Consider the following 57440-nt stretch of genomic DNA (forward strand, 5'->3'; position numbering starts at 1 on the left):
GCCCGCTGCTCCGTGGACTACGCGGGCCGGCTCACCGCCCACCTCCCGTCGGCCCCCCGCCTCATCCTCGTGAAGGCGGACGGCAGCGTCTCCATCCACGCGGACGACCGCGCCTACAAGCCGCTCAACTGGATGTCGCCGCCGTGCACCCTCAAGGAGGACGGCGACGTCTGGACGGTCGTCAACAAAGCAGGCGAGAAACTGATCATCACGATGGAGGAGATCCTGCACGACTCCTCCCACGAACTCGGGGTCGACCCGGGCCTGATCAAGGACGGCGTCGAGGCGCATCTGCAGGAACTGCTCGCCGACCGGATCGAGACGCTCGGCGAGGGCTACACCCTGATCCGGCGCGAGTACCCGACCGCGATCGGCCCCGTCGACATCCTCTGCCGGGACGCCGAGGGCCGGACGGTCGCCGTCGAGATCAAACGACGCGGGGAGATCGACGGCGTAGAACAGCTCACGCGCTACCTCGAACTCCTCAACCGCGACCCGCACCTTGCTCCGGTCCGCGGCATCTTCGCGGCCCAGGAGATCAAGCCGCAGGCTCGTGTCCTGGCCACGGACCGCAGCATCGGGTGCACCGTTCTCGATTACGACGCGTTGCGCGGCATCGAGGACGACAAGCTGCGCTTGTTCTGACGCCCCCGCAGGGGGCGACAGAACCGGGGGTGCGGCCCCCGGAGGCGGGCCCCTGTTGTGCGGTTGCGGTGCACCCACGGGGTGGGTGGGCCCAGTTGTGCGAAGCACCCACGGGGTGGGTGGGCCACCCGGGGCTTCGCCCCTGGCCCTCATTTCGCGCTGAACGCGCTCGTCCTCAAACGCCGGCCGGGCGGGTGGGCCCCCTTCGGCCTTAGGGTGTCCGGCGGATCAGAAGGTCGGACACCCTCTAGATCACGCCGAACGCGCTCTCCGACGCGCTCGTACTGTCGGCCGGTCCGCTCTCTGACGAACCCACCGGGCTGCCTACCGGCCTGCTCGCCGACTCGCTCTCGGTCTGACTGCCTGAGGCCGAAGCGCTGGCCGTCGTCGAGTTGTCGGGGGAAGCCGATGGTGACTCGGACACTGTCCCACCCGGATCCGGCGACTCGGACACTGTCCCACCCGGATCCGGCGACTCGGACGCCGTTCCACCCGGGTCCGGCGACTCGGACGTCGTCTCACCCGCGTCCGGCGACTCGGACGTCTGTGTGGGCTTGCCCGTCGTCGGGTCCTCCCCCGGCTCGTCCGAAGGCGACGCACTCGCCCCAGGCCGAGTCGGCTCGTCGGAAGCCCCCGCCGAGCCGTCCTCTCCCGGCTCCGACGGCCGCCGCGTCGACTCCGCCGATTCTTCCCCCGCGGTCGGCTCGTCGGCGTCCAGTCCGTCGCCGACGCTCTGCTCGCTCGTGGTCCGATCCGGCCGCACCCGGTTCGACGGATCCTCGTCCGACGTGGCCCCGAGCGTCACCACCGTCCCGAGCACCGCCGCGAGCAACGCCCCGGCCCCGGCCGCGACAAGGTTCCGCCGCGTACCGCTGAGCACGGCGCGCCCGGCACTGCCGCCCTTCAGCCATGCTCCACCGGGGCCGCGCCCCTCACCACCGCCGTCACCGGTCCCGCCGCTGCCTCCACCCGGGCCGCCGAGACGACCGCCGGAAGCGCCCCCCGACGCCCCCGGCCGGGATATCAGCGTCGGCGGCTCCTCATCACGGGCCGGCAGGGCGAGCGCCGCCGGTATGCCGCCGGGCGGCGAGGCCGGTTCCTCGTAGCGTGCGTCCGGGGCCTCTTCGCCGGCCGGCGTACGGGCACCGGGGAGTACTTCCCCGGACCGGTCCGCCACCAGCGCGAGCGCCCGGCGCCCGGCCACCGTGCCCCGCTTGTCGGCCAGCGCACCCCGCAGCCCGATCGAGGCCTCGAGTTCCGCACGGGCCCGGTCCAGGTGGCCGCCGAGCAGCGCCAGGATCCCCAACTCGTGGTGGAAGTAGGCCTCCTCGGCCACCTCACCCGCCACCCGCGCCGCTTCCTGCCCGGCCCTCAGCGTCCGCTCCCAGACGCTCCAGTCGAGCCCTGCGGCATAGGCGGGGGCTGCGGTGCGGGCGAGCAGGACGGCGGAGCTGGTGTGTCCGGATTCGGGGGCGGCGAGCAGCACCGTGAGTGCCGCGAGCGCGGCCTCCGCCTCGCCGGCGGCCCGCTCGGGCGTGACGGAGGGGTGCCCGGCCCACCAGGCGTAGTGCTGTGCGGCCGTGTGCGCGAGCTCCGCCCGCTCCTCGGCGCTCGCGGCGTATCCGGCGGCGGCAAGCTGCGTGTGGACGCCCGCGGCGAGCCGCCAGCGCGCTCCGACGGGGGTGACGAGGGCGACGGCGGCCAGTTCGCCGAGCGCGGCGTCCGCGTGGGTGTCGCCGACGAGTGCGGGCAGATGGGCCTGGTGGGGCACCTCGCCGCCGAGGGCGACGGCGAACCTCAGGGTCGTACGGGCCGATTCGCTCAGCCGTGAGGCGAGCATCTCGGCAGGTGCGGCGCCTTCGGCGAGGCTCGGCAGCGGTATGTGGCCGTCCTCGGCCTCGGCGGGCGCGTCCTCGGAGTCCCCGGCGTCCTCGGTTCCGTCGACAGGGGCGTCGGAGGGCATGTCGAGGGGAGCATGGACGGGTGCGGCGCCGGGTCCTTCGTAGTGGCCGGACTCGTCGAAGGCGGCGGGGTCAGCGCGCAGCAGATCGCGCTGGCGCAGGAGCGCACCGGCCTGGATGAAGCGCAGCGGCAGACCTTCGGATTCGAACCAGAGGTCACCGGCCCAGGCGGTCTCGTCCTCGGTGAGGGGCCGGCCGACGGCCCGCTCCAGGAGGTCGAGTCCCGCGCTGCGGGCGAGTCCGCCGAGGGAGACCTCCTCGATGTGTGCCTCGGGGCCGGGCTCCGGTATGTCGGGGGTGGCGGCCAGCAGGTAGGCGCATTCCGGGGTGGCATCGAGGAGTTCGTCGAGCGCGCTGCCGCCGAACTCCAGATCATCCACGACGACCACGGCGCCGATGTCGTGGACAAGGCCGAGTATCTCGGCGCGGTCGGGCCGGTGCAGCGGTGACTTGTACACGGAGGCGTACAGGTCGTGGAGCAGTTCGCCGACGCCGCGCTTGTGGCCGTTGAGCCGGATCACGCCGTCGGGCGCGAGGTCGAGGCAGTCCTCGGCGACGGTGGCGAGCAGTGCGGTGCGGCCGGATCCGCGCGCGCCGGTGAGCCGCACGGAGCGGCCGCGGGCGAGCAGCCGGACGAGGTCCTCGCGCTCGTCCTGGCGTTCGAGCAGGACGCTGCGCGGCTGTTCGGGCCCGGGCGGTACCGGGGGCACGGCGGCGCGGGCGAGTTCGGTGCGCTCGGCGGGCGTCAGTTTCCGCGGGCACGGCGGCAGTTCCCCGGGCGGGCAGGCCTCGATCTCGCTGCCGTCGACGGGGTTCACGGTGAGCAGGAGGTCGCCGGAGACCAGCTGTACCGTGCGCGCGGGCACGGGGCTGCCGAAGTCGGGCGTGATGGCGTCGCGGGGCGGCCGCTGCGGTGTGTCCGCCTGCCGCGCGCTCCCGGCGTGTTCCTTGTGCTCCGCGTCGAACGCGCCGTCCGCGCCGTCCGCGCCGGTCCGGCCCTCGTCGTGACCGAAGTCCTGCGGTCCCCGGTTCATCGGGTCCATGGTCAAAGCCCCCCAAAAGCGGATGCGACTCGGCTTCCCCGGCCTTCGCACATCACACTGTCGCTTCTGGTCCGGTCCTGCGTTCTGTTGAGCTCTGCCGTAGCTCTGCCGTAGCTCTGCCGTAGCTCCGTTGTAGCTCTGTCGTATGAGCGGTTGAGTGACCGAACCCTAGACGTTCGGCCAGTATCTGCGAACAGTCGGGGTGCCGCACCGTCCGGGACATCACGGTCTCGTGAGGATTGTGCGGGTGCGGAGCCTTGTCCCGACCGGGGGTCTTCCGGCCCCGCCGGACACCCCTAGGGCGTGTTTCGAAAGTCGCTTCGTCCGCCCGGAGGGCGGGCCCTGCGGCGTCCGGTGCGTGCTCTCGGCGTGCGGGCCGGAAGTCCTCGTACTGGACGTACTCGGGCTTTCGGCCCGTGCGGCGAGAGTGCGTGCCGGGCGTCGCGGGGCAGAAGCGACTTTCGAAACACGCCCTAGAGGGGATGCGCCCCGATGCCGCCTTCGATCGCGAGGATCCGGTGCAGCCGGGTGGCCACGAGGAGGCGCTGCATCTGCGCCGGCACATTGCGCAGCACGAGCCGGCGGCCGCAGCGGCCTGCCTGGCGGTGTGCGCCCATGATCACGCCGAGCCCGGTGGCGTCGAGCGCGTCGAGGCACGCGAGGTCGAGGACCAGATCGCCCGCCCCTTCATCAAGAGCGGAGTGCAGGACGGTCCGGGCGTCCGCCGCGCTGCGGACGTCGAGGCTGCCCCCGACGGCCAGCTCGGCGTGGTCGCCCCTGATGTACATATGCGCTCCCCACAGTGGTCGTCATGGCGTGCGCAGCGACCCCCTGCGTACGCGCGGCCTGCCTGAGTCTTCAACCCAACTGACTGGCTTACGGTCACGGGAGTTGCCGTCCGTAAGCGAACCGATACCCAATTCACTCGTGCGAGCGATGCGGGTGCCGCTGCCGCCGTCGAGCGCCCGAAGGCGCCCCCACGGCGGAAGCGGCCCCGTGCCGGTGCGGGTTCAGTGCTTGTAGAAGCCCTGGCCGCTCTTGCGTCCGATGTCCCCGGCGTCGACCATCCGGCGCATGAGCTCCGGCGGCGCGAACTTCTCGTCCTGGGACTCGGTGTAGATGTTGCTGGTGGCGTGCAGCAGGATGTCGACGCCGGTGAGGTCCGCGGTGGCCAGCGGGCCCATGGCGTGCCCGAAGCCGAGCTTGCAGGCGATGTCGATGTCCTCGGCGGTGGCGACGCCCGATTCGTACAGCTTGGCGGCCTCGACGACGAGCGCCGAGATCAGCCGGGTGGTGACGAAGCCGGCGACGTCACGGTTGACGACGATGCAGGTCTTGCCGACGGACTCGGCGAACTCCCGCGTCCGCGCCAGGGTTTCGTCGCTGGTCTTGTAGCCGCGCACCAGCTCGCACAGCTGCATCATCGGCACGGGCGAGAAGAAGTGCGCGCCCACGACGCGCTCGGGGCGCTCGGTGGCCGCGGCGATCTTCGTGATCGGGATCGCGGAGGTGTTGGAGGCGAGCACAGCGTCCTCGCGCGCGATCTTGTCGAGCGTGCGGAAGATCTCGTGCTTGACCTCGAGCTTCTCGAAGACGGCCTCGACGACGATGTCGGCCTCGCCGGCCGCGTCCAGATCGGTGCTCGTGGTGATCCTGGCGAGCGCGGCCTCGGCGTCCTCGGCGGAGAGCTTGCCCTTGGCGACGAACTTCTCGTACGAGGCCTTGATGCCGTCGGTGCCGCGGGTCAGGGCTTCGTCGGTGATGTCACGCAGGACCACGTCCCAGCCCGCCTGGGCGGAGACCTGAGCGATACCGGAACCCATGAGTCCGGCCCCGATGACGGCAAGCTTCCTGGCCACTGTGGTCTTCTCCTGTCCCGCCGCGCGCACCACCCTGTGCGCACAACGCTGTACTGGCGAACTTACGAGCTGTTTACGGTCCTACCCGGCGGACCCTAGCGGCCGTGAGCCCGGGATGGGGTGCTACGAGATGCGCGTCACGCCCGATACGACGCACATCACACCGGACCGGCTCACCGGGCGGTCCGCACCGCGTAGTTGAGGACCATTTCGCCCAGGATCTTCTCGAGTGCGTCGAACGGGCCGAGCGCGTCCTTCGCCCTGTCCGCTCTGTCCGTGAGACTCGGCACAAGGCTGTTCACTAAGGCGGGAGCCCGATCCGCGGGGCGTAGTCTCGGTGCATGGTCAATCTGACGCGCATCTACACCCGCACCGGCGACCAGGGCAGCACCGCCCTCGGTGACATGAGCCGGACGCAGAAGACCGATCTGCGGATCTCGGCCTATGCCGATGCCAACGAGGCCAATGCCGTGCTCGGCACCGCTCTCGCCCTCGGCGCTCTCGACGACGAGGTCAAGCAGGTTCTCGTACGGGTGCAGAACGATCTGTTCGACGTGGGCGCCGACCTGTCGACCCCGGTCGTCGAGGAGCCCGAGTATCCGCCGCTGCGGGTCGAGCAGTTCTACATCGACCGGCTGGAAGCGGACTGCGACACGTTCAACGAGCGGCTCGAGAAGCTGCGTTCGTTCATCCTCCCCGGCGGCACACCCGGCGCGGCGCTGCTGCACCAGGCGTGCACGGTGGTGCGGCGGGCCGAGCGCTCCACGTGGGCGGCGATGGAGGTGCACGGCGAAACGATGAACCCGCTCACCGCCACCTATCTGAACCGCCTCTCCGACCTCCTGTTCATCCTGGCGCGCATCGCCAACAAGGAGGTCGGGGATGTGCTGTGGGTGCCCGGCGGCGAACGCGACTGAGCCTCAGAGCTTCGTCAGGTCGCGTGCCCGGCCCTTCCTCTCCCCCGCAGGCTCCTTCCGCGGCCAGATCGCATAGCTCAGCGCGATCACCCCGTGAATACCCGTGATCTCCCAGGCCGTGACCTGCCAGCTCTCCAGCGTGTCCGTGCGCGAGGCGTCCCCCACGTACAGCATCGCGAGCATCAGGAGCCCGGAGGCGACCGCGGCCGCGAGCACCGTGCCCAGCCATACCTTGCCCTCGTGGTGGGCGCGCGCCATCCCGTAGCGCGGCGGCCGCCTCAGCGGGGCGCCGTCGAAGCGGTGTGCGGCATGCCCGTCCAGCCACTTCACGGTGCGGTGGCCGTGCCCGACGGTGTACCCGATGTACAGCGCGGCTATCCCGTGCTTGGCGCTGGGCTCCGCGCCGTTCTTCAGGTCGATCGCGGTGACGGCGAGCAGCAGGACTTCGAGCAGCGGCTCGCACAGCAGCAGCGCGAGTCCCACGCGCGGCATCCGCAGCACATAGCGGAAGGCGAGCCCTGCCACCAGGAGCACCCAGAAGGCGATTTCGCAGACGATGATGAGGGTGACGATCACCGGTACTCCTCGGCTCGGCCCGTTCGTTCGGTCCTTTCCAGGTTCCCGCGCGCGAGGGCCGCGTTCATCGCCGGCGATGATGAACCGCGACTGCATCCTTCGATGTACCCGTGGTTCGGCCGCGATGCGGAGGGCCGGAAGGCGTATGCACGGTTGGATGGAGGCATGAACCGAGCGCACCCCCGCCACCCGCACGATGTCCTCATCGCCGCGGGCAGCCTGGCCTTCGGCCTGCTGTTCTGGGGGCTCGGCCTCGACATGAACCAGGACGGACGGCTGCTGCCGGGCGCCTGGGTCCTTGTGCCGCTGTGCGCGATGGCCGTCCTCGTACTGGGCCGGCGCACCCACCCCCGTGCGGCGCTGCTGCTGGGCACCGCCTTGCTGGTCGCCGACCAGTTCACCGACGGCAATCTCGCCACCCCGGTGATGTACGCCGATCTCGTCTACGCGGCCGTCCTGTACGGAACGGACTCCGCGGCCCGCCGTATCCCGGTCGTCACCGGTGCCGTCACGCTCCTGACGACGATCGCACTGCTCGTCTGGTCCCGGCAGGCGGAGGCGCTGTTCGTCGGTGCCGTGATCGCGCTCATCACCGTGACGCCCGCCCTCACGGGCTCCGCCGTGCGCTACCACCGCGAGGCCGCACGCGCCGCAGAGCTGCGGGCCGAACAGACCGCGCTGCTCGCCGAGATGGACCGCACGCAGGCGGTGACCGCCGAACGCGCCCGGATGGCCCGTGAACTGCACGACGTGGTGGCCAACCACCTCTCCGCGATCGCCATCCACTCCACGGCCGCGCTCTCCCTCGACGACCGGTCCACCACCCGCGAGGCGCTCTCCGTCATCCGGGTGAACAGTGTGGAGGGCCTGGCGGAGATGCGCCGCCTGATCGGGATCCTGCGCGATGACAGCGGCGATCTGGAACCGGCCGCCGCCCCCACCCTCGACGGCGTCTGCGCCCTCGTCGAGCAGGCCCGCACCAATGGTCTGGACGTCAGCTTCGAGGACGCCCGCCCGCCGGGCGCCGCCCTGCCCGCTCCGGTCGAGCTGGCCGCGTACCGCATCGTGCAGGAATCCCTGACCAATGCGCTCAAGCACGCCGCGCCCGGCGGCGTGCGCCTGCGCCTCGACCGGTCCGACGGGCTGCTGACCATCGAGGTCACCAGCCCCGTCCACCGCTCCGGGAGCGGCCCGCGCGCGCCCGGTTCGGGTGCCGGTCTCGTGGGGATGCGAGAGCGGGCGGCGCTGCTCGAGGGAGCGTTCAGGGCCGGGCCGGAGGATGGCGCGTGCGGCAGGATCTGGCGGGTACGGGCCGAACTCCCCGTGGCAGAAGGAGACTCCGCATGACCGAGCAGACCCGGGACGCGGCCGCACCGATCCGTGTCCTCGTCGCCGAGGACCAGTCCGCCGTACGCGCAGGCCTCGTCCTGATCCTGCGCAGCGCCCCCGACATCGAGGTCGCGGGCGAGGCGGCCGACGGGGAGCAGGCCGTGGCGCTGGCCCGTGAACTGCGGCCGGACCTGGTCCTGATGGACATCCAGATGCCGCGTCTGGACGGCGTCTCGGCCACCCGTCAGGTGGTCGCCGAGCGGCTCGCGGACGTCCTGGTGCTCACCACCTTCGACCTGGACGCGTACGTCTTCGGCGCCCTGCGCGCGGGCGCTGCGGGCTTCCTGTTGAAGAACACCGAGGCCAAGGACCTGCTGACGGCCGTACGCACGGTGGCGCGCGGCGAGGGTCTGATCGCGCCCGCCGTGACGCGGCGGCTGATCGCGGAGTTCGCCGGACGGCCGGTACGGGGCGGGGGCAGCGAACGGGATCCGGCGATCCTCGACGCGCTCACCCGGCGCGAGCGCGAGGTGCTGTCCTGCCTGGGCCAGGGGTTGGCGAATGCCGAGATCGCGGTGCGTCTGGAGATGGCCGAGGCCACGGTGAAGACGCATGTCAGCCGCCTCCTGGGCAAGCTGGAGCTGCGCAGCCGGGTGCAGGCGGCGGTCCTCGCACAGGAGTTGGGCATCTGAGCCGGGCTCACCTGGCCGCCCGGTAGATCTTCCGTCCCGAAAAAGGCCGGTTCTCAACTACCCAGTGGTCCAGACCTATTGACGTAAGGTCCAGACCTTTCTACGCTCACCACACTTCGCGTGAGCACCGACCCACCGTGCTCAGGGCAGCGCAGGTCCCACCCCCCAATATCCGGACCTCATGGCAGGAGCCGCTCGATGCGCTTCAGACCGACCGCTCGTGTACGCCACAGAATGATCGCGGGACTGACCACCCTGATCCTCCCCCTCGCCGCACTCGTCGGCCTCTCCACGCCCGCGGCGGCGGCCGAGGCCACCGCCACCTACGCCAAGACCCAGGACTGGGGCACCGGCTTCGAGGGCAAGTGGACCGTCAAGAACACCGGCACCACCACCCTGTCCTCGTGGACCGTCGAATGGGACTTCCCGTCCGGCACCCAGGTCACCTCCGCCTGGGACGCCGACGTCACCAGCTCCGGCAACCACTGGACCGCCAGGAACAAGTCGTGGAACGGCACCCTGGCCCCCGGCGCCTCGGTCTCCTTCGGCTTCAACGGCACCGGCTCCGGCTCCCCCGCCAACTGCAAGCTGAACGGAGCCAGCTGCGACGGCGGCTCGGTCCCCGGTGACGAAGCCCCCGGCGCGCCCGGCACCCCCACGGCCTCCGGCATCACCGACACCTCGGTGACGCTCAGCTGGAGCGCCGCCAGTGACGACAACGGCATCAAGAACTACGACGTGCTGCGCGACGGCTCCGTCGTCGCCACCGTCACCGGCACCTCGTACGAGGACACCGGCCTCAGCGCCGGCACCGACTACTCGTACACCGTCCAGGCCCGCGACACCGCGGGCCAGACCGGGCCGGTCAGCGGCGCGGTCTCGGTGACCACGACCGGCGGCACGGACCCCGGCCCGGGCCCCGGCGAGAAGATCCGGATGGGGTACTTCACCAACTGGGGCGTCTACGGGCGCAACTACCACGTGAAGAACATCGTGACCTCCGGCTCCGCCGAGAAGATCACCCACATCAACTACGCCTTCGGCAACGTCCAGGGCGGCAAGTGCACCATCGGTGACGCCTATGCCGACTACGACAAGGCGTACACCGCGGCACAGTCCGTCGACGGCGTCGCCGACACCTGGGACCAGCCGCTGCGCGGCAACTTCAACCAGCTGCGCAAGCTGAAGGAGATGCACCCGCACATCAAGGTGCTCTGGTCCTTCGGCGGCTGGACCTGGTCCGGCGGCTTCCCCGACGCGGTGAAGAACCCGGCCGCCTTCGCCAAGTCCTGCCACGACCTGGTCGAGGACCCGCGCTGGGCCGATGTCTTCGACGGCATCGACCTGGACTGGGAGTACCCCAACGCCTGCGGTCTCAGCTGTGACGAGACGAGTGCCCCGAACGCCTTCAGCACGATGATGAAGGCCATGCGGGCCGAGTTCGGGAACGACCTGGTCACCGCGGCCGTCACCGCCGACGCCTCGGAGGGCGGCAAGATATCGGCGGCCGACTACGGGGAGGCCGCGCAGTACATCGACTGGTACAACGTGATGACGTACGACTTCTTCGGCGCCTGGGCCAAGAACGGGCCGACGGCCCCGCACTCGCCGCTCACCTCCTACCCCGGCATCCCGCAGCAGGGCTTCAACTCCGCCGAGGCGATCGCCGCGTACAAGGCGGAGGGCATCCCCTCGGACAAGCTGCTCCTTGGGATCGGGTTCTACGGGCGCGGCTGGACCGGTGTCACCCAGTCGGAGCCCGGTGGCTCGGCGACCGGGCCCGCCTCCGGGACGTACGAGTCCGGGATCGAGGACTACAAGGTCCTCAAGGCGAAGTGCCCGTCCAACGGCACGGTCGCGGGTACGGCGTACGCCCACTGCGGCAGTGACTGGTGGTCGTACGACACTCCGGCGACGGTGGGCTCGAAGATGAGCTGGGCCGAGAACCAGGGGCTCGGCGGGGCGTTCTTCTGGGAGTTCAGCGGTGACACGGCGAACGGTGAGCTTGTCTCGGCGATCGATGGTGGGCTGAGCTAGCCGCCCCCTATGCGGAAGCCGGAGCCGGCGGGTCTGCCCCCTGCCGCTCCGGCTTCTTTGTTTCCCCCACCCCGCCCCTTCCCGAAACCGGGGCTCCGCCCCCCGGACCCCCGTATCGCACTGAACGCGCTCGTCCTCAAACGCCGGACGGGCTGGAGGCTACCCCGGTCGGCAACTTTCGCCCCGCCGGCGTTTGAGGCGATCCGGACGAAGTCCGGATGCCTACGCCACGTTGACGCGCTGCCCCGGCGGCGCCGCCTCCAGCCAGGCGAGGAAGCCGGTCAGGGCGTCCTCGGACATGGCGAGTTCCAGGCGGGTGCCCGAGTGGGTGCAGGTCAGGATGATCGCGTCGGAGAGGAGGGCGACCTCCTCGTCGCCGTCGGGGGTGCGGCGGTCCACCACCTCGATCGCGCCGCGTTCCAGGACGCGGCGGGGCCGGGGCGCGTAGGAGAAGACGCGGAACCATTCGACGCGGTCCCCGTTGTAGCGGGCCACCCCGTATCCCCAGCCCTTGCCGGAGGGCGACTGCTCGGCGGGCGCGTTCCAGCGCAGCGAGCAGTCGAAGGTGCCGCCCGACCGCTGGATCAGCCGCCTGCGCAGCCCGAATACGAAGAGCCCCACAAGCACCAGGGCGACGACCAGTCCGCAGACAAGCAGAGCGAGGACCATCAGCACCGACCTCCTCGACTCGTCACGTAACGCAACCGACCTTGTCCAGCAATCGTCCCGCATTCACCTCAGCCGCGGCTGGTACCGGCGCAAACCAGTACCAGCCGCGGCTGAGTCACACATTCAAACAAATACGGCTCTCCGGCGATGCCGTCAGCGCGTGGCGACGGCCCGCAGACGTACGTCGGCGCGACGCTCCGCGCCGGCGTCCGCCTCGGCCTTCGCCCGCTCCAGGGCACGCTCGGCTCGCTGGACATCGATCTCGTCCGCGAGCTCGACGATCTCGGCCAGCAGGGAGAGCTTGTTGTCCGCGAACGAGATGAACCCGCCGTGCACGGCGGCCACCACGGTTTCACCCGCGCTCGTACGAATGGTCACCGGGCCCGATTCCAGCACACCGAGCAGCGGCTGGTGACCGGGCATGACGCCGATGTCGCCGGACGTGGTGCGCGCCACGACCAGGGTGGCCTCGCCGGACCAGACCTGGCGGTCGGCGGCGACCAGCTCGACGTGCAGCTCAGCAGCCAAGGTTGGCTCCTCGGATCACCACCCGGCGGTGATGCCGGGTGTCGGTTCGAATTCTAGTGGGCGTTTCGCAGGGGGCGGGTCAGGCCCGCCCCCTGCGGAAGTCACTGCAGCTCACGGCGTGAGCCGCGTGATTCAGGAGACGCCCAGCTCCTTGGCGGCCTTCTTCAGGTCGTCGATGCCACCGCACATGAAGAACGCCTGCTCCGGGAAGTGGTCGTACTCGCCGTCGCAGATCGCGTTGAAGGCCGCGATCGACTCGTCGAGGGACACGTCCGAACCGTCGACGCCGGTGAACTGCTTGGCGACGTGGGTGTTCTGGGACAGGAAGCGCTCCACGCGACGGGCACGGTGGACGACGAGCTTGTCCTCCTCGCCGAGCTCGTCGATACCGAGGATCGCGATGATGTCCTGCAGGTCCTTGTACTTCTGCAGGATCGTCTTCACGCGCATCGCGGCCTGGTAGTGGTCCTGCGCGATGTACCGCGGGTCGAGGATGCGGGACGTCGAGTCCAGCGGGTCCACGGCCGGGTAGATGCCCTTCTCGGAGATCGGACGGGAGAGCACCGTCGTCGCGTCGAGGTGGGCGAAGGTGGTGGCCGGCGCCGGGTCGGTCAGGTCGTCCGCGGGGACGTAGATCGCCTGCATCGAGGTGATCGAGTGACCACGGGTCGAGGTGATGCGCTCCTGGAGGAGACCCATCTCGTCGGCCAGGTTCGGCTGGTAGCCCACCGCGGAGGGCATCCGGCCGAGCAGGGTCGAGACCTCGGAGCCGGCCTGGGTGAAGCGGAAGATGTTGTCGATGAAGAACAGCACGTCCTGCTTCTGGACGTCACGGAAGTACTCGGCCATGGTCAGGCCGGCCAGCGCGACGCGCAGACGGGTGCCCGGCGGCTCGTCCATCTGACCGAAGACCAGCGCGGTCTTGTCGATGACGCCCGACTCGGACATCTCGTCGATCAGGTCGTTGCCCTCACGGGTGCGCTCGCCGACACCGGCGAACACGGAGACACCGTCGTGGTTGTTGGCGACACGGTAGATCATCTCCTGGATGAGCACCGTCTTGCCGACGCCGGCGCCGCCGAACAGGCCGATCTTTCCACCCTTTACGTACGGGGTGAGAAGGTCGATGACCTTGACGCCGGTCTCGAACATCTCGGTCTTCGACTCGAGCTCGTCGAAGTTCGGGGCCTTGCGGTGGATGGACCAGCGCTCGCCCTCGTACTGCTCGTCGACGTTCAGGACCTCACCGAGGGTGTTGAACACCTTGCCCTTGGTGAAGTCGCCGACCGGGACGGTGATGCCGTCGCCGGTGTCGACGACCGGGGCCTGGCGGACCAGGCCGTCGGTCGGCTGCATCGAGATCGCGCGGACCAGGCCGTCGCCCAGGTGCTGGGCGACCTCGAGGGTCAGCGTCTTCTTCTCGCCCGCGTTGGCCGGGTCGGCGACCTCGACGTGCAGGGCGTTGTAGATGTCGGGCATCGCGTCGACGGGGAACTCCACGTCGACGACCGGGCCGATGACACGGGCGACACGGCCCGTAGCCGTCGCCGTCTCAACAGTGGTGGTCATTACTTGTCACTCCCCGCGTTCGCGTCGGCCAGAGCGGCAGAGCCACCGACGATCTCGCTGATTTCCTGGGTGATTTCGGCCTGGCGGGCCGCGTTGGCAAGCCGGGAAAGGTTGTTGATCAGATCCCCGGCGTTGTCGGTCGCCGACTTCATCGCGCGGCGCGTGGCGGCGTGCTTGGAGGCAGCCGACTGCAGCAGCGCGTTGTAGATGCGGCTCTCGACGTAGCGCGGCAGCAGGGCGTCGAGGACGTCCTCCGCCGACGGCTCGAAGTCGTACAGCGGGCGGACCTCGTCCTTCGTGCCCGCCTCGGCGGCAACCTCGTCGAGGCTGAGCGGCAGCAGCCGTGCCTCCACCGCGTTCTGCGTCATCATCGAGACGAACTCGGTGTAGACGATGTGGAGCTCGTCCACGCCGCCCTCGGCCGTTTCCTTCTCGATCGCCTGGATCAGCGGCGCCGCGATCTCCTTGGCGTCGCCGTAGGAGGGCTCGTCCGTGAAGCCCGTCCATTCGCCGGCGATCTTGCGCTCACGGAAGTTGTAGTGCGCGATGCCACGGCGGCCGACGATGTACGTGTCGACCTCCTTGCCCTCGCCCACCAGCTTCGCCGTGAGCTGCTCCGCGGCCTTGATGGCGTTGGAGTTGAAGGCGCCGGCGAGTCCGCGGTCGCTGGAAAGAAGCAGCACCGCGGCCCGGGTCGGCGACTCGGCCTCGGTGGTCAGCGGGTGCTTGTCGTTGGCACCCGTGGCCACCGCGGTGACCGCGCGGGTCAGCTCGGTCGCGTACGGCGTGGAGGCCGCCACCTTGCGCTGCGCCTTGACGACACGCGAGGCGGCGATCATCTCCATCGCCTTGGTGATCTTCTTCGTCGCGGTGACGGACCGGATGCGACGCTTGTAGACCCGGAGCTGGGCTCCCATGAGTCAGGTCCCTTCCGTCGTCACTTGGAGACGTTGACGGCAGCCGGAGCGTCCTCGCCGAGCAGCTTGCCGTCCGAGGTCTCGAACTGCTTCTTGAACTCGGCAATGGCGTCCGCGATGGCGGTGAGCGTGTCGTCGGACATCTTGCCGCCCTCCTTGATGGAGGTCATGAGGCCCTGCTCCTGGCGGTGCAGGAACTCCAGGAGCTCCTTCTCGAAGCGGCGGATGTCCTCGACGGGCACGTCGTCCATCTTGCCGGTGGTGCCGGCCCAGACGGAGACGACCTGGTCCTCGGTGGCCATCGGCTGGTACTGGTCCTGCTTGAGCAGCTCGACCATGCGCTGGCCACGCTCCAGCTGGGACTTCGAGGCGGCGTCCAGATCGGAACCGAAGGCGGCGAAGGCCTCCAGCTCACGGAACTGGGCGAGGTCCACACGGAGGCGGCCGGAGACCTGCTTCATCGCCTTGTGCTGGGCGCTGCCACCGACTCGGGAGACGGAGATACCGACGTTCAGCGCGGGGCGCTGACCGGCGTTGAACAGGTCCGACTCCAGGAAGCACTGGCCGTCGGTGATGGAGATGACGTTGGTCGGGATGAACGCCGAGACGTCGTTGGCCTTCGTCTCGACGATCGGCAGACCGGTCATCGAGCCCTTGCCCATCTCGTCCGAGAGCTTCGCGCAGCGCTCGAGCAGACGGGAGTGCAGGTAGAAGACGTCACCCGGGTAGGCCTCGCGCCCCGGCGGGCGACGAAGCAGCAGGGACACGGCGCGGTAGGCGTCGGCCTGCTTCGAGAGGTCGTCGAAGATGATGAGGACGTGCTTGCCCTCGTACATCCAGTGCTGGCCGATGGCCGAGCCGGTGTAGGGCGCCAGGTACTTGAAGCCCGCCGGGTCGGACGCCGGGGCGGCGACGATGGTGGTGTACTCGAGCGCGCCGGCCTCTTCGAGGGCACCACGCACGGAGGCGATGGTCGAGCCCTTCTGACCGATGGCGACGTAGATGCAGCGCACCTGCTTGTTCACGTCGCCCGAGCGCCAGTTGTCGCGCTGGTTGATGATCGTGTCGACGGCCAGGGCGGTCTTGCCGGTCTGGCGGTCACCGATGACCAGCTGACGCTGGCCACGGCCGATCGGGGTCATCGCGTCGACGGCCTTGTAGCCGGTCTCCATCGGCTCGTGCACCGACTTGCGCTGCATGACCGTGGGGGCCTGCAGCTCGAGGGCGCGGCGGCCGGTGGACTCGATCTCGCCGAGGCCGTCGATCGGGTTGCCGAGCGGGTCGACGACGCGACCCAGGTAACCGTCACCGACTGCGACGGAGAGCACCTCACCGGTGCGCTGCACCGGCTGGCCCTCCTCGATGCCGCTGAACTCGCCGAGGACGATGGCACCGATCTCGCGCTCTTCGAGGTTGAGCGCGAGGCCGAGGGTGCCGTCCTCGAACTTCAGCAGTTCGTTGGCCATGGCCGAGGGAAGACCCTCGACCTTCGCGATGCCGTCGCCGGCAAGGGTGACCGTACCGACCTCCTCGCGCGAGGCCGCGTCCGGCTCGTACGCCTGGACAAAGTTCTCCAGCGCGTCCCGGATCTCCTCCGGCCGGATCGTGAGCTCCGCCATCTGGGTTCCCTGCTCTCCTTGTTGGGCCCGAAGTTTCACTTGGGGGGTGTTCCTGATCGGACTCCCCCCGCAAAGAGGTGAATCCTCTGCACGGCCCAACCGGGCCGTCGGTCTTACGTGTTGAGTTGCGTCAGCCGGTCACGCGGCGTGCGGCGTCGTCGATACGGTCCTGGATCGAACCGTTGATCAGCTCGTCGCCGACCTGCACCCGGATCCCGCCGAGGACCGTGGGGTCCACGTCGAGGTTCAGGTGCATCTCCCGGCCGTACAGCTTCGCCAGTGCTCCGCCCAGACGCTGCTTCTGCGCGTCGGACAGCGGCACCGCCGAGGTGACGACCGCGACCATGCGGTTACGGCGCTCCGCGGCGAGCTTGGAGAGGGACTCGAGTCCCGCTTCCAGGCTACGTCCACGCGGCGCGGTGACCAGTCGCGTGACGAGACGCTCCGTGGTGGCCTCCGCGCGGCCGCCGAGCAGGCTGCGAAGGAGCTCGCTCTTGGCCGACTTCGGCGCGGTGCGGTCGGTGAGGGCCGCACGCAGTCCGGTGTCCGAGGCGACGATCCGGCCGAACCGGAACAGCTCGTCCTCGACGCCGTCGAGCTTGCCCGCCTGCTGCGCGGCGGTCAGGTCCGCGGTGTCCGCGAGCTCTTCGAGCGCGTCGACCAGGTCGCGGGAGGACGACCAGCGCGAGCGCACGAGGCCCGCCACCAGGTCCGCGGTCTCGCCGCCGACCTGGCTGCCGAGCAGCCGCCCGACGAGCTGGGCCTTGGCCTCACCGGCCTGCGCCGGGTCGGTCAGGACCCGTCGCAGCGAGACCTCGCGGTCGAGCAGCGCGGTGACCGAGGCCAGCTCGTCCGCGAGCTGCGCCGCGTCCACCGACGTGTTGTCGGTCAGCGCGTCGAGACGCTCGCGTCCGGCGACCAGTGCCTCGCGGCTGGCTCCGTGCGCAGTCATCGAGTCGCCTCTGCCTTCTCCTCGAGCTCGTCGAGGAAGCGGTCGATCACGCGGCTCTGACGCGCGTGGTCGTCGAGGGACTCGCCGACCAGCTTGCCGGCCAGGGTGGTGGCAAGCGTGCCGACGTCCTGACGCAGTGCGGAGGACGCGGCCTTGCGGTCCGCCTCGATCTGGGCGTGACCCGCGGCGACGATCTCCTCGCGCTGCCGCTGGCCTTCCGCCCGCATCTCGGCGATGAGCTGGGCACCCTGCTCCTGCGCCTCCTGGCGCAGACGCGCGGCCTCGTGGCGGGCCTCGGCGAGCTGGGCCTTGTACTGCTCGAGAACGGACTGGGCCTCGGCCTGCATGGCCTCGGCGTTCTCGATGCCGCCTTCGATCTTCTCGTGGCGCTCTTCCAGGACCTTGTTGATGGCCGGAAGGAGCTTCTTCCAGAAGAAGAAGAACACGATGGCGAAGGCGAGTGTGCCGACCAGCAGCTCGGGGCCGGGCGGGAGGAGCGGGTTCTGCTCCTCCGCGTGCCCGCCCTCCTGAGCCAGCTGCACAAGGGTGGCGATCACTTCAGTGCCTTTCGTCGGATGGGGCTGTTCGTCTCAGGCGATCAGGAGCCGTAGACGAACGGCATGACGATGCCGATGAGGGCGAGCGCCTCACAGAAGGCGAAACCGAGGATCTGGTTGGCACGGATCAGGCCGGCAGCTTCGGGCTGACGGGCCAGGGCCTCGGTGCCCTTACCGAACACGATGCCGACGCCGATGCCGGGGCCGATGGCCGCGAGGCCGTAGCCGATGGAGCCGAGGGCCTTGATGTCACCGGTGAGGGCGGCGAGCTCGAGAGTCGCGGACATGCCGTTACTTCCTTCTCTTTCATGGACCGGTGGGGGTTGGCCACCGGGCGCTCAGGGGGTTGGTACGGGGCTGGCTCAGTGGTGTTCGCTGACAGCGCCCTGGATGTAGGTGCAGGCGAGGAGCACGAAGACGTACGCCTGGACGGCCTGCACGAAGAGCTCGAAGACGATCATCCCCATCGTCATGATGAAGGAGACGCCGGCGGCGGGGATCAGCCAGCTGTTCAGCAGGTACCAGGAGGCGACGGTGAACATCACCAGCATCAGGTGACCGGCGAACATGTTGGCGAAGAGTCGGACCGCGTGCGTGAACGGGCGCACGAGCAGGTTCGAGAAGAACTCGATGAACGACACGAGCCACTTGATCGGGCCGAGCGAGTTGTCGTAGCCCGTGATGTTCTTCCAGCCGCCCACGAAACCGTGGCGCTTGAAGGTCAGCGGGACCCAGACCAGGTAGACGATGGCGGCGAGCACGGCCGGGAAGGCGATGGACGCGGCGACCGGGAACTGGGCCAGCGGGATCACGGACCAGATGTTCATGATCCAGATGAAGAAGAACAGCGAGACCATCAGGGGGACGAACTTCTCGCCCTCCTTCTTTCCGAGGGTCTCGTAGACGATGCCGCGGCGTACGAAGTCGTAGGCAAGCTCACCGAGCAGCTGGATCTTGCCGGGCACGACCTTCGCCTTGCCGAAGGCAAGGGTGAAGAAGGTGACGACCACCAGCGTGCTGAGCAGGGCCAGCAGCATGATCTTGTTGAACTCGAACCCGCCGACGGTGAAGATCGGCTTGAACAGGAACGAGTGAAGGCCCGGCGCCGGGAAGCCGCACCCGTTGTCGGACAGGATCCGACAGCTCCAGTCGAAGGCGAGCTGGGTCTGTTCAGCACTCACCGCGGGCTCCTTCGGCGTGACGCATAGGTACGGCAACCTCGTTGTGTCGGCGCGGCGCGCAGCCGCGAGTCGGCACCGGACTGGTGTTTCGGATGTGGGGGCGGCGGACTGGCTCAGAGCCTCGCGATGGAACAGGCGTCAGCTCGAGTGCCCGCGCCCGCAGTGCCGCAGTTGGCACCGGACGATAGCAGGGTCTGCGTGTGGTCCTTATCCCGGCCCTACCTCTCATGAGGAAGAGCCCGACTTCTCGTCCTTCTGACCCGTCGAGCCGTCGGACTGGCCGGGCTCGACGTAGAAGATCTTGGCCTTCTTGTGCGCGAAGGCCATCGCCACGACCCAGGTCAGGGTGCAGGCGACGATCGCAGCCGCGAAGACCTTGGGATTGAACGCCGTGGTGTCCTTGAAGACCGCCACGAAGACGAACAGCACGAGCAGCAGGAACGTGTAGAGCGCGAGCCCCATGGCCTGGAACAGACTCGGCCAGTGTTTGGCCGTGTACTGCAGACCGAGGATCCCGGCGCCCATGAACACGATCACCACGAGCGCGCCGATGATCCCGCCGAGCGCTCCGGTGCCGCCATCGACGATCGCGCCGACGGCCGCGGTGACTGCACCGGCGGCGGCGGTCGGAAGGGCAATGGGCAGCAGGATCCGTGCGTCGAGAGACGGCATGGCGGCAACTCCGCTTACTTGCTGGGGACGAGTGTCGTCATGGTCGAGCGTAGCCCCGGGCGAAGATCGAACTTTTCGCCAACCGACCGTCGCACTACGGTCCTTCGGCTCTGTCCCGGGAACTCGTGAACCGTATCACAAACTATTTGATGAGGTCTTTACCTGGCGGGTGTGCTGGCTGTCACACATGAGAGTTAATGCGCGCGTCTGGGCGGGGATTCGAGATCAATGTGTGCTAATGCCCGAATTACTGAGACCGTTTTGAGGTGACTTCCGGAGCGCGAGTGTGGGATTCCCTACGCAGCCGGTCCCCGAACCGGTCCGTGAGGCGCGACCGGCCCCCGACCGCGGTCGCCCCGTTGACCCGGCTGACCCGGCTGACCCGGCTCACGTCGGCGCCCACCGGCGTACGCGGCTCCTCGGCGGCATCCGGCTGCACGGCCGCCGTCGGCTGCTCCGGGGCGGCCGGAGCGTCCGCACCGGCCGCAGCGGGTGCCCCGCCCTCGTGACCCGCCTCCGTGGCCCCGCGACGGCGGTAGCGCGGCGGTACGAGCGCCTCGGCCCAGCCGGGGGCACGCGGCGTGAACCGGGGCAGCAGGAGCAGCGCCAGGCCGACCGCGCTCAGCACCACGATCACCAGGACGATCCACATGGACGCCGAGTGGACGGAGTAGGCGACGGTGCCGAAAGCGATCAGGGCCGACCAGAAGTACATGATCAGGACCGCGCGGCTGTGCGAGTGGCCGATCTCCAGGAGCCGGTGGTGCAGATGCCCGCGGTCGGCGGCGAAGGGCGACTTGCCGTTCCAGGTGCGGCGGACGATCGCCAGGACGAGGTCCGCCACCGGGACCGCGATGATCGTGAGCGGCAGGAGCAGCGGGATGTAGACGGGCACCGTGGCGTGCACCGCGGCGCGCTCGGAGCCGATGAACAGCTTGAGGAAGTCGGGGTCGAGCTGACCGGTGATGGAGATCGCGCCGGCCGCGAGGACGAGCCCGATGAGCATCGACCCCGAGTCGCCCATGAAGATCCGGGCTGGATGCATGTTGTGCGGCAGGAAGCCCACGCACATGCCGATCAGGATGGCCGCGAAGAGCGTGGCCGGTGCGGCCGCCTCGGCGCCGTAGCCGTACCACATGCGGTACGCGTACATGAAGAACGCGGTGGCCGCGATGCAGACCATGCCGGCGGCGAGGCCGTCGAGGCCGTCGACGAAGTTCACGGCGTTGATGGTGATGACGACCAGGGCGACGGTGAGCAGCGTGCCCTGCCACGGGGTCAGCGAGACGGATCCCACACCTGGGATCGGCAGCCACAGGATGGTGAGGCCCTGCGCGACCATCACACCGGCCGCGATCATCTGCGCGCCCAGCTTGATCAGGGCGTCGATCTCGAACTTGTCGTCGAGGACACCGATCAGCCAGATCAGGGCCGCGCCGGAGAGCAGCGCCCTCGGTTCGTTGGAGGTCTCGAAGACCTCGGCGAGCCCGGCCAGGTGGTTGGCGACGAGCAGGCCCGCGCACAGGCCGAAGAACATGGCGATACCGCCGAGCCGCGGAGTCGGTTCGCGATGCACATCCCGCGCTCGGACCGCGGGCATCGCCCCGGCCACGATCGCGAACTTCCGCACCGGTCCGGTCAGCAGGTAGGTCACCGCCGCCGTGACGCAGAGCGTCAGCAAGTATTCACGCACGGGCTTCCCCACTGGTATCGCCGGACCATCTCAGCCCCACACCCTAGCTCCGCGGGGTTGTCTGGTTGGACTTTCGGGTAGCGAGGATGGTTGCACGGTCGGCTGTGCGCGAGTGGTGGATGCTCCGTGTCCGGCCCGTGACGGTGGCCCGTTCAGCCCGTGCAGTGCCGCGTCAGGGGGTGTCGGGATACGGCGGAAACCTCCGTACGAGGTCCTGTACTTCCTCCCGTACGGAATGACCGGCCGGTCCCGGGGCCTGGCGCAGGGCCGCGCCGAAGAAGCCGGCGATCCGGGCCATCTCCACCTCGCCCATGCCCTGCGTGGTGACCGCGGCCGTGCCCAGGCGCAGGCCGCGGGCCTCGCCGTACGGCAGCGCGCAGGTGTCGAGGACCATGCCCGCGCCGGCGAGCAGCCCGCGGGCCGTCCGCGCGTCAAGGCCCAACGGTGCCGGGTCGGCGACCACCAGATGGGTGTCGGTGCCGCCGGTGGTGACGTCGAGTCCCTCGGCGGCCAGGCAGTCGGCGAGCACCCGCGCGTTGGCGACGACCTGATGGGCGTAGGTGGTGAAGGCCGGGCTCGCCGCCTCGCCGAAGGCGACGGCCTTCGCGGCGATGGTGTGCATCTGTGCGCCGCCCTGCGTGAACGGGAACACGGCCCGGTCGACCCGCTCGGCCAGCTCCGCGCCGCACAGCAGCATGCCGCCGCGCGGGCCGCGCAGCACCTTGTGCGTGGTGGCGCAGACGATGTCGGCATACGGCACGGGGCTGGGCGCCGCTCCCCCGGCGACCAGGCCCATGGGGTGCGCGGCATCGGCGATCAGGTAGGCGCCCGCCTCGTCGGCGATCTCACGGAAGGCCGCGTAGTCGATGTGGCGCGGGTAGGAGATGGATCCGCAGACGATCGCCTTGGGGCGGTGGGTGACGGCGAGGTCGTGGATCCGGCGGTGATCGAGGAGACCGGTCTCCTCGTCGACGCCGTAGCCGATGAAGTCGAACCAGCGGCCGGAGAAGTTGGCGGGCGAGCCGTGGGTGAGGTGGCCGCCGTGGGTGAGGCCCATCGCGAGGACCTTGTCGCCGGGGCGCAGGAGGGCGGCGTAGGCGGCGAGGACGGCGGAGGAGCCGGAGTGGGGCTGCACGTTGGCGTGCTCGGCGCCGAAGAGCGCCTTGGCACGGTCGACGGCGGTCCGCTCGGCGAGGTCCACGAGCTCGCAGCCGCCGTGGTGGCGGGCGCCGGGGTAGCCCTCGGCGTACTTGTTGGCGAGGGGGGAGCCGAGGGCGCTGAGGACGGCCGGGGAGGTGAAGTTCTCGGCGGCGATCAGCTGGAGCGTGCTGCTCTGTCTTTCGAGCTCGCCGAGGATGATCTCGGCGAGCTCGGGGTCCTGCTGGCGCAGGGCGTCCATCCCTGTGCTCACGGCTGCTGCTGCGCTGACCGTCATGTACCCAATGTAGAGCTGGGTGCGGGTACGCGCCGGGTTTCTTCCCCCACCCCGCCCACGTCCAGCCCCACCGGCGTTTGAGGCGATCCGAGCGAAGCTCGGATGCGGGGCCACCGCCCCGCAGCCGGCTGCGGGCCCTACGCCCGAGCGGGCAGCCCCGTCAGGGCCGTGACCACCGGGTCGAGGGCCTGGTCGATTTCCGTGCCGACGGAGCGGAAGTACGTCAGGGGGGCGCCGTAGGGGTCGTGGACCTCGTCCGCCTCGATGGACGGGGCCAGGAGCCACCCGCGTAGAGCCGCGGCCGCACGGACCAGCGCACGCGCGCGCTCGACCACCCCGTCCGCCACCGGATCCGGCAGCGTCGCCGGGTCTATGGCCCGTACGAGACGGGTGAACTCCTTGAGGGTGAAGGTCCGCAGCCCGGCCGAGTGCCCCATGGAGATGACCTGCGCCCGGTGATCGCGCGTGGCCGTGAGCACGAGGTCCGCCCGGATCACGTGGTCGTCGAGCAGCTCACGCCCGGTGAACCCGGTGGCGTCCGCCCCGAACTCGTCCAGGACCGTCGCCGCGTTCGCCTCCATCGGGGCCCCTTCGTGCCCCCAGGTCCCCGCGCTCTCCACGATGAGCCCGCCCGCGGCGTCCAGGCCGAGGCGGTGCGTGAGGGCATGCTGCGTCAGCCGCTCGGTCATCGGCGAGCGGCAGACGTTGCCGGTGCTGACGTGGAGGATGCGGAAGGTTTCTGCAGGGTCCGTTCCCGCGGAGTCGGAAACGGCCGTGTGGACCGGGTGTACCGCTATGCCACGCCCCTCGGGGGCCGTCAATTCGCCACCTCGAGGTCGGGCACGACTTTGCGCAGTTCCTCGGCGTCGAGCGCTCCCGCACGCAGCAGGACCGGCACCTTGCCGGTGACGTCGACGATCGAGGAGGGCACGATGCCGGGCGTGGGACCGCCGTCCAGGTAGACGGAGACCGAGTCGCCGAGCATCTCCTGCGCGGCATCGCAGTCCTCCGGCGCGGGGTGGCCGCTGAGGTTGGCCGAGGAGACGGCCATCGGGCCGAATTCGGTGAGCAGTTCGATGGCGACCGGGTGCAGCGGCATCCGGATCGCGACGGTGCCGCGGGTGTCGCCGAGATCCCACTGGAGGGAGGGCTGGTGGCGGGCCACCAGCGTCAGGGCACCCGGCCAGAACGCGTCGACCAGTTCCCAGGCCTTCTCCGAGAAGTCGGTGACCAGGCCGTGCAGCGTGTTCGGGGAGCCGATCAGGACGGGCGTGGGCATATTGCGGCCACGGCCCTTGGCGTCGAGCAGATCGGCGACGGCCTCCGAGCTGAAGGCGTCCGCGCCGATCCCGTACACGGTGTCGGTGGGCAGCACGACCAGCTCGCCGCGGCGCACCGCGGAGGCGGCCTCGCGCAGGCCGGTGGCGCGGTCGGTGGCGTCGTTGGTGTCGTATCGCCGTGCCATTACTCCCCAGCCCCTTCTTCGTACATGTGCAGAGACGTGTGCGGATGCGTATGCGGATACGTATACAGGTCGGTCGGTTGCAGGTCGGTCGGACGGACGGCGGCGGGGCGGCTCGCGGCCGTCCGGGCCGCCGGACGGGTCATCGCCGCCGTCACGGTGTGGCCCTGCGGGCCGTGGCGAAGCGTGGCCGTCCGTTGAGGTCCGGGTGGTCGGCCGCGTCGGCCCAGCCCCGTTCCTCGGTGAAGATCCAGGGCACCTGCCCGCCCTGGGTGTCGGCATGCTCGACGACGACGAGCCCGCCGGGGCGCAGCAGCCGGTGGGCGGTGCGCTCGATCCCGCGGATCAGGTCGAGGCCGTCCTCGCCGGAGAACAGTGCGAGGCCGGGATCATAGTCCCGTGCCTCGGGCACCACGTACTCCCATTCGGTGAGCGGGATGTACGGCGGATTGGAGATGACGAGGTCGACCTGGCCGTCGAGGTCACCGAAGGCGTCGCGGGCATCGCCCTGGCGCAGGTCCACGCGGGAGCCCTCGACGTTCTTGCGGGTCCACACCAACGCCTCGTCGGAGAGCTCGACCGCGTGCACGCGCGAGCGCGGCACCTCCTGGGCGAGGGCGAGCGCGATGGCGCCGGAACCGGTGCACAGGTCGACGATCACCGGCTCGACGACGTCCATGGCGCGTACGGCGTCTATGGCCCAGCCGACCACGGACTCGGTCTCCGGGCGCGGCACGAACACGCCGGGCCCCACCTGCAGTTCGAGGTAGCGGAAGAAGGCGCGTCCGGTGATGTGCTGCAGTGGTTCGCGGGCCTCGCGGCGGGCGACGGCCTCCCAGTAGCGCGCGTCGAAGTCGCCGTCCTTGACGAGGTGCAGCTCTCCGCGCTTCACGCCGTGCACGAACGCGGCGAGCTCCTCCGCGTCGAAGCGCGGTGAGGGCACACCGGCGTCGGCGAGACGCTGGGTGGCCTGGGCCACCTCGGCGAGCAGAAGGTTCACGCGCCGTCCTTCCTGGTTCACTGCCGTATCGCCCGTGGCGGCGGACGTCCGACGGGGCTTGCTCCGGCGGGTCTTGCTCCGGCGGGTCCTACGAGGCCTCGGCCAGCTTGGCCGCGGCGTCCGCGTCGACACAGGCCTGGATCATGGCGTCGAGGTCGCCGTCGAGGACCTGGTCGAGGTTGTACGCCTTGAAGCCCACGCGGTGGTCGGAGATCCGGTTCTCCGGGAAGTTGTACGTACGGATCTTCTCGGAGCGGTCCACGGTGCGGACCTGGCTGCGGCGGGCGTCCGCCGCCTTGGACTCGGCCTCCTCCTGCGCGGCGGCGAGCAGCCTGGAGCGCAGGATACGCATCGCCTGCTCCTTGTTCTGGAGCTGGCTCTTCTCGTTCTGGCAGGAAGCGACCACGCCGGTGGGGACATGCGTGATACGGACGGCGGAGTCCGTCGTGTTGACGGACTGGCCGCCGGGGCCCGAGGAGCGGTACACGTCGATGCGCAGATCGTTGGGGTTGATCTCGACGTCGATCTCCTCGGCCTCGGGCGTGACGAGCACGCCGGCCGCCGAGGTGTGGATACGGCCCTGGGACTCGGTCGCGGGCACCCGCTGCACGCGGTGCACCCCGCCCTCGTACTTCAGGCGCGCCCAGACGCCCTGGCCGGGCTCCGGGGTGACGTTGCCCTTGGTCTTCACGGCGACCTGGACGTCCTTGTAGCCGCCGAGCTCGGACTCGGTGGAGTCGATGATCTCGGTCTTCCAGCCCACGCGCTCCGCGTACCGCAGGTACATGCGCAGCAGGTCGCCGGCGAAGAGCGCGGACTCGTCGCCGCCCGCACCGGCCTTGATCTCCAGGAGCACGTCCTTGTCGTCGGACGGGTCGCGCGGGACCAGGAGGAGCCGCAGCTTCTCGGTGGTCTCCTCGCGCTGCTCGGTGAGCTCCTTGACCTCGGCCGCGAAGTCCGGGTCGTCGGCCACGAACTCGCGCGCGGTCTCGATGTCCTCGCCCAGCTGCTTCCAGGAGCGGTACGTGGCGACGATCGGCGTCAGCTCGGCGTAGCGCTTGTTGAGCTTGCGCGCGTTGGCCTGGTCCGCGTGCACGGACGGGTCGGCGAGCTGCTTCTCCAGCGTGGCGTGCTCACCGATGAGCTCCTCGACGGCCTCGAACATCTCCGGCTCCTGAACTAGGTACGAAACGTGGGTGACGAGCAAAGCGCCGGTCCCCAGCCGCGCCCTGACAGGGTGCGGCCGAGGACCGGCGCAGTGGCTCGCTACTTCTTGGCGGAGCCGGCAGCCTTGCCGAAGCGGGCCTCGAAGCGGGCCACACGGCCACCGGTGTCGAGGATCTTCTGCTTGCCCGTGTAGAACGGGTGGCACTCGGAGCAGACCTCGGCGCGGATGTTGCCGCTCTCGATCGTGCTGCGGGTGGTGAACGACGCGCCACAGGTGCAGCTGACCTGCGTCTCGACGTACTCGGGGTGGATGTCGCGCTTCAAGGTGTCTCCTAGTTTCGGGAGGGCGCCGGGTCGCAAGCGCGGGATGCGGGTGCGTGAACCGGGGCCGACGTACCAGTCTGCCAGGACCGGCCGTATCTCCCAAAACCGGGGCGGGGGTCCGGGTATTCCCAGGGCTGTTCGGGTCCGCGTCCGGCTCGGGTTCCGGCGGGGTCCTGCTCGTGTTCCGGCTCGTGTTCCGGCGGGGTCCTGCTCGTGTTCCGGCCGGTCAGTTGCTGTCGACGTACGTGCCCGCGTCACCCTTGTCGCCGGCCGAGTCCTTCGTCGCCTCGGCGGGGATGGGCTGGTCGGCCTTGAGGGCGTCCCAGACGAGCCGGGACTCCTGCTGCAGCGGTACGACACGGTTCCGGTCGGCCTGGTCGTACTCGACCGGCAGCGTGACCATGCGCAGGTCCTCGGAGTCGATGCTCCTGAGGCTGTTGGCGAAGCCGATCAGCCGGTTCACCGAGTCGAGCTCGGAGTCGACAGTGGTGGCCTTGGTGGCGGTGTCCGCGAGGTCGTAGAGCTTCTTGGGGCTGGAGAACACCCCGACCTCCTTGATCTGGTCGATCAGGGCCTTCATGAACGCCTGCTGGAGCTGTATGCGGCCCAGGTCGCCGCCGTCGCCGACGGCATGGCGGGTGCGGACGAGGCCGAGGGACTGCTCGCCGTCGAGGGTGTGCGTGCCGGCGGGGAGGTCCAGATGGCTGTCGGGGTCGGATATCGCCCTGGTGGTGGTGATCTCGACGCCGCCGAGGGTGTCGACGAGCTTCTTGAAGCCGGAGAAGTCGACCTCGACGTAGTGGTCCATGCGGATGCCGGACATCGCCTCGACGGTCTTCACGGCGCAGGCCGGGCCGCCGACCGAGTAGGACTCGTTGAACATCCGGCGCTCGCCGCCGGGGTCGGTGCCGCCGTCCTCGGTGGTGCACTCGGGTCTGGTGACCAGGGTGTCGCGGGGTATGGAGACGATGCTCGCCTTCTGGTGGCCCTCGTAGACGTGCAGGAGCATCGCGGTGTCCGAGCGGGCGCTCGTCCCGTCCCCGCCGCCGTATCCGGCGTTCTCGCCCGCGCGGGAGTCGGAGCCGAGGACGAGGATGTCCATCGAGCCGTTGTCGACGTCCTCGGGCCGGTCGGTGCCGAGGGCGGCATTGATGTCGACGCCCTGCAGATTGCCGTTGAACTTGTAGTACAGATAGCCGAGGCCCGCGCCGCCGAGCACGACGATGCCCGCCGCGGTCCAGGCCGTGATGACCAGGGCCTTGCGGCGGGTGCTGCGGGGCGCCCCACGCGTACGGCGGCGACGGCTCCTGGCCCCGCGGCGGCCCTCGGCCGTGGCGGAGTCCTCGGGCGGCTGCTGGCCGGCGTCGGGCATGTGCTCCTCAAGTCCTCGGTGGGTCGAGTACCGCCATCCGTTCAGACGGTCGATCCTCGAAAAGGGTTGCACGGCGACATGAGAGCTTCCTGAGCGTGCCCGGCTCGGCACACCCTCTCCAAGTCTGCCCCCTCCTGTGCGTTCACGCCGTTCACGCAGGTCACGCACGGTGTCCGGGCGATGCGAACTCTCTGGTGAAGGTCTCCTCCGCAGCGGGACGGATTCCGCCCGGCACGACGAAGGCGCCCCCGCCACGGAACGTGACGGGGGCGCCTTCAGGCCGTACGGAGCGGGGGCGGGGTTCAGTCGCCGCCGTTGCCCGGGGCCGGGGTCGTCTTCTGGATCTGGAGCAGGAACTCCGCGTTGGACTTCGTCTGCTTCATCTTGTCCAGGAGCAGCTCGATCGCCTGCTGCTGGTCGAGCGCGTGCAGCACCCGGCGCAGCTTCCAGACGATGGCGAGCTCGTCGCTGCCGAGCAGGATCTCCTCCTTGCGGGTGCCGGACGCGTCCACGTCCACCGCCGGGAAGATGCGCTTGTCGGCGAGCTTCCGGTCGAGCTTGAGCTCCATGTTGCCGGTGCCCTTGAACTCCTCGAAGATCACCTCGTCCATGCGGGACCCGGTGTCCACCAGCGCGGTGGCGAGGATGGTCAGCGAGCCGCCGTCCTCGATGTTGCGGGCCGCACCGAAGAAGCGCTTCGGCGGGTACAGGGCGGTCGAGTCGACACCACCGGACAGGATGCGTCCGGAGGCCGGGGCCGCCAGGTTGTACGCACGGCCCAGACGCGTGATCGAGTCGAGCAGCACGACGACGTCGTGGCCCAGCTCCACCAGGCGCTTGGCGCGCTCGATGGCCAGCTCGGCGACCGTGGTGTGGTCCTCGGCCGGGCGGTCGAAGGTCGAGGAGATGACCTCGCCCTTGACCGAGCGCTGCATGTCGGTGACCTCTTCCGGACGCTCGTCGACCAGGACGACCATCAGGTGGCACTCGGGGTTGTTGTGCGTGATCGCGTTGGCGACCGCCTGCATGATCATGGTCTTGCCGGTCTTCGGCGGGGCCACGATCAGACCGCGCTGGCCCTTACCGATGGGCGAGACGAGGTCGATGATGCGGGTGGTGAGCACGCCCGGGTCCGTCTCCAGGCGGAGGCGGTCCTGCGGGTAGAGCGGGGTGAGCTTGTTGAACTCCGGGCGGCCGCGGCCCGATTCGGTGCCGTTGACGGAGTCGAGGCGCACCAGCGCGTTGAACTTCTCGCGGCGCTCGCCCTCCTTGGGCTGGCGCACCGCACCGGTGACGTGGTCGCCCTTGCGCAGGCCGTTCTTGCGGACCTGGGCGAGGGAGACGTACACGTCGTTCGGGCCGGGCAGGTAGCCCGAGGTACGGATGAACGCGTAGTTGTCGAGGATGTCGAGGATGCCCGCGACGGGGATCAGGACATCGTCCTCGGACACCTGCGGCTCGCCCATGTCGTCGCGGCCACGACGGCCCCGGCGGTCGCGGTAGCGGCCGCGGCGGCCACGGCGGCCACCCTCGAAATCGTCGTCGTCCTGCGCACCGCGGTCCTGGCGGCCGCCGCCGCCCTGCTGGCGCTGGCCCTGGCCCTGCTTGCCGCCCTGGTCGTCGCGGTCGCGGTCCCGGCCGCGGCCCCGGTCGCGGCGGTTGCCGCGCTCGCGGCGGCCGCCCTCGGCACCGTCATCGCCGCGGGACTCCGAGCCCTTGGACTCGGCGCCCTTCGACTCGGATCCCTTGGACTCGGCGCCCTTGTCGGCCTTGGCCTCGGACTTCGTCTCGCCGCCCCTGGCCTCGGCCTTCTCGCCGCCCTGCTCGGCCTTGGCGCCCTTGCCGGCGTCCTTGGCCTGCTCGGTCGCGGTCTCGGGGCTGCCGGCGGTGGCGGTGGCGCGGCGCCGGCGGCGCTCGGCCGGGGCGTCGTCGCTGGCGGGCTGGCCGGGAATCTCGATCTGCTTGGCCGGGGCGGCCTCGGCGGCCTTCTCCCCGGCGGCGGGCTTCTCGGCGGAGGGCTTCTCGGCGGCCGCCTCGGTACGGGCCTTGGAGGTGGCGCGGCGCTTCGGCTTGGACTCGGTGGTGCTGGTGTCCCCCGACGCCTTCGCCGGGGCGCTGCCGCCGCCGGCCTGAGCTTCCTTGATGACCTCGATCAGCTGGCTCTTGCGCATCCGCGCAGTGCCCTTGATCCCGAGGCCCGATGCGACCTGCTGCAGCTCGGCCAGCACCATGCCCTCGAGGCCGGTACCGCGGCGCCGCCGCGTGGTGGGCGCTGCAGGGGCGTCCGTGGCGGGCGCGGCGCTGTCAGTCACGCCCATCAGATCGGTGGTGTCGCTCACGAAGGGTCCTTCCCTGGAGCGGACGTCGGCCTGTCTGGCTCGGCGACCGGTTGTGCTGTCCGGCGGATGGTCCTCGGTTGACGGACCGGCCGGGGCGGTGGTCCCGCCTCAAGCGGCGGAAAAGTCTGTGATGACGGCGGTTCCCGGGGCTGTGCCACCTCTGCGTGCTGTGTCACTCGGCTGGGTCTCGCCGGTTCCGGAGCGTGCTCGCCAGCGGTCAGTGCCGTGCACGGATCAGCTGGGGAAGCTCCCGGAAGAAGGGTTGTCCCGAACGGGGACAGGAAGCACCACGCCATTCGTTCTTCGGGTGCAGACTTGAGGTTAACACTACCGGATCCAACAAACATTCCCCCTCTCGTGCTCCGGCATGCGTGTGTCAGGGCGCAAGCGGCAACACACTCGCTCCGTCGCCGTCGAGCGCCAGGCGGTTGGCCGCCCAGCCCTCGCCCGCGACCTGGGCGACCTTGTCGGCCGCCGCTTCATCGACCAGTGCGAGCACCGTGGGGCCCGCGCCGGAGATCACTGCGGGCACGCCGTCGGCGCGCAGCCGCTCGACCAGGGCGGCGCTCTCCGGCATGGCCGGGGCGCGGTACTCCTGGTGCAGCCGGTCCTCGGTGGCGGGCAGCAGCAGCTCGGGGCGCCTGGTCAGGGCCTCGACGAGCAGGGCCGCCCGGCCCGCGTTGGCGGCCGCGTCCCCGTGCGGGACGCTGCGCGGCAGCAGGCCGCGGGCCGTTTCGGTGAGCAGCGGCTTGGCGGGCACGAAAACCACCGGAACGACCGACCGGTGCGCTTCGAGGCGGATCGCGCGGGCGGCGCCCTCGTCCATCCAGGCGAGTGTGAAGCCGCCGAGCAGGCAGGGTGCGACGTTGTCGGGGTGGCCCTCGATCTCGGTGGCGAGTTCGAGCAGTGCTTCGTCGTCGAGCCGGGCGTCGCCGCCTATGGTCACGGCGCGTGCGGCCATGATGCCGGCGCAGATGGCGGCCGAGGAGGAGCCGAGGCCGCGTCCGTGCGGGATGCGGTTGGCGCAGACGATCTCCAGGCCGCGCGGCTGCCCGCCGAGCAGGTCGAAGGCGGTGCGCATGGCCCGTACGAGCAGGTGGTTCTCGTCGCGGGGCAGGGTCTCGGCGCCTTCCCCGGCGATGTCGATGTGCAGACCGGAGTCGGCGACGCGCACCACGATGTCGTCGTAGAGCCCCAGCGCGAGGCCCAGGGCGTCGAAGCCGGGGCCGAGGTTGGCGCTGGTGGCGGGGACGCGCACCCTTACGGCGGCGGCTCGGAAGGCGGGACCGGCCATCGCTCGCTGACTCTCCTTGGTCGTACTGCGGGATCGTTCACGGTGGTGCAGGGGGTCGGCCGAGGTCTCTTCGTACGTACGGCATGTGCGGGAAGCACAGGATGTACGCGAGAAACTCCGGCCCCCTCAGGCCGACAACAAACGGCACCGGCCGCTACGCAACGGCATATGCGGCGGGCGGTTTTGGTACAGCCTATCGAAGGAAGGTTCTGTGGCGACATAGGGCGCACAGGAGGCGCACGATGCGTGTCGCAAGCCCCTTGTGCACCCCTTGGCAGGTTGGCCCGGAATGCCCGGAGTCCCGGGCATCCCGTCGCCAAATGCTAGGCCAGACCGAGACGTTCGGCAGCGGCGGCCGCGTCGACCGGTACCGTGACCGGCTGCGGGGCGCCGGCGACGGCCCAGTCCGGGTCCTTGAGGCCGTTGCCCGTGACGGTGCAGACGACGCGCTGCCCCCGGGCGAGCCTGCCGTCCTCGGCGGCCTTGAGCAGACCGGCCACGGAGGCGGCCGAGGCGGGCTCCACGAAGACGCCCTCGCGGGAGGCCAACAGCTTGTAGGCGCGCAGGATCTGACGATCGGTCACGTCGTCGATGAGGCCACCCGACTCGTCCCGCGCGGCCTCGGCGAACTGCCAGGACGCCGGGTTGCCGATACGGATCGCGGTGGCGATCGTCGAGGGCTCCTTGACGACCTCCTTGCGCACGATCGGGTTGGCGCCGGAGGCCTGGAAACCCCACATCAGGGGCGTGTGCGTGGCGACGCCGTCGGCCGCGTACTCCTGATAGCCCTTCCAGTAGGCCGTGATGTTGCCCGCGTTGCCCACCGGGAGGACATGGATGTCGGGCGCGTCGCCGAGGCGGTCGACGATCTCGAACGCGGCGGTCTTCTGGCCCTCGATACGTACCGGGTTGACCGAATTGACCAGCGCCACCGGGTAGTTCTCGGACAAGTTTCGCGCCAGAACCAGACAGTCGTCGAAGTTGCCGTCCACCTGCAGGATCTTCGCGCCGTGCACGAGCGCCTGGCCCATCTTGCCGAGCGCGATCTTGCCCTGCGGTACGAGGACGGCGCTGACCATGCCGGCCTTGCCGCCGTACGCGGCGGCCGAGGCGGAGGTGTTGCCGGTGGAGGCGCAGATGACCGCCTTGGCGCCCTCCTCCTTGGCCTTGGAGATCGCCATGGTCATGCCGCGGTCCTTGAAGGAGCCGGTCGGGTTGGCGCCCTCCACCTTCAGGTGGACCTCACAGCCGGTGAGCTCGGAGAGCACCTCGGCACGGACGAGCGGCGTGCCGCCCTCGCCGAGCGTGACCACGGGCGTCGCCTCGCTCACGGGCAGCCGGTCGCGGTACTCCTCGATGATCCCGCGCCACTGGTGGGCGCCGGTGTTGCTTGCGGCCATGTCTGGTTACTCCCCTTCGACACGCATGATGCTGGCGACACCCCGCACGGTGTCGAGCTGGCGCAGCGCCTCGACGACCCCGCTCAGGGCCGCGTCGCTCGCGCGGTGGGTGACGACGACGAGGCTCGCCTCGCCGTCCTTCCCCGATTGACGGACGGTATCGATCGATACGCCGTGCTCGGCGAAGACCGTAGCGACCTGGGCGAGGACGCCCGGCTTGTCGGCCACGTCGAGGCTGATGTGGTACCGCGTGACGACCTCGCCCATCGGGCTGACGGGGAGGCGGGTGTACGCGGATTCACCGGGCCCGGTGGCACCGGCGAGCTTGTTGCGGCAGACGGCCACGAGGTCCCCGAGGACCGCGGAGGCGGTCGGGGCGCCGCCCGCGCCGGGCCCGTAGAACATCAGCCGGCCCGCGGCCTCGGACTCGACGAAGACCGCGTTGTAGGCCTCGCGGACGGAGGCCAGCGGGTGGCTGAGCGGGATCATCGCCGGGTGCACACGGGCGGTGACGGACTCGCCGTCGGCGGCGCGCTCGCAGATCGCGAGCAGCTTGATGGTGCAGCCCATCTGCCGCGCCGAGGCGAAGTCGGCGGCGGTCACCTCGGTCATGCCCTCGCGGTACACGTCGTCGAGGCGTACGCGGGTGTGGAAGGCGATACCGGCCAGGATGGCGGCCTTCGCGGCGGCGTCGAAGCCCTCCACGTCCGCGGTCGGATCGGCCTCGGCGTAGCCGAGCGCGGTGGCCTCGTCGAGGGCCTCCTGGTAGCCGGCGCCGGAGGAGTCCATCTTGTCGAGGATGAAGTTCGTGGTGCCGTTGACGATGCCGAGGACACGGTCGACCTTGTCGCCCGCGAGGGACTCGCGCAGCGGGCGGATCAGCGGGATCGCACCGGCCACGGCGGCCTCGTAGTACAGGTCCTGGCCGTGGTCCTCCGCGGCCCTGTGCAGGTCCGCGCCCTCCTGGGCGAGCAGCGCCTTGTTCGCCGAGACCACGGACGCGCCGTGCTCGAAGGCGGAGGTGATCAGGGAGCGGGAGGGCTCGATGCCACCGATGACCTCGACCACCACGTCAATGTCACCGCGTTTGACCAGGGCGGTCGCGTCGGTGGTGACCAGGGCGGGGTCGATGCCGGCGCGCACCCGGTCCGGGCGGCGCACGGCCACGCCCGCGAGCTCCACGGGGGCGCCGACCCTGGCCGTGAGGTCGTCCGCGTGCGTCGTCATGATGCGGGCTACTTCGGAGCCGACGACTCCACAGCCAAGGAGCGCCACCTTCAGCGGACGCGTACGCATCATCCGACCTCGATTCTTCAACTTCTGCGGTTGCCTCAGTCTCACCTACCGGACCGGGGATTCCCGCCCCGGTCCGGCATGTGAGACAGGGATTTCATCGCCGGGCGGCTGCCCGGCCACAGCTTCTCAGCCGACTCCTGGCCGACTCCTGGCCGACTTCTCAGCCGGCCTCTCAGCCGACGTCGAGCGCCAGCAGGTCCTCCTCCGTCTCGCGGCGGAGGATCACCCGCGCCTCGCCGTCGTTCACCGCCACGACCGGGGGCCGCAGCGCGTGGTTGTAGTTGCTCGCCATGGAGCGGCAGTACGCGCCCGTCGCGGGCACCGCGATCAGGTCGCCCGGGGCCAGATCGGCGGGCAGGAAGGCGTCCTTGACCACGATGTCGCCGCTCTCGCAGTGCTTGCCGACAACCCTCGAGAGCATCGGCTCGGCCTGCGAGGTGCGCGAGACGAGGGCGACGGTGTACTCGGCGTCGTAGAGCGCCGTGCGGATGTTGTCGGACATGCCGCCGTCCACACTCACGTACGTCCGCAGCCCCTCCAGGGGCTTGACCGTGCCGACGCGGTAGAGCGTGAAGGCCGTCGGGCCGACGATCGCGCGCCCCGGCTCCACGGAGATCCGCGGGGCCCGCAGGCCCGCGCTGTCGCATTCGCGCGAGACGATCTCGCTGAGCGACTTCGCGATCTCGTGCGGCTCGCGCGGGTCGTCCTCGCTGGTGTACGCGATGCCGAGGCCGCCGCCGAGGTCGATCTCCGGCAGCTGAACGCCGTGCTCGTCGCGGATCTCGGCGAGCAGCTGGACGACGCGGCGGGCGGAGACCTCGAAGCCCGCCATGTCGAAGATCTGCGAGCCGATGTGGCTGTGGATGCCGAGCAGTTCGAGGCCGTCGAGCTTCAGGGCGCGCCGTACCGCCTCGGCGGCCTGGCCGTCCGCGAGCGCGATGCCGAACTTCTGGTCCTCGTGCGCGGTCGCGATAAACTCGTGGGTGTGCGCCTCGACGCCGACCGTGACCCGGATCAGGACCGGCTGGCGCCTGCCGAGGCGCTGGGCGATATGGGCGACCCGCACGATCTCCTGGAACGAGTCGAGCACGATGCGCCCGACACCGGCCTCGACGGCGCGCTCGATCTCGGCCTCGGACTTGTTGTTGCCGTGGAAGGCGATCTGCTCGGCGGGCATTCCGGCACTGAGTGCCGTGCTCAGCTCGCCGCCGGAACAGACGTCGAGGTTGAGCCCCTCCTCGTACAGCCACTTCACGACGGCGCGCGAGAGGAAGGCCTTGCCCGCGTAGAAGACATCGGCCTCGGTGCCGAAGGCCTCGCGCCAGGCGCGGCAGCGGGCCCGGAAATCGGCCTCGTCCAGGAAGTACGCCGGTGTGCCGAAGTCCTCGGCGAGGCGCGCCACGTCGATCCCGCCGACGCTCAGCGCGCCCTGCTCCCCGCGGGTGACGGTGTGCGACCAGACCTTGGGATCGAGGGCGTTCAGGTCGGTGGGCGGCGCTGTGCTTGCCACGGAGCGCCCCTCGGGAAGGACGTCGGCGTGGCGGGGCCCGGCGGGGTGGGCGGAACGACTCATGGCTTCTCTTTCACATCTTTCACAAGTATTCGGGTGCGTCGATGCCGAGCAGGGACAGGCCGCCGGCCAGCACCGTCCCGGCGGCTTCGGCGAGTGCCAGCCGGGCGCGGTGGGCGGCCTCGGGTTTCTCGTCGCCTTGTGGCAGGACGGCGTACTGGAAGTCGAGAAGGGCGTCGGCGACCTGGACCAGGTGGCGGGTCAGGCGGTCGGGGGCGCGGTGTTCCGCGGCCTGGGCGAGGACGCGGGGGTGGTCGGCGAGGGCGGCGAGCAGGTCCTGTCGGGCTGCTTCGCGCGGTGCGGGGTGAGGCTCGGCGTGGAAGCCCAGGTCGGCGGCATTGCGGCTGAGCGCGCGGCTGCGGGCGTGGGCGTAGCGGACCCGGAACAGCGGATTGCTCTCGCCCTGCACCAGATGCCGGTCCGTCATCCGCGGCCGGTCCTGAGCGGCGGGGTGCAGCAGGGCCCAGCGGGTGGCGTCCGGGCCGAGGGCCGGAATCTGCTCGGGCGCGGGTACGGGGGTGGTGAAGGCGAGGCCTTCCGGGCCGGGCGGGGTGCCGAGGGCGTCCACGTGGATCCCGAGAGCGGCCCACACCTCTGGCAGGGGCTCCGTGCAGGACGTGCGCACGAGGGCGCCCTGCGACCGCAGGATCCGCCGCACCGCATCGCACCGGACGGCGGCCCGCAGCTCGGGCCTGAGGTGCAGCTGGACGACCTGTCCGGTGGGCCCGGAAACGTGCCCGTACCGCGTACCGGCCGCGAACACCTCGCGGACCACGGCCTGATCGTCCCCGTCGAGCGTCAGATTGAGGAACCCGGGCCCGGTGATCTCGACGTCCGCGATCCCCGGCTCCCGCACCAGCCGGTCGGCGAGCAGCCGCGCCACCTCACGCGGCGGCCGTCCGGCGGCCCCGGCCAGTTGCAGGGCGGCATTGCACGCGTAGTCCCCACGCCCCCCGGCTCGCGGCCGCTCGACCAGGATCCGCTCGACCACGTTCCGCTCGACCGCGGTCCCTTCGACCACGTTCCGCTCGGACACAGTCCGCTCGTGCGTATCCCCGAGCAGCTCTCCGCGCTCGACGACGTGTCGCACGACACGCAGCACGGTGCGGGAGAGATCAGCGGGGGTCACGGGACAAGCGTAGGCGAGGTGGGGGGTGGGTAGGCGAGTCCGTTTCGCATGGGGAGACGGCGGGCCTCAGGAGGGGTATCGCCCGGTGGACGAAGAGAAGGTCCGGCGTTCGGTGGGCGGGCCGCTCGGGAGCGCGTGCTCTGCGACGCGGGCCGGGCGGCTCAGGTGTCCTCGCGGGTCGGCCCGGGCCCCTCGCGCGGTGTCCTGGTCTCCGTGTACGGGAGGGTCAGGCGGGCCACCGCCCCGCCGTCCGCGGCGTTGGTGAAGCTCAGCTTCGCGCCCAGGACGCGGGCCTGGCCGTGGGCGATGGTCAGGCCGAGGCCGTGGCCCTTCGCGCCGCCCTCGGTGCGGAAGCGCTGGGGGCCGTGTTCCACCAGGTAGGCGGGATAGCCCTCGCCGTGGTCGCGTACCCGGACCGTGGGGCCGTCGACCGTCACGACGACCGGGGTGCGGCCGTGTTTGTGGGCGTTGGCGATCAGGTTGCCCAGCACCCGTTCCAGGCGGCGCCGGTCGGTTTCGACCCTGACGTCGCGTACGACCTCGACCTGTGTGTCGGTGCCCTGGGCGACGCGTTCCACGAGCGGTCCGAGCCGGTGGGTGTCGAGGTCGACCTCCTCACGGCGGGCGTCGAGCCGGGAGATCTCCAGGAGATCCTCGGTCAGCGTCCGCATGGTCTGCACCCGCTCGCGCACCATCTCCGCGGGCCGCCCCTCCGGCAGCAGTTCGGCCGCCGCGTGCAGTCCCGTCAGCGGGGTGCGCAGTTCGTGGGCGACGTCCGCGGTGAAACGCTGTTCGCGCTCCAGTCTGCCCTGCAGGGACGAGGCCATGGTGTCCAAGGCCCCTGCAACGGTGGCCACTTCATCCTGGGCACGGCCGGGATCCTTCGTACGGGGATCGTCGACCCGCGCGTCCAGATCGCCCGCGCTGATCCGCCGGGCGACCGTCGCCGTCTGGTGCAGCCGCCGCGTCACCCGGGTCACGCCGAACGCGCCGAGGAGCAGCGTCACCCCGATCGCGAGCACCGAGGAGACGGTGATCGCCCGGTCGAGGCCCTGGATGGTGCGGGCACCCTGCGCGTAGTCGATCCCCACGGCCACGACGCTGTCGCCGTCCGCGGGTCCCGCCGCCCACATCACGGGGCTGCCCCGGTACTCGGCGACCATCGTGCCGCGCGTGCCCTGCGCGGCGAGTTCCCGCAGGGAGGCGGGCAGGCCGGGCGGGTCGAGGCCCGAGCCGGGCGGAAGCGGATCGCCGGCTTCGTACGAACGGGTGATGTCGACGAGCCGGGTGAGCGCCTTCTCGCGCGCGTGGTCCACGGTCTGGCGGGTGACGGCCACGTGCACGAAGGTGCCGAGCATCGCGGCCAGCGCGCAGCACATGACCGTGATGAAGGCCGTGGCCTTCCAGGTCAGGGTCGCGGTCCATCCGGGGAGGCGGGGTTTCATGGGGTACGGGGTCTCATGGCGTACGGGGTCTCATGGGTCTCATGGGGTGTCAGTGGGGGTCGGTGGGGGTCGGTGCGTCGGAGAGCGCGGGGCGGGACGGTCCGTCCGCGTCCGGGGCTCGTACGATCTCCATCCGGGTCGGCAGCATCGAACGCGAGGCCGCGTCCCATGACCACACGTCGCGGAACTCGTAGCCGCCGAAATGCGCGGGCGAGCGCACGATCAGGTCCTGGCCGGCCAGTTCCGCGCTGATCACCGGCTGGGTGGTGGACATGATGCGCAGGAGGCGACCCGAGCCCTCGGTGTCATGGGTGTAGACGCGGATCCCGATGCCGTATGCGTCGCGGTCACCGAGATTGATCCCGAGGATCAGCTCGTCGCGTCCGTTGCCGGTCAGATCGCGGTAGTACGGGGCCAGCACCGGGCAGTCCTTGTCCCCGGCCTGCCCCTCGCAGGCGAGGATCTTCGCGGCGATGCCCTCCGGCAGCGCGTCCTCCCCGCTCTGCTCGCCCGCTCCGCCGGGGTGGGCGCGCACCTCCGCCTGGACCACGGCGAGCGCGTCGGCCTCGCGCAGATCGGCCTCCGGCGCCTTGATCCCCGGGACGGTCTCCGGCTCGGCATCGCCGAGATCGTCCTGCCGGTCATTCGTGGCGGGCGGCAGCTCGGGCCACAGCCGCGCGGGACCGACCGCGCTCGGTGTCGCACCCGCGCCTTCGAGCCCGCCCGGATCGTCGCAGGCCGCCGCGGTCACGCCGAGCAGGGCGACGACGGGCAGCACCAAGGCGGTGCGGACCGAACGGGGGGACATCGGCTCTCCGGTGGGGCTGCTGCGGGGGGACGGGGGTGGTGCGGGGAACGTGGTGCGGGGAACGTGGTGCGGGGAACGTGGTGCGGAGCCGACCGCGGCCGCCTCCGGGCCCACGGCTCGGCGCGGTTCGTCTCTCTTACACCCTATGGGCGTGCGCGGAGAGCCACCGCCTCACCTGTCGGGGAACGGCGGCGGGCGCGACCGGGTTGTCGCCGGGACCGCGGCGCAGCTGTTCCCATCGAGCGTGGGGTGCTGCGGCATGACCGGACTACGGGGCGCCGAGCCCGCCCGCCTCGCCCTGCACCGGACGACGACCTCGCGCCCGACCGCCCCGGCGAGGCGCTCCTTGCCGGGCTCGCACGCGAACCGGCCCGGCGGCTGCGCACGGACCACCGCCGCCGTGAGCTGCTCGCCGAGCAGCCCGTCGGCACAGCGTGCACGCCGCCGAGCACCGTGTCCGGATCGCCGACCCCAGGTCGCGGTGGGCCGGTCCGGGCCCGCGCCCGCTCCTCGACGCGCTGCGCCACCGCGCCGACCGGCGTGTCTGGCCCTGATGGCTGACGTGTCTGGCCCTGATGGCTGAGGGGTGTCCGGCGGATCAGGCCGCCATCGGTCCACGGTTCCTTGAACGGCCTGGTGAGCGGGGGTCTGGCGCTTCCAAACGCACGGCGGAGGAAGGAGGCGACGCGCCCGGCCGGTCACCGGAAGCGCACCACCCCCACCGTCCGGTGCCGGGTGGCCTGCTGCCGCACCTCCACCACGAGCCGGCCGCCCACCCGCTGATACGTCACGTCCCCGTGCCCCACCGCGTTCAGCTCCCCCACACCCTCCGCCGCCGGCAGCAACTCGGCCGCCGATGCCCGTACACCCGGACCGAGCGGACTCGAAAGCACCGGCGCGTCGTCATCCGGCAGCACCAGCACCAGCGCCTGCGGCCGCGCCGCCGGCCCGGTGTAGCCGACGACCACCGCATCGCGCGTATCGCTGTGCCGCAGCTTGAGCCAGGAGCGCCGTCCCGCCCGGTACGCCTGGTCGAGCCGTTTGATCACCAGACCCTCGATCCCGGTCTCCCGGAGCTCCTCGTACCAGCTCTCGGCCAGTGCACGTTCCGTGGTCATCGGCACGGCCTGGAGCGGCGGCCCGAGCGGGGCGAGCAGCGCGACGAGCGCTTCGCGCCGCCGCGTGTACGGGGCCGTCCGCAGGTCCTCGCCCCGCAGCGCGAGCAGGTCGAAGGCCGCGTACGAGGCGGGCAGCGTCCGCGCGAGTTCCGCGGCCCGCGCGGGCGTGGACATGGCGCGCTGCTGCACCGCGGCGAAGTCGATCCGGCCCTCCGTCCACACCACCACCTCCCCGTCCAGCACCGTCCCCTCGTCCAGCGCCTGCGCGGCCTCGGCGAGATCCGGGAACGCCGCGTTGACGATCCGCCCGGAACGCGCCTGCAACTGCACCCGGCCCCCGACGCGGAAGACCACGAGCCGGTGCCCGTCGAACTTCGGCTCGTACGCCCATCCGCTCTCCTCCCGCGGCAGCTCGCTCACCGACTCGGCGAGCGCCACCTTCACCGGCGGCCGCACCCCGCTCACCTGAACCCCCTGGGCAGCTTGCCCGCCCGGTTGAGGTTGATCAGCGGACCGAGCAGATCCCCGTGCTCCTGAAGCCGCGGCGGCATGTCATCGGCGAGAAACACCAGGTCACCAGGGTCCTCGCAGCCCTCGACCTCGTCCCAGGTCACGGGTGCGGAGACCGTGGGAAGGGGGCGGGCCCGCAACGTATAGGGCGTGGCGGTCGTCTTCGCCGCTGCGTTCTGGCTCCAGTCGACGAAGACCTTCCCGGGCCGCAGCGCCCTCGTCATCCGGTGCAGCGCCAGGCCCGGCAGCTCGTCCTCCGCCTCCACGGCCAGCTCCTTCGCGTACGCGGAGACTTTCCCCGAAGGCGTCGGCTGCAGTGGCACCAGGACATGCAGCCCCTTCGAGCCGGACGTCTTCGCGTACGCGGAGAGTCCGTCCGCCGCGAGCCGCTCCCGCAGCCAGAGCGCGACCTCGCAGCACTCCACGACCGTGGCGGGCGCCCCGGGGTCGAGGTCGAAGACCATCCGGTCCGCCTCGCCCGGTGCGTCGGCCTGCCACTGCGGCGTATGGAACTCGGTGACCAGATTCGCCGCCCACATCAAGGTGGCCATGTCCTGTACGACAACCTGTTTGGCCGTACCGCCCTCGCTGCGCCGCGGCACCTCGGCCGTCCTCACCCAGGAGGGTGTCCCCGGCGGCACGTTCTTCGTGAAGAACCGCTGGCCGTCGGGCCCGTCCGGGTAGCGGAGGAAGGAAACCGGCCGGTTGTGCAGGTGCGCGAGCAGCGATCCGGCCGTCACCGCGTAGTAGTGCAGCAGCTCGCCCTTGGTGAAGCCATGCGCGGGATAGAGGACCTTGTCCAGGTTCGAGAGCGCGATGCGCCGCCCCTCCACCTCAGTGATCGGCGTCATACGATGAGAATCCCACGCAAGACATCTGATTCCTCAGCAAACCATCCCATCATCATTCGTAAATTACCGTAAGGGGCGAAACGTGCGATCCATATGGAACGGCGCCATCTCCTTCGGCCTGGTCAGCATCCCGATCAAGCTCGTCAACGCCACCGAGAACCACAACGTCTCCTTCCGCCAGATCCACACCACCGACGGCGGCCGGATCCGCTACCGCAAGGTGTGCGAGCTGGAGGAGAAGGAGGTCGCGTCCGCGGAGATCGGCAAGGGGTACGAGGAGGCCGACGGCTCGATCATCCCCATCACCGACGAGGACCTGGCCGCGTTGCCCATCCCCACGGCCAAGACCATCGAGATCGTCTGCTTCGTCCCGGCGGAACGGATCGACCCGCTCCAGATGGACGCGGCCTACTACCTGGCCGCGAACGGCGCATCGGCCGCCAAGCCGTACACCCTGCTGCGCGAAGCCCTCAAGCGCAGTCAGAAGGTGGCGATCGCCAAATTCGCCCTCCGCGGCCGCGAACGCCTCGGCATGCTGCGCGTCGTCGACGACGCGATCGCCATGCACGGGCTCCTGTGGCCCGACGAGATCCGCGCTCCCGCCGAGGTCGCCCCCGACGCCGGTGTCACCGTCCGCGACGCCGAACTGGACCTCGCGGACGCCCTGATGGACACCCTCGGCGAGATCGACCTCGACTCCCTCCACGACGACTACCGCATCGCGGTCGAGGAGATGATCGCGGCCAAGACCGGCGGCGGAACCGCTGCCCCCGCCCCCGCGGAGCCCGCGGTCGGCGGCAAGGTGATCGACCTGATGGCGGCCCTGGAGAGCAGCGTCCGCGCGGCGCAGGCGGCTCGCGGGGAGGGTGCGGGCGAGGAGTCGGGCGAGGTCGCGGCGGTCACGCCGCTGAAGTCCCGTAAGTCCGCGACGGCCGGATCCCGCAAGCCCGCGGCGACCGCATCCCGCAAGTCGGCGGCGACGACCCCCAAGGCGGTGGGCGGGAAGAAGTCGACCTCGGCATCGGCATCGGCCTCGGCCTCGGCGAAGAAGCCCTCACCGGCCGCCGCGGGGAAGGCGCCGAAGTCGGCGGCGAAGACAGCCGCGAAGCCGGCATCGGGCGCGAAGAAGACGACCGCGAAGACCGCAACGGCGAAACGGGCGGCCACGACGGCAACGAAGACGACGAAAACAGCGAGAACCACGAAGACCACGAAGGCCACGAAGACCACCCCGCGCAAGCGGGCCTCGGCGTAGGCGATATGCGGGGCGCGGCCCTACCCGCGCGCAATCAACTCAGCGCCGGCAGCGGCTCGCAGGCTCCCCCGTCGGCTCGGCGGCGCCGTCCGCCGACGGCCCGGCACCCCGCTCGACCAGCCCCCGGACCACGGTGACCAGCTCGGCGGGCTCGAAGGGCTTGGCCAGGAACGCGTCCACTCCGACCTCGAGCCCACTGCCCACCTCGTACTGGGTGCAGGCGCTCACGATGACGAGCGGCACCTCACGGGTGCCCGGGGCGCTGCGCAGCCGCGCAGCGGTCCGCAGCCCGTCGAGCCGCGGCATCACCACATCGAGCGTGACCACATCCGGCCTGACCTGCTCCACGATGTCCAGAGCCTCGGCACCATCGGCCGCGGTCACCACCTCGAAGCCCTCCAGCTCGAGGTTGACCCTGATCAACTGCCGGATCACCTTGTTGTCATCCACGACTAGGATCCGGCCGGACGCCCCTGGCACAAATCGAGGGTAGGACCGCCCCGCCCGCCGCGTCCGGCTTTTCCCCACTTCCGCCCACCCACCCGCAAAACGGGTTCCGGCGCACCCCCGCCGAGCTGGTAGGGTTCTACCCGTCGCCGCCCACGAGGCGCCCGACACGCCCCCGTAGCTCAGGGGATAGAGCAACGGCCTCCGGAGCCGTGTGCGCAGGTTCGAATCCTGCCGGGGGCACCTTGAATTAGGCGCCTAAAGACCCCGTCATCAGCGGAAACGCTGAGGCGGGGTCTTCTTGCGTATGCAGGCAAGTGTCGCCGGATGCAGCCGTATGACAGCCGCCGCGGCGCATTTGCGGGATGGATCTTGGGACGTTTTCGCAGGTCGGGCCAGGGAGTTACTGGCCGTCTCTCTGGGTCTGACTGCCACGGGAACTGCGCCCCGTACTACAGTCCCGGCTCGTGATCGATGCTGCTCACCGCACGGCTGCGGACGACGATGCGCTTCTGGAGAAGCTACACGAATTGGCGTGGGGCTCGGAGAGCGTTCCCCCTTCTCCTGGGTGTCTCCCGGACCAACCGTTCCCACCTCTCGCGAACGCAGAAGTGGACCTTGCGGAACGCAGCCTCGGGCATCCCGTGCCGGGCTTGCTGCGCCGCATCTACACAGAGGTCGGCGACGGCGGGTTCGGGCCAGAAGGCGGCCTTGCATCGCTGACACCACGCCGTGTTCCTCACTGGCAGCGGCCCGACTGGCATTGCGCAACGACCATCCACGCCGAGCGGGCCAGGAAGGGGGTGCCAGCATCGTGGCTCTTCTTGACGGGCGGCGGCTGCACGATGGAGTGGTACGTCTCGCTGATAGCGGTTGATCATCCGGTGCTGCTTTGGGACGCCGACGGCTGGGAGGCAACCTGGGGCGAGGAACCCCATGACGGCCTGCGGTATGCGGCGCCATCGCTGCGCCAGTGGCTATGGACCTGGGCAGACGGCGGCAACGTCTGGGACGAAGCGTTGGCCCTATTCGACCAGGGGCCGGCGGGCGGTGGCGGAACCTGAACCTGATCGCTGCTCGCCCGCGGTCATTCGTATTCGCGTAGCAGCTCTTCGATCTTCCGGTTGGTGATCTCCTGCCGACCGTCTATGCACTTCGCGTACCGGCTCAGCAGCACCTCGACACTGTTGCCCGCACGCTCGGCGACCACTTCATCGCCACGTACTGGAGAGCGAAGGCGTACCAGGTGAGAGAGGGAGGCTCCTCGATCTTCGGAGCAAGGAAGTCGGGCAGCCCGGTCTCGCTGTCGAAATCCTCTCCCTCCCGAGTGGCGCGCAGCAGCTTCGCGCGGAAGCTGTCGGCAAGCGCCTTGGTGCGACGGGTCTCGGAGAAGGGCCGACCCGCCACCACCCAGCGGACTTCGTACGTGGACTTCTTGGCGCTCTTGTTCTGGCGAATCGACCAGACGCGTACGTCGGACGTCCTCACGCCGCCGCTCCTTCGAGCTTGCGCAGCCACGCGGTGAAGTCGGATCGCCAGACGCGCAGTTCGCCGTTCGGGAGCTTGAAGGCGTCGGGTCCCTGCCCGAGTTCACGCCACCGGTAGAACGTGCGGCGTGAGACCCCGCCCAGCTCTTCGAGGATCTGGGGCACAGTCATGAGTTCGTCCTTCATGGCCGTGCCTCCCTTGGACTGTGGCCCTCTTGGAGAGCTTCGCGGGCGGTCTCGCGATTGAGTGCGATCTCGTGCGCGATGGTGGCGGCGAGGGCGGATTCGCCGGGGGTGTGGCCGTGGCCGGCGTACTGCCAGTGAACCAGGACCAAGGTGGTGTCCGGGTCGGGGAGCCCGAGGGCTTGGCGTTGCTGGTCGGCGCGGAAGCGGGCGCGCACGCCCCGGCGTTCGCCGAAGGTCGAGGAGTAGGCGCGGGACTTGGTAAGGAAGTGGCCCCGGAAGCCGAGCATGTGGGCCCATGGCCACAGTCGGCGTTCTGGATAGAGCGGGTCGAGGTCGTGGCAGGCGCGGATCAGCCGGCGAGCGTGCTCGGGGACTTGGGCGCGGTCGAGTTCGGCAAGTTCACCGATGCGCCGATCCAAGGTGCCGGTCGTCTCCGCCGCTTTGGTGGCGTACTTGGCGACGTACGAGGCAACCGCGCGCTCGGCGAGTTCCGCACCGTCGCCGAAGGCCTGGATGGGCCGGATGTCGAGTTGGTCGCCCCAGCGCTGGACTCGAGCGGGCTGCTCGCCGGAGGCTCTCACGGCGACGGTGACGTAAGGGTGCACATGGGCGGCGTGGATCGCGGCGGTGAGGAGATCGAGGGTGGCCCAGCCGGGCGCGGTGGTGTCGGAATCTCGGGGGTCACTCCACCCCATCCGCCGCGGGATCCTGCGGCGCAGGCCGGACCGCCGGGTGTCAGAGGGCTACGAGATCCCTGCCGAGGGCGTTGAGGGGGCCGCCGGTGTCGAACAGCGGGGCGCCCTCGGTGAGGTTTCCCGTGTCGACGGCCTGGAAGCCGGCGCTGTCCGCGAGGTCGGCCACCCTGCGCTTGGCGGCGGGGTCGTCGCCCGCGAGCAGGACGATGCGGCGGCCACCGTTGACGGCTGGGTCCTCGTTGAGGACCGGTGCCAGGTAGGTGTTGAAGCCCTTCACCACGAGGGCGCCGGGGACGAGCGAAGCGACGATCTCGGTGGGCGGCCTGCCCCCGGTGTCGGCGACCTCCAGCCCGGCGGCGGTCTCCCGCAGCGGGTTCAGGGGGACCAGCACGGTCCGCCCCTGCCAGGAGGAGACCGATGCCGCCGCGCTCTCCTTCTGGTCCCACTGGACGGCCAGGACGACGACCTCGCCGAAGTCGGCGGCCTCCTGGGCCGTACCGGCCGAGGCGTTCGCACCCAGCTCGTCGACGAGCGCGGCCAGTTTCTCCGGAGAGCGCGAACCGGCCAGCTTCACCTGGTGCCCCGCCCGGGTGAGCGCCCCGGCCAGAGCGGAGCCGAGACGGCCTGCGCCAATGATTCCCACGTTCATGGCTCGACGGTCACACATCACCGGCGGTCCCACATCCCAGCGGCCCGTCGGCTGCGCCACTCGGGTGCGGCGCCGCCGTCGGCGCCGGAGCCGAGACTCCGGCTCCGGCTCTGGCTCCGGCTCCGGCTCCGAACAGCGGCCCTATTCGGGGCGGCCAGCGGCCTTATTCGGGGCGGCTGAAGCGGTGGGCGGCCCACAGCAGGGCCAGTGCGCCCGCCACCAGGAGGGCCCCGGCTTCGAGCGGCAGGGGTGGCTGCCGGCCGAACCATTCGATGCCCGCCACGGCCGCCTGGTCAGGCACCCGCAGTGCGATGCTCTGCCGGAGGAGATCCACCCCGTACGCGAGCGGATTGCCGATGGCCAGGAACCGTGCCCAGCCCGGCAGGTTCTCCATCGGGAAGAAGCCGCCGGAGAGGAACAGCAGCGGCATCATCACCAGGCCGAGCAGCATGTGGAAGACCTCGGGGCGGCTCAGGGTGACCGCCAGCGCCAGGGACAGCGCCGTGATGGTGAAGGAGGCCAGGATCATGCCCGCGAGGAGCAGCGCGAGGAGGAGTGGGTCGTAGGGCAGGCCGACCGCTCCGGCGAGGGCCAGCAGCACGGCGCCCTGGACCGTGGCGACGGCGGTGCCTCCGGCGCAGTTGCCCAGGAGCAGCGTGGAGCGGTGCACCGGGGCCATCAGCAGCTCACGCAGGTAGCCGCTCTGCCGGTCCGTGATCAGGCGGATGCCGACCATGATGGCCGGGGTCTGGACGGTCATCATCAGCATGCCCGGGAACAGGTAGGTCTGGTAGTCGACGCCCAGCGCAGGCCTGGGGATCAGGGCGGCCAGACCGCCTCCGAGGATGAAGAGGTACAGCACCGGCTGGATCAGCATCAGCGCGGTGTGGGTGGGCTGGGTGGACAGGCGCAGCAGATCGCGGTGGACCAGCGCGTGGACCGCGCGCAGTTCACGGCGCAGGCGGATCAGGGGCTTGGGGTCGGGGGTGTGCGGAGTGCCCGGTGCGGTGGGCGGTCCCGGGGTGTCCGGGGCCTCCGGCGCCCGGAAGGCGGGGGCGGTCACTGGCCTCCCTCGGCTGTCTCCGTGGTCACGGCCGGTTCCTCCGCGGACGCGTCCGGCTGGGCGATGGAGGGCGACTGGGCAGCGGAAGACGCCGGGGCAGTGGCGGGCTCCGGGGCAGCGGAAGACGCCGGGGCAGTGGCGGGCTCCGGGGCGGGGTCTGTGCTCCGGATGCTGCGGCCGGTGTGGTGGAAGAAGACGTCGTCGAGCGTCGGCGGGCTCGCGGAAGCGGCCCGTACGGGGATGCCCTGGGCCTGCAGCGCCTCGCACAGGCGGGGGATCCAGGAGCTGCCGTCGGGCAGGCGCAGCCGGATTCCCCCGGAGTCCCGCGTGACGTCCGTGCCCGGTGGCGCGGTGCGGCATACGACCTGGTGCGCCGCCGGGTCGTCGACGGTGCGCAGCACCACCCGGTCGTCGCCGATCGAGGCCTTCAGCGCGGAGGGGGTGCCCTGGGCGACCAGGCGGCCGCCGTCGATGATGGCGAGGCGGTCGCAGTGCTCCGCCTCCTCCAGGTAGTGGGTGGTGACGAAGAGCGTGATCCCCTGCCGGTCGCGCAGTGTGCGCAGGTGGTCCCAGACCTGGGCCCGGGCGTGCGGGTCGAGTCCGGTGGTCGGCTCGTCGAGGAAGAGGATCCCGGGCGCGTGCAGCAGGCCCCGGGCGATTTCCAGGCGCCGCCGCATGCCTCCCGAAAGGGTGCGCGCCGGGGAGCGCCGGCGGTCGCCGAGCCCGACCGTTTCAAGTGCCTCGGCGGCACGTCGGCGGGCGTGGCGGCGGCTCATCCCGTACAGGCGGGCGTGGATGTGCAGGTTCTGCTCGGCCGTCAGGTCGGGGTCGAGGGCGCTGTGCTGGAAGAGCATGCCGACCTGGCGTCGTACCCGGTCGGGCTGGGTGAGCACGTCGGTGCCCGCCACCGTGGCCTGTCCGGCGGTGGGACGGGCCAAGGCGCACAGCAGGGCGATGGTGGTGGATTTCCCGGCGCCGTTGGGTCCGAGGAAGGCGAACGTCTCACCGTGGCGTACGTCCAGGTCCAGGCCGCGGACAGCATGGGTGGTGGTGCCGTCCGGGCCCGGGTAGCTCTTGACCAGGCCGCGCGTGCTGATGGCGTACGCCGCCTCGGGAGCCGGCGACGCAACGTCCCTGTCGGCGGGTGCGACGTCCCGGTTGGCGGGCACGGCGTCCTGGTCGGGGTGCGCAACGCCCCGGTTGGCGGGTGCGACGTCCCGGTCGGGGGGCGCGACGTCCCGGTCGGGGGGTGCGGCGGCAAGGAGGGCCGCCTGAGCGGGATGGTCGTCGCCGGCGTGTGGCTGCATGGTCGGGTCCTCGTCTGCGGAGTTCCTTCTGCGGACTCGGGCGTGGAGCGGTACGGGCACGGCGCGGTCACTCGTGCTCGGCGTGCGGTTCCGGGATCAGCTCGTGCTCCGGCCGGCGGCTGCTTCGGAGCAGCCGCCGACCGGAGGTCTTCGAACACTTCGTCCTGTCCGGGCGAGTGCCGGCGGTGTGTCACGGGATGCGTCTTTCCGGCCCGGGCCGGTGTTCGGCGTCTCGTCAGCGAGACGCCTGCACCCCGTCAGACGGCACTACCGGAGCCGACGTGTCCTTCCGCCGTGTCAGGCGCAGCTGATGCCGACACAGACGGTGTTGAGGAGGGTGAGCAGGCCGACGCACTCGCACGTCCCTCCGAACGCCACTCCGTCGGTGCCGATCGGGTCGGTCTCCGGAAGGGCGTGCAGGTGAGCCAGCAGTTCGAGGTCGCGGTTCTCCATGACTTTCTCCTTCTCCGTGAGCGGTGCGGCAGGCTCCCTGCCGCTCAACCCGGCTGCTGGATCATCCAGAGCCGGGAGTCTGTGTGGCGGATCCGCAGGAGGAACGCGAGGATTCCCGCGGATCCGTCGCTCCAGCCCGTCGAAACGTCCCCGTACTCGTTGGGGAAGACGACGTGGCCGTCGCGGTGGGACCGTTCGGCAACGATGAGACGGGCCAGGTCCTCGGCCGACGCGCGGTAGGCGGGGTCGCCCGTGGCCGCGGCCATGTCGAGGAGGAAGTCGCCGTTGCCCGCCAGTCCGTGGCACTGGGTGAGGGGCGCGCGGGAGGCGCGCTCGACGACGGCCCGGGTCGCACCACGGGCGAGATCGCCGAAGCGGTCGTCCCCGGTGGCCTGCCGGAGCCGGACCAGGAAGGAGCCGATGCCGGCCGAGCCGTGACACCAGTACGGGGCCGTGGGCACGTCGCCGGCCTGAGCCGGCCACTGAGCCGCCTCGCCGATCAGCACGGCGTTGGCCACCAGCTCCTCACCCGCCGCCACAGCCAGGTCGAGATGCTCCTTTCGGCCCGTGACCTCCGCTGCGGCGAGGAGGAAGCAGCCGATGCCGGATGTTCCGTGCGCGAAGCCGAGGTAGCGTTTACCTGCTTCTCCGCCTGCGGCTTCCCCGTCGGCGGCTTCCCTGCTGACGGTTTCCGCGGGAACGGGCCAGCTCACACCGGACGGCGCGGACCGCGCGGCGGCCGCGAGCCGATCGGCCGCCGCGGCCACGAGTCCGGCGAAGCGCGGGTCGCCGGTGCGATGCCACAGGTGGGCCGCGGCCATGCCGCTGCCCGCGCTGCCGTGGGTGATGTCGTGGTGGGGCATCGGCTCCTGGGGGGCCAGGGCCAGGGCCAGGGCGTGGTCCATCAGTGCCCGGTCGTCCACGGCGCGTCCGGCCTCGTACAGCGCCCAGGCGGTCCCGCCGCCACCGAAGTGCAGGCCGGGACGCGTGGAACGGAGGTCCGTCCGGGCCGCGATCCAGTGGCCCGCGGTGGAGATCGGCTCGGGCAGGCGTGGGTCACCGGTGAGCTCGAAGTACCGTGTCAGGACCGCCAGCACACCTGCCGCACCCTGCTGCACGGTGCACGGGTCGGTCTCCCCCGCCGTGGTGGACACGGGCCACAGCCGCCGCTCGTCCCGCGGGGTCATGGAGTCCACGAGGTGGTCCACGATTCCGGCCACGGCCGCCTGTGCCGCATCGTCTCCTTGGCGCTCGCGCGGTACGTCGGTGGCGGCCCGGCCGCCCGGAAGGGCCGGTTCCGTCCGGCGCAGGGCCGCGCGGGCCCGGGCCGGATCCCAGCGCTCGGCCGGATCGTCCCGCATCAGCCCGAGAATCATCCCGGGCACGCCGTCCGGCAGGGCGAGCGTGCCACGGCAGGCTTCCAGCCACGCGGCGAGTCGCTGCTCGTCGGCTGAGGCGGGGGGTTCTTCGGGCAGCAGCGCGGGGACCTTCCCCACCAGGACGAAGCACGCGGTGGCACCGAGGCTGTAGTAGTCGGCGGTGGGCGACACCGGCGCGCCGGTCAGCCGCTCTGGGGCGCTGAAGCCGGGGGTCCCCAGGGTTGTGGGGAGGGCGTTGTCGTCCTTGTGGACGGCGAGTTCCAGGTCGATGAGGCGTAGTTCGCCGTCCGGCCGGACCATGATGTTGCCGGGGGTGAAGTCCCGCAGGACGTAGCCGTGGGCATGGACCGCGGCGACAAGCTCCACCAGCCGTCCGACGAGGGCCAGGGCCTCTGCGGCGTAGCGCTCGCTTCCCGCGTCACGGAACCGCTCCGCGACCCAGTTGCGCAGCGGGATGCCCGGGATCTCCTCCTGGGCCAGGAACAGGTGCCCGCCATGCTCGAACATCGCCAGAAGCTCGGGGGCCAGCCCGGTACCGCTGAGTCCCTGCAACATCCGGGCCTCTGCGCGCAGCCAGTCGCGTACGTCGCTGCCGGTCGCGTCGGCCTCCACGTGCGGCCGGGCCTCCTTGATGACCGCGGGTGCGCCGGTGGTGGCGTCCGTTCCCCGGTAGACACCGCCCTTGTTCGTATGGCGGATCGCTTCGCGCACCGAGAAGCGGCCTCCCAGCAGCACCGGTCCGGCCGGTGGCTTCCGGGTGCTCGGCGCTGCCGGTGCGGTCGCCGGGAAGGGGCTGACGGCCCACGGCGGCGGTGAGTACTGTCCGGTTCGTTTGTCCTCGACGGGATTGCCGTCGGGGTCCTCGATGAACCAGACCAGCAGCCCCTCGGCCGACAGCCGCCGGCGGCCGACGAACGCACCGTAGCGGTAGTGCACCAGACTGCCGGGGGCGTACGGCTGGTCCGACAGGATCCGGGGGCCTGCCAGCCCCTCCGTGGCCTGGTGCAGCTGGCGAGCCAGCCGGGCCGCGTCGGTATCGGAGCGGGGGTAGACCGTGAGGAACTTGCCCGAGCTTCCGCGTGGTGCGGCACGGGAGTTGAGCGCGCTCACCTTCTCCTGCGACCGGGCGAACTTGAACGCCGACTCCTCGCGCAACAGCACGTCCAGGGCCCTCTCCAGGACCATCGGTGCGGAGGAGGACGTGGCCGACACGTGCAGCTTCCAGCCCTGCTCGCGCCTGGCCGCGGCGGCCGGCCTGAGGTGGCACCACATCTCGTCCGCTTCGGTGGTCCAACGCGCGCCCTCTCCGCTGCCGTCCAGCGCGCGGCCGAGGAGGTTTTCGAAGTCGAATTCGGTTGCGTGGCTCGTCATGCCCGTCCCTTTCAAAGGCGAGGACCGCCTATTGGAAGACCTGAGGACGCCTATGGAAAGATCTGCATAATGAATGAAGTTAACCCCCTGGGCCCGTCGAGCGTAAGTCGCTGCGATGAGCGCACGGTGTTCTTTGAGATTCCGCAGATGCCAACCGGCGCATGAAGAAGCGCACCGAAGCACAGGGCGGAAATCTTTTGCGCCCCCCCCTACGACCTCAAGGGGCAAAGGGAGCACGAGTCAGATCGTCCCCTGTTCGAGGGTCTGACGGAATCACACGTGGACGAAATGGCGGAGCGCATCCCACCAGGCCAGTCGCACACGGGTCCATCGCAACCTTCCCACGTCGGGCGAGGACCGACGGCAGCCTTCAGCGTGCCGTCGGCCGACACCGTTCCATTCGAGCATCTGTTCAGGCAGTTCTGAGCAGGCGGAATCCGCGGCCGCGGCATGCGGCGCTTCCGGCACACATACTTCCTGCGAACCGGCGCACCGTAAAGAGCCCGATTACGCCAAGCCCTCGATCAGGAGCGAGACACAACCCGACATGACCCAGCCGTTCCCGATCGCCGTTTGAGCTGCATCCGAACACCCGCTCCACAAAATCGAGAACGCGCGGGAGCCAGGCGAATCTGACTCAAAACAGCGACACGGCCGCAGTGGAGAAAATTCGACGAAATGGAACTGCTGAGGCACCGGTTCATCTCTGTGACGCGAGAGAATAAGCGATACGAGAGGAGAAGTGATACGAGAGGAGTGGTACCGCGCGGGAGCACATGGCCCCTCGGGCACATGGCCCCCTGGGCACGTGGAGATCCGGGGAATCAGTGCTGGAGGTACCGGGCGAGGCTCAGGATGGGGACGCGCCGCGGTGCGGCTCGCCCCGCGGGTGGCGGCTTCGAAGCTCGACAGCAGGATGAAGACGGCGGACAGGACGTCCGGGACCGCGGTCGGGGCGGCGTGGGGTGTGGAGTCGTACCGCGCCGGCGGCATGACCGCCGAAGCCCTGCGGCGGAGGACCGGCACACACGCCCTGCGGCGGAGGACCGGCGCACACGCCCTGCGGCGGAGGACCGGCGCACACGCCCTGCCGCGAAGTGGACCCTCGGCACGCCGAGTTGGGCCAGTATGAGGTGTCATGCGGATGGGGCGCGGGGCCGGGTGGGCGTGGGCTGCCGTCGCCGGGCTGACGGGGCTGCTGCTGGCCGTGGCGCGGGCGACGGGGCTCGGGGATGTGGATCCCGCGGGAGTACTGATCGGCCTCGGGTCGCTGGCGCTCAGTGTGTGGGCGGGAGTGATGGCCCACAGCGCGCTGGTGTGGCAGAGCACCGACACCGCAGGGCTGGCCGACCGGTTGGCACGGGTGGTGGAACGGCAGGAGGCGACAGCCCGTCACATCCTGCTCGGTCGCAGTGTCCATACGATCGACATCGCCTTCACGCTCCATCCCGGCCCGGCGGCGGCCGGGCCCGCACCGGGGGCAGGGGCGACCGGCACGCTCAGCGCCATCACCGGCTACTACCGGGCCCTGCGCCCTGGCCGCCTGGTCATCACCGGAGCACCGGGCGCAGGCAAGACCGTTCTGGCGCTCGAGCTGATGCTGCGCCTCCTGGGCGACCGTCGGCCGGGGGAGGCGGTGCCGGTGCGACTGTCCCTGTCGGGCTTCGACCCCACCCAGCCCCTGGAGACATGGCTGGCGGAGCGCCTGGTGCGCGACTTCGGGCTGAAGCCGCGTGCCGCTCAGGAGCTGGTGGCGGACAGGAAGATCATCCCGTTCCTGGACGGCCTGGACGAGATGGACGCCGAGGACGCGCCGCACCGCTCGGGCCCTGCCGCACGGGCATCGGCGGCGCTCGATGCGATGAACGGCTATCTGGACGGTGCCGACCTGGGCCAGTTGGTGGTGACCTGCCGGTCCGGTCCGCATGAGGCGCTGGAGGCCGAGGAGCGGTGGCTGCAGGACGCGGCCCGCATCACGATCAAGGCGGTCACCGCGGAGACGGCCTGGGACTTCCTGGAGGCTCGCACCGGCGGCAGAGGCCGCTGGGCGGACGTGATGGAGGCCATCGCGCAGAACCCGCGGGGCCCGCTGGCCCAGGTGTTGTCCACCCCCTGGTACCTGACGGTCGCCGCCACCGTCTACCAGCCTCCGCACCGGGGCGGCCTGGCGGGCCGCTCTCCTTCCGAACTCCTCGATCCACGCCTCGGCACCGAAGCCGGGATCCGCGATCACCTGCTGGGACTCCTGATCCTGGCCGTCACCTCCGCGCCCGTCCCGGGACGCCCCGGCCTCCGGCGTCCCGCTCCCTACACCACCGACCGGGTGACGGGGTGGCTGCGCGTGCTCGCCGCCTACCTGCACGCCAACACGGTCACCGACCGACGGGGAGGCGGGCGGCGCCTGCCGAGCACCGATCTGGTCCTGCATGAGCTGTGGCCCCTGGCCGGCAACCGCCCGCGCACCCTCCACACCTGTCTGACCCTCCTCGCCCTGGCGCTGCTGACGGTCACGCTGCTGAGCACCGGCCGCGTGCCCCTGAGGGAAGGAGCGCTCATCGGGGTGCCGTTCGCCGCGATACTCGGAGTGGCCGCCGCACAGGCGTTCTGGCCGTCGCCCAGCCGGCTGGACCGAACATGGCTCCGGAACCCGGAGAAGCTGCTCCTTCTCGTGGAGGTGGCCTGGCTCGTTGCCGTGTCAACATCCTGGGCCATCGCCACAGCTCTCTACATGTCCCTGGCCGGCATCTTCTTCGGGGTCTCCGTGCTCCAGGGCCTGCTCTGGGTCGTGTGCCTTCCCATGGCCGTCTCCACATGCGTGTTCGCGGTGGGCGGGCTCCAGATCCTGATCGAGTCCGGTGTGGGCGTCGGCTCCGGGGTGGTCTCCAGTGTGACACCCCGTGAGGTCATCCGTGCCGACCTCCGGGCCGGGGCCCTGTTCTGGGCCGTGTACGGGGTCGTGGTCCTGGTCACCGCCATGGCCGCCATCACCTACACCGCCGGATCCGTGACGGGAGGCAGGGCGGGCGCTGTTGCCGTGTTCGGGGTCGCGTCCGCGGTCTGGGCGGTGCCGGTGCGGTACCTGGCCTTTCTGCTGACGACACGCCGCCGCTGGGCCGGCGGCCTGTGGTTGCCGTGGCGGTTGGGGCGGTTTCTGGACTGGTGCTGCCAGGCGGGGTTGATGCGGACGGCAGGAGTGGCGTACCAGTTCCGGCACCGGGAGCTGCAGGACTTCCTGATCCGCGCCGAGGCGGTGCCTGCCCCGGGCTCGGCGTCACCGCCTTCGGGGTGATCGGATACCTGAGCCTGCGCCCATGCCGCACCAGGCAGGCCAACAAGGCCGGGCGGGCCGGGGGCGGGTGCACGGGGCAGAACGGGCAGGCCGGAGACCTGGCGCCAGGCAGATCGGGCAGGGCGAGCAGGGCGAGCAGGGCGAGCAGGGCGAGCAGGCCAGGAAAGAAACGTCCCGATATGACAGGAGATCACCCCTGCCCGTTGCTACCGTCCGCGCATGACCGGACGACCGACCACCGACTTTCAGGGGCTTCCCGGTCTTCCGGGGCTCGCGGAGCTCGACGGGGCACGGGACGTCGTGGTCGACGGGTCCGGTGGGGCCGGCGGTCCGCCCATGCGGCGGCGTGGGGTGGAGCTGGCGCTGCTCGTGCTGGCCGTGGGGCTGTGTGTCTGCGGCTATGTGTCGGTCGGTCTCGCTGCGCAGGGGGCCGTTCCCCCGGGTGCGGCGGGGTACGGTGCGGGGCTCGGGGTGCTCGCGCTGCTCGCGCATCTCGTGGTGCGGCTGCGGGCACCGTACGCGGATCCGCTCGTGCTGCCGATCGCGGTGCTCCTGAACGGGCTCGGGCTGGTGTTCATCTACCGGCTCGACCAGGAGACTCCGCATGATCAGGCCGCGCTCGCGCAGCTGGTGTGGTCCACGGTCGGGGTGGCTCTGTTCCTCGGGGTGGTGCTCGCGCTCGAAGATCACCGGGCGCTGCAACGGTACGCGTACGTGTCGGGACTGGCCGCGCTTGCGCTGCTCGCGGTGCCGGTCTTCTTTCCGCCGGTGAACGGGGCGCGGCTGTGGGTGCGGATCGGTGGGCTCTCGCTGCAGCCCGGGGAGTTCGCGAAGATTCTGCTCGCGGTGTTCTTCGCGGCGTATCTGGCGGCGAACCGCGGTGCGCTCGCGTACGCGGGACGGCGGGTGCTGTGGATGCGGCTGCCGACGGGGCGGGTGCTCGGGCCGGTCGTGGTGGTCTGGCTGGCGAGTCTCGCGGTGCTGGTGGTCGAGCGGGATCTGGGGACCTCGCTGTTGTTCTTCGGGCTGTTCGTGATGGTGCTGTTCGTGGCGACCGGGCGGGTGGGGTGGCTCGCGGTCGGGCTGCTGCTCGGGGGTGCGGGGGCGTATGCGGCGGCGCGGTTCGAGCCGCATGTGCATGCGCGGGTCACCGACTGGCTGCATCCGCTGGCCTCGATCGAGGCGGGCGAGGGGCCGAACCAGCTCGCCCAGTCGCTCTTCGCCTTCGCCGCGGGCGGGATGCTCGGCACCGGGCTCGGTGAGGGCGAGTCGATTCTGATCGGGTTCGCCGCGAAGTCCGACTTCGTGCTCGCGACGGCCGGTGAGGAGCTGGGCTTCGCCGGACTTTCGGCGATCTTCGTGCTGTACGCGGCGCTCGTGGCCCGCGGATACCGGGCCTCGCTCGGGCTCCGGGACGCGTTCGGGCGGCTGCTCGCGGTGGGGCTCGCCTCGATCCTGGCGCTGCAGGTCTTCGTGATCGCGGGCGGGGTGACGGGGCTGATTCCGCTGACGGGTATGGCGATGCCGTTTCTCGCGCAGGGCGGCTCGTCCGTGGTCACCAACTGGATCATGGTGGCGCTGCTGATCCGGTTGAGTGATTCGGCGCGGGCGCCCGAGGGGAGTGCGGGGGCCCGTACGTCAGGGATGGGTACATCACGGTCAGGTTCCCCGCAACAGGAGGACGTGGTTTCGTAGATGACCCGCCAGATCCGCTGGGCGGCCGCCTTCTGCCTGCTCCTGACCGTGCTGCTGGTGCTCAACGCGGCGCGTGTGCAGCTCGTCCAGTCGGCCACGTATGACGACAATCCCGCGAACCGCCGGGCGGACATCGCGCGGTACGGGCAGCCGCGCGGCGACATCTACGTGGGCGGGCGGCCGGTGACGGGGTCCGAGGACACGGGCGAACAGCTGCGATTCGAGCGG

50 protein-coding genes, 1 tRNA gene and 2 pseudogenes (2 of these 53 only partly in view) are annotated in these 57440 nt (G+C 70.6%); 12 read left to right on the forward strand and 41 right to left on the reverse strand.

What is annotated here, in order from left to right; genetic code table 11:
* Nucleotides 1-645, forward strand: the 3' portion of a protein-coding gene (nucS, locus tag ACLF6P_RS19260) for an endonuclease NucS (protein ID WP_415951750.1). The gene continues 15 nt to the left of window position 1, outside the view; only the last 645 of its 660 coding nucleotides appear in the window; its start codon lies off the left edge, out of view; it ends in the stop codon at nt 643-645.
* Between the two features lie 247 nt (nt 646-892).
* Here the strand turns inward: nucS and ACLF6P_RS19265 are convergent, their stop codons facing one another.
* The 3 genes from ACLF6P_RS19265 to ACLF6P_RS19275 form a co-directional block, all read right to left on the reverse strand.
* Nucleotides 893-3649, reverse strand: coding sequence for an ATP-binding protein (locus ACLF6P_RS19265; RefSeq protein ID WP_415951751.1), 2757 nt, complete (start codon nt 3647-3649; stop codon nt 893-895).
* A gap of 473 nt (nt 3650-4122) precedes the next feature.
* On the reverse strand, nt 4123-4437 hold the full coding sequence (locus ACLF6P_RS19270; RefSeq protein ID WP_415951752.1) for an STAS domain-containing protein: 315 nt from the start codon (nt 4435-4437) through the stop codon (nt 4123-4125).
* A 222-nt stretch (nt 4438-4659) separates the two neighbouring features.
* Nucleotides 4660-5508, reverse strand: coding sequence for a 3-hydroxyacyl-CoA dehydrogenase family protein (locus ACLF6P_RS19275; protein WP_415951753.1), 849 nt, complete (start codon nt 5506-5508; stop codon nt 4660-4662).
* Between the two features lie 341 nt (nt 5509-5849).
* Between ACLF6P_RS19275 and ACLF6P_RS19280 the strand changes: the two genes are divergently transcribed.
* On the forward strand, nt 5850-6425 hold the full coding sequence (locus ACLF6P_RS19280) for a cob(I)yrinic acid a,c-diamide adenosyltransferase (protein WP_415951754.1): 576 nt from the start codon (nt 5850-5852) through the stop codon (nt 6423-6425).
* Between the two features lie 3 nt (nt 6426-6428).
* Here ACLF6P_RS19280 and ACLF6P_RS19285 read toward each other — a convergent pair whose 3' ends face one another.
* On the reverse strand, nt 6429-7001 hold the full coding sequence (locus ACLF6P_RS19285) for a hypothetical protein (protein ID WP_415951755.1): 573 nt from the start codon (nt 6999-7001) through the stop codon (nt 6429-6431).
* Nucleotides 7002-7166: 165 nt separating this feature from the next.
* Between ACLF6P_RS19285 and ACLF6P_RS19290 the strand changes: the two genes are divergently transcribed.
* From ACLF6P_RS19290 to ACLF6P_RS19300, 3 genes are all read left to right on the forward strand, one after another.
* Nucleotides 7167-8348: a sensor histidine kinase gene (locus tag ACLF6P_RS19290; RefSeq protein ID WP_415951756.1), complete on the forward strand. Its 1182-nt coding sequence runs from the start codon at nt 7167-7169 to the stop codon at nt 8346-8348.
* The gene (locus tag ACLF6P_RS19295; RefSeq protein WP_415951757.1) at nt 8345-9022 is read left to right on the forward strand and encodes a response regulator; all 678 of its coding nucleotides are present in this window, start codon (nt 8345-8347) and stop codon (nt 9020-9022) included. The genes ACLF6P_RS19290 and ACLF6P_RS19295 overlap by 4 nt, the downstream gene beginning before the upstream one ends.
* 198 nt (nt 9023-9220) lie before the next feature.
* Complete coding sequence (locus ACLF6P_RS19300) at nt 9221-11059, forward strand: glycoside hydrolase family 18 chitinase (RefSeq protein ID WP_415951758.1); 1839 nt, start codon at nt 9221-9223, stop codon at nt 11057-11059.
* Between the two features lie 222 nt (nt 11060-11281).
* Here ACLF6P_RS19300 and ACLF6P_RS19305 read toward each other — a convergent pair whose 3' ends face one another.
* The 26 genes from ACLF6P_RS19305 to ACLF6P_RS19430 form a co-directional block, all read right to left on the reverse strand.
* Nucleotides 11282-11728, reverse strand: a complete 447-nt coding sequence (locus tag ACLF6P_RS19305; RefSeq protein WP_415951759.1) for a DUF2550 domain-containing protein — start codon at nt 11726-11728, stop codon at nt 11282-11284.
* Between the two features lie 153 nt (nt 11729-11881).
* Nucleotides 11882-12256, reverse strand: a complete 375-nt coding sequence (locus ACLF6P_RS19310; RefSeq protein WP_093608196.1) for a F0F1 ATP synthase subunit epsilon — start codon at nt 12254-12256, stop codon at nt 11882-11884.
* 132 nt (nt 12257-12388) lie between these two features.
* A complete protein-coding gene (gene atpD / locus ACLF6P_RS19315; RefSeq protein ID WP_415951760.1) occupies nt 12389-13825 on the reverse strand; it encodes a F0F1 ATP synthase subunit beta in 1437 nt (478 codons plus the stop codon).
* Nucleotides 13825-14742 (reverse strand): F0F1 ATP synthase subunit gamma, encoded by a 918-nt coding sequence (locus ACLF6P_RS19320; protein ID WP_415951761.1) that lies wholly within the window; start codon nt 14740-14742, stop codon nt 13825-13827. Before ACLF6P_RS19320 ends, atpD begins: the two co-directional genes overlap by 1 nt.
* 20 nt (nt 14743-14762) lie before the next feature.
* Nucleotides 14763-16361, reverse strand: coding sequence for a F0F1 ATP synthase subunit alpha (gene atpA, locus ACLF6P_RS19325; RefSeq protein ID WP_415951762.1), 1599 nt, complete (start codon nt 16359-16361; stop codon nt 14763-14765).
* Between the two features lie 130 nt (nt 16362-16491).
* Nucleotides 16492-17313 carry a F0F1 ATP synthase subunit delta gene (locus ACLF6P_RS19330; protein ID WP_415951763.1) on the reverse strand — a complete coding sequence of 274 codons (822 nt, stop codon included), beginning with the start codon at nt 17311-17313 and terminating at the stop codon, nt 16492-16494.
* Complete coding sequence (locus ACLF6P_RS19335; protein ID WP_415951764.1) at nt 17310-17870, reverse strand: F0F1 ATP synthase subunit B; 561 nt, start codon at nt 17868-17870, stop codon at nt 17310-17312. The genes ACLF6P_RS19330 and ACLF6P_RS19335 overlap by 4 nt, the downstream gene beginning before the upstream one ends.
* A 41-nt stretch (nt 17871-17911) precedes the next feature.
* Nucleotides 17912-18157, reverse strand: a complete 246-nt coding sequence (gene atpE / locus ACLF6P_RS19340) for an ATP synthase F0 subunit C (RefSeq protein WP_363104613.1) — start codon at nt 18155-18157, stop codon at nt 17912-17914.
* 75 nt (nt 18158-18232) lie between these two features.
* Nucleotides 18233-19003, reverse strand: coding sequence for a F0F1 ATP synthase subunit A (gene atpB / locus ACLF6P_RS19345; RefSeq protein ID WP_415951819.1), 771 nt, complete (start codon nt 19001-19003; stop codon nt 18233-18235).
* Between the two features lie 273 nt (nt 19004-19276).
* Nucleotides 19277-19723, reverse strand: coding sequence for a hypothetical protein (locus ACLF6P_RS19350; RefSeq protein ID WP_415951766.1), 447 nt, complete (start codon nt 19721-19723; stop codon nt 19277-19279).
* Nucleotides 19724-19970: 247 nt separating this feature from the next.
* Nucleotides 19971-21416 carry an MraY family glycosyltransferase gene (locus ACLF6P_RS19355; protein ID WP_415951767.1) on the reverse strand — a complete coding sequence of 482 codons (1446 nt, stop codon included), beginning with the start codon at nt 21414-21416 and terminating at the stop codon, nt 19971-19973.
* 172 nt (nt 21417-21588) lie between these two features.
* A complete protein-coding gene (locus ACLF6P_RS19360; protein ID WP_415951768.1) occupies nt 21589-22851 on the reverse strand; it encodes a serine hydroxymethyltransferase in 1263 nt (420 codons plus the stop codon).
* 137 nt (nt 22852-22988) lie between these two features.
* Nucleotides 22989-23672: an arsenate reductase/protein-tyrosine-phosphatase family protein gene (locus ACLF6P_RS19365; RefSeq protein WP_415951769.1), complete on the reverse strand. Its 684-nt coding sequence runs from the start codon at nt 23670-23672 to the stop codon at nt 22989-22991.
* Entirely contained in the window at nt 23669-24316 is a 648-nt protein-coding gene (locus ACLF6P_RS19370; protein WP_415951770.1) for an L-threonylcarbamoyladenylate synthase, read from the reverse strand. Before ACLF6P_RS19370 ends, ACLF6P_RS19365 begins: the two co-directional genes overlap by 4 nt.
* Before the next feature lie 151 nt (nt 24317-24467).
* Nucleotides 24468-25313 (reverse strand): peptide chain release factor N(5)-glutamine methyltransferase, encoded by an 846-nt coding sequence (gene prmC, locus ACLF6P_RS19375; protein WP_415951771.1) that lies wholly within the window; start codon nt 25311-25313, stop codon nt 24468-24470.
* Nucleotides 25314-25401: 88 nt separating this feature from the next.
* On the reverse strand, nt 25402-26478 hold the full coding sequence (gene prfA, locus ACLF6P_RS19380) for a peptide chain release factor 1 (protein WP_415951772.1): 1077 nt from the start codon (nt 26476-26478) through the stop codon (nt 25402-25404).
* Nucleotides 26479-26579: 101 nt separating this feature from the next.
* Complete coding sequence (rpmE, locus tag ACLF6P_RS19385) at nt 26580-26804, reverse strand: 50S ribosomal protein L31 (RefSeq protein ID WP_264247201.1); 225 nt, start codon at nt 26802-26804, stop codon at nt 26580-26582.
* Nucleotides 26805-27030: 226 nt separating this feature from the next.
* Complete coding sequence (locus ACLF6P_RS19390; RefSeq protein WP_415951773.1) at nt 27031-28176, reverse strand: LCP family protein; 1146 nt, start codon at nt 28174-28176, stop codon at nt 27031-27033.
* A gap of 302 nt (nt 28177-28478) precedes the next feature.
* Nucleotides 28479-30515 (reverse strand): transcription termination factor Rho, encoded by a 2037-nt coding sequence (rho, locus tag ACLF6P_RS19395; RefSeq protein ID WP_415951774.1) that lies wholly within the window; start codon nt 30513-30515, stop codon nt 28479-28481.
* Nucleotides 30516-30891: 376 nt separating this feature from the next.
* Nucleotides 30892-31809 carry a homoserine kinase gene (gene thrB, locus ACLF6P_RS19400; protein ID WP_415951775.1) on the reverse strand — a complete coding sequence of 306 codons (918 nt, stop codon included), beginning with the start codon at nt 31807-31809 and terminating at the stop codon, nt 30892-30894.
* A 323-nt stretch (nt 31810-32132) separates the two neighbouring features.
* On the reverse strand, nt 32133-33209 hold the full coding sequence (gene thrC, locus ACLF6P_RS19405; RefSeq protein ID WP_415951776.1) for a threonine synthase: 1077 nt from the start codon (nt 33207-33209) through the stop codon (nt 32133-32135).
* Between the two features lie 6 nt (nt 33210-33215).
* Nucleotides 33216-34508: a homoserine dehydrogenase gene (locus ACLF6P_RS19410; RefSeq protein ID WP_415951778.1), complete on the reverse strand. Its 1293-nt coding sequence runs from the start codon at nt 34506-34508 to the stop codon at nt 33216-33218.
* 169 nt (nt 34509-34677) lie between these two features.
* A complete protein-coding gene (lysA, locus tag ACLF6P_RS19415) occupies nt 34678-36078 on the reverse strand; it encodes a diaminopimelate decarboxylase (protein ID WP_415951779.1) in 1401 nt (466 codons plus the stop codon).
* 19 nt (nt 36079-36097) lie between these two features.
* Nucleotides 36098-37204 (reverse strand): ArgS-related anticodon-binding protein NrtL, encoded by a 1107-nt coding sequence (gene nrtL, locus ACLF6P_RS19420; protein ID WP_415951780.1) that lies wholly within the window; start codon nt 37202-37204, stop codon nt 36098-36100.
* 161 nt (nt 37205-37365) lie between these two features.
* A complete protein-coding gene (locus ACLF6P_RS19425; protein WP_415951781.1) occupies nt 37366-38649 on the reverse strand; it encodes an ATP-binding protein in 1284 nt (427 codons plus the stop codon).
* 49 nt (nt 38650-38698) lie between these two features.
* Nucleotides 38699-39457, reverse strand: coding sequence for a hypothetical protein (locus ACLF6P_RS19430; protein ID WP_415951783.1), 759 nt, complete (start codon nt 39455-39457; stop codon nt 38699-38701).
* 277 nt (nt 39458-39734) lie between these two features.
* On the opposite strand from ACLF6P_RS19430, the pseudogene ACLF6P_RS19435 reads away from it, so the two are divergent.
* Nucleotides 39735-39892 (forward strand): annotated as a pseudogene (locus ACLF6P_RS19435) (NERD domain-containing protein); the annotation flags it as partial.
* Nucleotides 39893-40155: 263 nt separating this feature from the next.
* On the opposite strand, the gene ACLF6P_RS19440 reads toward ACLF6P_RS19435, so the two are convergent.
* Nucleotides 40156-41040, reverse strand: a complete 885-nt coding sequence (locus ACLF6P_RS19440) for an ATP-dependent DNA ligase (protein WP_415951784.1) — start codon at nt 41038-41040, stop codon at nt 40156-40158.
* Nucleotides 41037-41936, reverse strand: coding sequence for a non-homologous end-joining DNA ligase (gene ligD / locus ACLF6P_RS19445; RefSeq protein ID WP_415951785.1), 900 nt, complete (start codon nt 41934-41936; stop codon nt 41037-41039). Before ligD ends, ACLF6P_RS19440 begins: the two co-directional genes overlap by 4 nt.
* A gap of 82 nt (nt 41937-42018) precedes the next feature.
* Here ligD and ku point away from each other — a divergent pair, with 82 nt between their 5' ends.
* A complete protein-coding gene (gene ku, locus ACLF6P_RS19450) occupies nt 42019-43191 on the forward strand; it encodes a non-homologous end joining protein Ku (RefSeq protein WP_415951786.1) in 1173 nt (390 codons plus the stop codon).
* A gap of 39 nt (nt 43192-43230) precedes the next feature.
* On the opposite strand, the gene ACLF6P_RS19455 is transcribed toward ku, so the two are convergent.
* Nucleotides 43231-43719: a response regulator gene (locus ACLF6P_RS19455; RefSeq protein WP_415951788.1), complete on the reverse strand. Its 489-nt coding sequence runs from the start codon at nt 43717-43719 to the stop codon at nt 43231-43233.
* Between the two features lie 90 nt (nt 43720-43809).
* Here ACLF6P_RS19455 and ACLF6P_RS19460 point away from each other — a divergent pair.
* Both ACLF6P_RS19460 and ACLF6P_RS19465 read left to right on the forward strand, forming a co-directional pair.
* Nucleotides 43810-43881: transfer RNA gene (locus ACLF6P_RS19460), tRNA-Arg, on the forward strand.
* A gap of 224 nt (nt 43882-44105) precedes the next feature.
* Nucleotides 44106-44702: a hypothetical protein gene (locus ACLF6P_RS19465; protein WP_415951790.1), complete on the forward strand. Its 597-nt coding sequence runs from the start codon at nt 44106-44108 to the stop codon at nt 44700-44702.
* Nucleotides 44703-44805: 103 nt separating this feature from the next.
* On the opposite strand, the gene ACLF6P_RS19470 is transcribed toward ACLF6P_RS19465, so the two are convergent.
* The 8 genes and pseudogenes from ACLF6P_RS19470 to lanL all read right to left on the reverse strand — a co-directional run bounded on the left by ACLF6P_RS19470 (nt 44806) and on the right by lanL (nt 52228).
* Nucleotides 44806-45126, reverse strand: a complete 321-nt coding sequence (locus tag ACLF6P_RS19470) for a hypothetical protein (protein ID WP_415951791.1) — start codon at nt 45124-45126, stop codon at nt 44806-44808.
* A complete protein-coding gene (locus tag ACLF6P_RS19475; RefSeq protein WP_415951792.1) occupies nt 45123-45296 on the reverse strand; it encodes a helix-turn-helix transcriptional regulator in 174 nt (57 codons plus the stop codon). Before ACLF6P_RS19475 ends, ACLF6P_RS19470 begins: the two co-directional genes overlap by 4 nt.
* An 11-nt stretch (nt 45297-45307) precedes the next feature.
* Nucleotides 45308-45991: pseudogene (locus ACLF6P_RS19480) on the reverse strand (replication initiator); the annotation flags it as partial.
* A 55-nt stretch (nt 45992-46046) separates the two neighbouring features.
* Nucleotides 46047-46655 carry an NADPH-dependent F420 reductase gene (locus ACLF6P_RS19485; RefSeq protein WP_415951793.1) on the reverse strand — a complete coding sequence of 203 codons (609 nt, stop codon included), beginning with the start codon at nt 46653-46655 and terminating at the stop codon, nt 46047-46049.
* Between the two features lie 163 nt (nt 46656-46818).
* On the reverse strand, nt 46819-47718 hold the full coding sequence (locus ACLF6P_RS19490; RefSeq protein ID WP_415951795.1) for an ABC transporter permease: 900 nt from the start codon (nt 47716-47718) through the stop codon (nt 46819-46821).
* Complete coding sequence (locus tag ACLF6P_RS19495) at nt 47715-49025, reverse strand: ATP-binding cassette domain-containing protein (RefSeq protein WP_415951796.1); 1311 nt, start codon at nt 49023-49025, stop codon at nt 47715-47717. The genes ACLF6P_RS19490 and ACLF6P_RS19495 overlap by 4 nt, the downstream gene beginning before the upstream one ends.
* A gap of 297 nt (nt 49026-49322) precedes the next feature.
* Nucleotides 49323-49478, reverse strand: coding sequence for a VenA family class IV lanthipeptide (locus ACLF6P_RS19500; RefSeq protein WP_415951797.1), 156 nt, complete (start codon nt 49476-49478; stop codon nt 49323-49325).
* A gap of 44 nt (nt 49479-49522) precedes the next feature.
* The gene (gene lanL, locus ACLF6P_RS19505; RefSeq protein ID WP_415951798.1) at nt 49523-52228 is read right to left on the reverse strand and encodes a class IV lanthionine synthetase LanL; all 2706 of its coding nucleotides are present in this window, start codon (nt 52226-52228) and stop codon (nt 49523-49525) included.
* A 1144-nt stretch (nt 52229-53372) separates the two neighbouring features.
* On the opposite strand from lanL, the gene ACLF6P_RS19510 reads away from it, so the two are divergent.
* From ACLF6P_RS19510 to ACLF6P_RS19520, 3 genes are all read left to right on the forward strand, one after another.
* A complete protein-coding gene (locus tag ACLF6P_RS19510) occupies nt 53373-55517 on the forward strand; it encodes a hypothetical protein (RefSeq protein ID WP_415951799.1) in 2145 nt (714 codons plus the stop codon).
* 336 nt (nt 55518-55853) lie between these two features.
* Complete coding sequence (locus tag ACLF6P_RS19515) at nt 55854-57212, forward strand: FtsW/RodA/SpoVE family cell cycle protein (RefSeq protein ID WP_415951820.1); 1359 nt, start codon at nt 55854-55856, stop codon at nt 57210-57212.
* Nucleotides 57213-57440, forward strand: partial view of a penicillin-binding transpeptidase domain-containing protein gene (locus ACLF6P_RS19520; protein WP_415951800.1) — the 5' portion only. Its footprint extends 1239 nt past the window's final position; 228 of the gene's 1467 nt are visible here — the first part of the coding sequence; the start codon lies at nt 57213-57215; its stop codon lies off the right edge, out of view.

Origin of the sequence: Streptomyces lothianensis, assembly GCF_047779955.1 — a bacterium.
Classification (GTDB): domain Bacteria; phylum Actinomycetota; class Actinomycetes; order Streptomycetales; family Streptomycetaceae; genus Streptomyces.

Coding starts and splice junctions, on each gene's coding strand:
- ACLF6P_RS19265 (WP_415951751.1), bottom strand. CDS start 3,649: ATGGACCCGATGAACCGGGGACCGCAGGACTTCGGTCACGACGAGGGC.
- ACLF6P_RS19270 (WP_415951752.1), bottom strand. CDS start 4,437: ATGTACATCAGGGGCGACCACGCCGAGCTGGCCGTCGGGGGCAGCCTC.
- ACLF6P_RS19280 (WP_415951754.1), top strand. CDS start 5,850: ATGGTCAATCTGACGCGCATCTACACCCGCACCGGCGACCAGGGCAGC.
- ACLF6P_RS19290 (WP_415951756.1), top strand. CDS start 7,167: ATGAACCGAGCGCACCCCCGCCACCCGCACGATGTCCTCATCGCCGCG.
- ACLF6P_RS19295 (WP_415951757.1), top strand. CDS start 8,345: ATGACCGAGCAGACCCGGGACGCGGCCGCACCGATCCGTGTCCTCGTC.
- ACLF6P_RS19300 (WP_415951758.1), top strand. CDS start 9,221: ATGCGCTTCAGACCGACCGCTCGTGTACGCCACAGAATGATCGCGGGA.
- ACLF6P_RS19305 (WP_415951759.1), bottom strand. CDS start 11,728: ATGGTCCTCGCTCTGCTTGTCTGCGGACTGGTCGTCGCCCTGGTGCTT.
- atpD (WP_415951760.1), bottom strand. CDS start 13,825: ATGACCACCACTGTTGAGACGGCGACGGCTACGGGCCGTGTCGCCCGT.
- ACLF6P_RS19320 (WP_415951761.1), bottom strand. CDS start 14,742: ATGGGAGCCCAGCTCCGGGTCTACAAGCGTCGCATCCGGTCCGTCACC.
- atpA (WP_415951762.1), bottom strand. CDS start 16,361: ATGGCGGAGCTCACGATCCGGCCGGAGGAGATCCGGGACGCGCTGGAG.
- ACLF6P_RS19330 (WP_415951763.1), bottom strand. CDS start 17,313: ATGACTGCGCACGGAGCCAGCCGCGAGGCACTGGTCGCCGGACGCGAG.
- atpE (WP_363104613.1), bottom strand. CDS start 18,157: ATGTCCGCGACTCTCGAGCTCGCCGCCCTCACCGGTGACATCAAGGCC.
- ACLF6P_RS19350 (WP_415951766.1), bottom strand. CDS start 19,723: ATGCCGTCTCTCGACGCACGGATCCTGCTGCCCATTGCCCTTCCGACC.
- ACLF6P_RS19360 (WP_415951768.1), bottom strand. CDS start 22,851: ATGACGGTCAGCGCAGCAGCAGCCGTGAGCACAGGGATGGACGCCCTG.
- ACLF6P_RS19370 (WP_415951770.1), bottom strand. CDS start 24,316: ATGGCACGGCGATACGACACCAACGACGCCACCGACCGCGCCACCGGC.
- prfA (WP_415951772.1), bottom strand. CDS start 26,478: ATGTTCGAGGCCGTCGAGGAGCTCATCGGTGAGCACGCCACGCTGGAG.
- ACLF6P_RS19390 (WP_415951773.1), bottom strand. CDS start 28,176: ATGCCCGACGCCGGCCAGCAGCCGCCCGAGGACTCCGCCACGGCCGAG.
- thrB (WP_415951775.1), bottom strand. CDS start 31,809: ATGGCCGGTCCCGCCTTCCGAGCCGCCGCCGTAAGGGTGCGCGTCCCC.
- thrC (WP_415951776.1), bottom strand. CDS start 33,209: ATGGCCGCAAGCAACACCGGCGCCCACCAGTGGCGCGGGATCATCGAG.
- ACLF6P_RS19410 (WP_415951778.1), bottom strand. CDS start 34,508: ATGATGCGTACGCGTCCGCTGAAGGTGGCGCTCCTTGGCTGTGGAGTC.
- lysA (WP_415951779.1), bottom strand. CDS start 36,078: ATGAGTCGTTCCGCCCACCCCGCCGGGCCCCGCCACGCCGACGTCCTT.
- ACLF6P_RS19425 (WP_415951781.1), bottom strand. CDS start 38,649: ATGAAACCCCGCCTCCCCGGATGGACCGCGACCCTGACCTGGAAGGCC.
- ACLF6P_RS19430 (WP_415951783.1), bottom strand. CDS start 39,457: ATGTCCCCCCGTTCGGTCCGCACCGCCTTGGTGCTGCCCGTCGTCGCC.
- ligD (WP_415951785.1), bottom strand. CDS start 41,936: ATGACGCCGATCACTGAGGTGGAGGGGCGGCGCATCGCGCTCTCGAAC.
- ACLF6P_RS19475 (WP_415951792.1), bottom strand. CDS start 45,296: ATGACTGTGCCCCAGATCCTCGAAGAGCTGGGCGGGGTCTCACGCCGC.
- ACLF6P_RS19485 (WP_415951793.1), bottom strand. CDS start 46,655: ATGAACGTGGGAATCATTGGCGCAGGCCGTCTCGGCTCCGCTCTGGCC.
- ACLF6P_RS19495 (WP_415951796.1), bottom strand. CDS start 49,025: ATGCAGCCACACGCCGGCGACGACCATCCCGCTCAGGCGGCCCTCCTT.
- ACLF6P_RS19500 (WP_415951797.1), bottom strand. CDS start 49,478: ATGGAGAACCGCGACCTCGAACTGCTGGCTCACCTGCACGCCCTTCCG.
- lanL (WP_415951798.1), bottom strand. CDS start 52,228: ATGACGAGCCACGCAACCGAATTCGACTTCGAAAACCTCCTCGGCCGC.
- ACLF6P_RS19510 (WP_415951799.1), top strand. CDS start 53,373: ATGGGGCGCGGGGCCGGGTGGGCGTGGGCTGCCGTCGCCGGGCTGACG.
- ACLF6P_RS19515 (WP_415951820.1), top strand. CDS start 55,854: ATGCGGCGGCGTGGGGTGGAGCTGGCGCTGCTCGTGCTGGCCGTGGGG.